This window comes from [Clostridium] colinum (genome assembly GCF_940677205.1).
Classification (GTDB): Bacteria; Bacillota; Clostridia; order Lachnospirales; family CAG-274; genus Tyzzerella; species Tyzzerella colina.
Genome location: NZ_OW712331.1, coordinates 749,729 through 807,399, shown reverse-complemented (window position 1 = coordinate 807,399; position 57,671 = coordinate 749,729). Strand labels below are relative to the sequence as shown.

The 57,671-nt window shown below is 26.9% G+C and carries 61 protein-coding genes and 1 pseudogene (2 of these 62 running past the window's edge); 13 read left to right on the top strand and 49 right to left on the bottom strand.

Annotation, left to right across the window (positions count from 1 at the left end):
* From NBW53_RS03920 to NBW53_RS03850, 16 genes are all read right to left on the bottom strand, one after another.
* Positions 1-109, bottom strand: partial view of a DNA adenine methylase gene (locus tag NBW53_RS03920; protein WP_250278780.1) — the beginning only. The gene continues 647 nt to the left of window position 1, outside the view; the window shows 109 of its 756 coding nt (coding positions 1-109); its start codon is at positions 107-109; its stop codon lies off the left edge, out of view.
* A 194-nt stretch (positions 110-303) separates the two neighbouring features.
* Complete coding sequence (locus NBW53_RS03915) at positions 304-618, bottom strand: Mor transcription activator family protein (RefSeq protein ID WP_250278779.1); 315 nt, start codon at positions 616-618, stop codon at positions 304-306.
* Complete coding sequence (locus NBW53_RS03910; protein WP_250278778.1) at positions 608-1,240, bottom strand: hypothetical protein; 633 nt, start codon at positions 1,238-1,240, stop codon at positions 608-610. Before NBW53_RS03910 ends, NBW53_RS03915 begins: the two co-directional genes overlap by 11 nt.
* Positions 1,241-1,477, bottom strand: coding sequence for an AbrB/MazE/SpoVT family DNA-binding domain-containing protein (locus NBW53_RS03905; RefSeq protein WP_250278777.1), 237 nt, complete (start codon positions 1,475-1,477; stop codon positions 1,241-1,243). It lies immediately after the preceding gene.
* Positions 1,474-2,307 (bottom strand): DnaA ATPase domain-containing protein, encoded by an 834-nt coding sequence (locus NBW53_RS03900; RefSeq protein ID WP_250278776.1) that lies wholly within the window; start codon positions 2,305-2,307, stop codon positions 1,474-1,476. The genes NBW53_RS03905 and NBW53_RS03900 overlap by 4 nt, the downstream gene beginning before the upstream one ends.
* Complete coding sequence (locus NBW53_RS03895; RefSeq protein ID WP_250278775.1) at positions 2,249-2,545, bottom strand: DnaD domain-containing protein; 297 nt, start codon at positions 2,543-2,545, stop codon at positions 2,249-2,251. Before NBW53_RS03895 ends, NBW53_RS03900 begins: the two co-directional genes overlap by 59 nt.
* The gene (locus NBW53_RS03890; protein ID WP_250278774.1) at positions 2,535-2,906 is read right to left on the bottom strand and encodes a phage protein GemA/Gp16 family protein; all 372 of its coding nucleotides are present in this window, start codon (positions 2,904-2,906) and stop codon (positions 2,535-2,537) included. Before NBW53_RS03890 ends, NBW53_RS03895 begins: the two co-directional genes overlap by 11 nt.
* 35 nt (positions 2,907-2,941) lie before the next feature.
* Positions 2,942-3,862, bottom strand: coding sequence for an AAA family ATPase (locus NBW53_RS03885; protein ID WP_250278773.1), 921 nt, complete (start codon positions 3,860-3,862; stop codon positions 2,942-2,944).
* Positions 3,855-4,094: a hypothetical protein gene (locus tag NBW53_RS03880; protein WP_250278772.1), complete on the bottom strand. Its 240-nt coding sequence runs from the start codon at positions 4,092-4,094 to the stop codon at positions 3,855-3,857. Before NBW53_RS03880 ends, NBW53_RS03885 begins: the two co-directional genes overlap by 8 nt.
* On the bottom strand, positions 4,078-6,156 hold the full coding sequence (locus NBW53_RS03875) for a Mu transposase C-terminal domain-containing protein (RefSeq protein ID WP_250278771.1): 2,079 nt from the start codon (positions 6,154-6,156) through the stop codon (positions 4,078-4,080). The genes NBW53_RS03880 and NBW53_RS03875 overlap by 17 nt, the downstream gene beginning before the upstream one ends.
* Before the next feature lie 224 nt (positions 6,157-6,380).
* The gene (locus tag NBW53_RS03870) at positions 6,381-6,683 is read right to left on the bottom strand and encodes a hypothetical protein (protein ID WP_250278770.1); all 303 of its coding nucleotides are present in this window, start codon (positions 6,681-6,683) and stop codon (positions 6,381-6,383) included.
* 9 nt (positions 6,684-6,692) lie between these two features.
* A complete protein-coding gene (locus NBW53_RS03865) occupies positions 6,693-6,842 on the bottom strand; it encodes a hypothetical protein (RefSeq protein ID WP_250278769.1) in 150 nt (49 codons plus the stop codon).
* Between the two features lie 70 nt (positions 6,843-6,912).
* Positions 6,913-7,110, bottom strand: a complete 198-nt coding sequence (locus NBW53_RS03860) for a hypothetical protein (RefSeq protein ID WP_250278768.1) — start codon at positions 7,108-7,110, stop codon at positions 6,913-6,915.
* A 117-nt stretch (positions 7,111-7,227) separates the two neighbouring features.
* On the bottom strand, positions 7,228-7,359 hold the full coding sequence (locus NBW53_RS10055) for a hypothetical protein (RefSeq protein WP_284345831.1): 132 nt from the start codon (positions 7,357-7,359) through the stop codon (positions 7,228-7,230).
* Positions 7,360-7,452: 93 nt separating this feature from the next.
* Positions 7,453-8,112 (bottom strand): BRO-N domain-containing protein, encoded by a 660-nt coding sequence (locus NBW53_RS03855; RefSeq protein ID WP_250278767.1) that lies wholly within the window; start codon positions 8,110-8,112, stop codon positions 7,453-7,455.
* 53 nt (positions 8,113-8,165) lie between these two features.
* A complete protein-coding gene (locus tag NBW53_RS03850; protein WP_250278766.1) occupies positions 8,166-8,315 on the bottom strand; it encodes a helix-turn-helix domain-containing protein in 150 nt (49 codons plus the stop codon).
* Positions 8,316-8,507: 192 nt separating this feature from the next.
* On the opposite strand from NBW53_RS03850, the gene NBW53_RS03845 reads away from it, so the two are divergent.
* Positions 8,508-8,975, top strand: coding sequence for a helix-turn-helix domain-containing protein (locus tag NBW53_RS03845; protein WP_250278765.1), 468 nt, complete (start codon positions 8,508-8,510; stop codon positions 8,973-8,975).
* Between the two features lie 84 nt (positions 8,976-9,059).
* Positions 9,060-9,956 (top strand): ImmA/IrrE family metallo-endopeptidase, encoded by an 897-nt coding sequence (locus NBW53_RS03840; RefSeq protein WP_250278764.1) that lies wholly within the window; start codon positions 9,060-9,062, stop codon positions 9,954-9,956.
* Between the two features lie 803 nt (positions 9,957-10,759).
* Here the strand turns inward: NBW53_RS03840 and NBW53_RS03835 are convergent.
* The 10 genes from NBW53_RS03835 to deoC form a co-directional block, all read right to left on the bottom strand.
* The gene (locus NBW53_RS03835) at positions 10,760-11,857 is read right to left on the bottom strand and encodes a BMP family lipoprotein (RefSeq protein ID WP_250278763.1); all 1,098 of its coding nucleotides are present in this window, start codon (positions 11,855-11,857) and stop codon (positions 10,760-10,762) included.
* A 109-nt stretch (positions 11,858-11,966) separates the two neighbouring features.
* Positions 11,967-12,167 (bottom strand): hypothetical protein, encoded by a 201-nt coding sequence (locus NBW53_RS03830; protein ID WP_250278762.1) that lies wholly within the window; start codon positions 12,165-12,167, stop codon positions 11,967-11,969.
* 57 nt (positions 12,168-12,224) lie between these two features.
* On the bottom strand, positions 12,225-12,422 hold the full coding sequence (locus tag NBW53_RS03825) for a hypothetical protein (protein ID WP_250278761.1): 198 nt from the start codon (positions 12,420-12,422) through the stop codon (positions 12,225-12,227).
* Positions 12,423-12,544: 122 nt separating this feature from the next.
* Positions 12,545-13,873 (bottom strand): pyrimidine-nucleoside phosphorylase, encoded by a 1,329-nt coding sequence (locus NBW53_RS03820; protein WP_250278760.1) that lies wholly within the window; start codon positions 13,871-13,873, stop codon positions 12,545-12,547.
* Positions 13,874-13,887: 14 nt separating this feature from the next.
* Positions 13,888-14,841, bottom strand: coding sequence for an ABC transporter permease (locus tag NBW53_RS03815; protein WP_250278759.1), 954 nt, complete (start codon positions 14,839-14,841; stop codon positions 13,888-13,890).
* Entirely contained in the window at positions 14,841-15,926 is a 1,086-nt protein-coding gene (locus NBW53_RS03810; protein ID WP_250278758.1) for an ABC transporter permease, read from the bottom strand. The genes NBW53_RS03815 and NBW53_RS03810 overlap by 1 nt, the downstream gene beginning before the upstream one ends.
* A complete protein-coding gene (locus NBW53_RS03805; protein ID WP_250278757.1) occupies positions 15,919-17,448 on the bottom strand; it encodes an ABC transporter ATP-binding protein in 1,530 nt (509 codons plus the stop codon). Before NBW53_RS03805 ends, NBW53_RS03810 begins: the two co-directional genes overlap by 8 nt.
* A gap of 21 nt (positions 17,449-17,469) precedes the next feature.
* Positions 17,470-17,880: a cytidine deaminase gene (gene cdd, locus NBW53_RS03800; RefSeq protein ID WP_250278756.1), complete on the bottom strand. Its 411-nt coding sequence runs from the start codon at positions 17,878-17,880 to the stop codon at positions 17,470-17,472.
* An 18-nt stretch (positions 17,881-17,898) separates the two neighbouring features.
* Complete coding sequence (locus tag NBW53_RS03795; protein ID WP_250278755.1) at positions 17,899-19,068, bottom strand: phosphopentomutase; 1,170 nt, start codon at positions 19,066-19,068, stop codon at positions 17,899-17,901.
* Between the two features lie 187 nt (positions 19,069-19,255).
* On the bottom strand, positions 19,256-19,921 hold the full coding sequence (gene deoC, locus NBW53_RS03790) for a deoxyribose-phosphate aldolase (RefSeq protein WP_250278754.1): 666 nt from the start codon (positions 19,919-19,921) through the stop codon (positions 19,256-19,258).
* Positions 19,922-20,174: 253 nt separating this feature from the next.
* On the opposite strand from deoC, the gene aroC reads away from it, so the two are divergent.
* Genes aroC through NBW53_RS03775 form a run of 3 tightly spaced genes read left to right on the top strand, consistent with a single transcriptional unit; the run spans position 20,175 to position 23,276 of the window.
* The gene (gene aroC, locus NBW53_RS03785) at positions 20,175-21,308 is read left to right on the top strand and encodes a chorismate synthase (protein WP_330651650.1); all 1,134 of its coding nucleotides are present in this window, start codon (positions 20,175-20,177) and stop codon (positions 21,306-21,308) included.
* Positions 21,309-21,350: 42 nt separating this feature from the next.
* On the top strand, positions 21,351-22,616 hold the full coding sequence (gene lysA / locus NBW53_RS03780) for a diaminopimelate decarboxylase (RefSeq protein WP_250278753.1): 1,266 nt from the start codon (positions 21,351-21,353) through the stop codon (positions 22,614-22,616).
* A 24-nt stretch (positions 22,617-22,640) separates the two neighbouring features.
* Positions 22,641-23,276: a lactate utilization protein gene (locus NBW53_RS03775; protein WP_250278752.1), complete on the top strand. Its 636-nt coding sequence runs from the start codon at positions 22,641-22,643 to the stop codon at positions 23,274-23,276.
* Between the two features lie 288 nt (positions 23,277-23,564).
* Here the strand turns inward: NBW53_RS03775 and NBW53_RS03770 are convergent, their stop codons facing one another.
* Both NBW53_RS03770 and NBW53_RS03765 read right to left on the bottom strand, forming a co-directional pair.
* Complete coding sequence (locus NBW53_RS03770; RefSeq protein ID WP_250278751.1) at positions 23,565-25,640, bottom strand: heavy metal translocating P-type ATPase; 2,076 nt, start codon at positions 25,638-25,640, stop codon at positions 23,565-23,567.
* Positions 25,637-25,966: an ArsR/SmtB family transcription factor gene (locus NBW53_RS03765; RefSeq protein WP_408647050.1), complete on the bottom strand. Its 330-nt coding sequence runs from the start codon at positions 25,964-25,966 to the stop codon at positions 25,637-25,639. Before NBW53_RS03765 ends, NBW53_RS03770 begins: the two co-directional genes overlap by 4 nt.
* 330 nt (positions 25,967-26,296) lie before the next feature.
* Between NBW53_RS03765 and NBW53_RS03760 the strand changes: the two are divergent.
* Positions 26,297-27,886 (top strand): annotated as a pseudogene (locus NBW53_RS03760) (PTS transporter subunit EIIC); the annotation flags it as partial.
* Positions 27,887-28,269: 383 nt separating this feature from the next.
* On the opposite strand, the gene NBW53_RS03755 reads toward NBW53_RS03760, so the two are convergent.
* From NBW53_RS03755 to remA, 7 genes are all read right to left on the bottom strand, one after another.
* Positions 28,270-28,974 (bottom strand): zinc metallopeptidase, encoded by a 705-nt coding sequence (locus NBW53_RS03755; protein ID WP_250278749.1) that lies wholly within the window; start codon positions 28,972-28,974, stop codon positions 28,270-28,272.
* 37 nt (positions 28,975-29,011) lie between these two features.
* Positions 29,012-29,938, bottom strand: coding sequence for a methionyl-tRNA formyltransferase (gene fmt / locus NBW53_RS03750; protein WP_250278748.1), 927 nt, complete (start codon positions 29,936-29,938; stop codon positions 29,012-29,014).
* A gap of 12 nt (positions 29,939-29,950) precedes the next feature.
* Entirely contained in the window at positions 29,951-30,406 is a 456-nt protein-coding gene (gene def, locus NBW53_RS03745; protein WP_250278747.1) for a peptide deformylase, read from the bottom strand.
* A 13-nt stretch (positions 30,407-30,419) separates the two neighbouring features.
* Positions 30,420-32,645, bottom strand: coding sequence for a primosomal protein N' (priA, locus tag NBW53_RS03740; protein WP_250278746.1), 2,226 nt, complete (start codon positions 32,643-32,645; stop codon positions 30,420-30,422).
* Between the two features lie 104 nt (positions 32,646-32,749).
* Positions 32,750-33,100 (bottom strand): DNA-directed RNA polymerase subunit omega, encoded by a 351-nt coding sequence (gene rpoZ, locus NBW53_RS03735; RefSeq protein ID WP_250278745.1) that lies wholly within the window; start codon positions 33,098-33,100, stop codon positions 32,750-32,752.
* Positions 33,101-33,715, bottom strand: coding sequence for a guanylate kinase (gene gmk / locus NBW53_RS03730; protein WP_250278744.1), 615 nt, complete (start codon positions 33,713-33,715; stop codon positions 33,101-33,103).
* A gap of 21 nt (positions 33,716-33,736) precedes the next feature.
* Positions 33,737-34,021, bottom strand: coding sequence for an extracellular matrix/biofilm regulator RemA (remA, locus tag NBW53_RS03725; protein ID WP_250278743.1), 285 nt, complete (start codon positions 34,019-34,021; stop codon positions 33,737-33,739).
* 146 nt (positions 34,022-34,167) lie between these two features.
* Between remA and NBW53_RS03720 the strand changes: the two genes are divergently transcribed.
* Positions 34,168-34,956, top strand: a complete 789-nt coding sequence (locus NBW53_RS03720; protein ID WP_250278742.1) for a M23 family metallopeptidase — start codon at positions 34,168-34,170, stop codon at positions 34,954-34,956.
* A 407-nt stretch (positions 34,957-35,363) separates the two neighbouring features.
* Positions 35,364-35,906: a ribosome hibernation-promoting factor, HPF/YfiA family gene (hpf, locus tag NBW53_RS03715; RefSeq protein WP_250278741.1), complete on the top strand. Its 543-nt coding sequence runs from the start codon at positions 35,364-35,366 to the stop codon at positions 35,904-35,906.
* A gap of 186 nt (positions 35,907-36,092) precedes the next feature.
* Here hpf and NBW53_RS03710 read toward each other — a convergent pair whose 3' ends face one another.
* From NBW53_RS03710 to NBW53_RS03675, 8 genes are all read right to left on the bottom strand, one after another.
* Positions 36,093-36,998, bottom strand: coding sequence for a dihydroorotate dehydrogenase (locus NBW53_RS03710; protein WP_250278740.1), 906 nt, complete (start codon positions 36,996-36,998; stop codon positions 36,093-36,095).
* Complete coding sequence (locus NBW53_RS03705; RefSeq protein ID WP_250278739.1) at positions 36,995-37,777, bottom strand: dihydroorotate dehydrogenase electron transfer subunit; 783 nt, start codon at positions 37,775-37,777, stop codon at positions 36,995-36,997. The genes NBW53_RS03710 and NBW53_RS03705 overlap by 4 nt, the downstream gene beginning before the upstream one ends.
* Before the next feature lie 14 nt (positions 37,778-37,791).
* Positions 37,792-38,211 carry a hypothetical protein gene (locus NBW53_RS03700; RefSeq protein WP_250278738.1) on the bottom strand — a complete coding sequence of 140 codons (420 nt, stop codon included), beginning with the start codon at positions 38,209-38,211 and terminating at the stop codon, positions 37,792-37,794.
* A 63-nt stretch (positions 38,212-38,274) separates the two neighbouring features.
* Positions 38,275-41,490 carry a carbamoyl-phosphate synthase large subunit gene (carB, locus tag NBW53_RS03695; RefSeq protein ID WP_250278737.1) on the bottom strand — a complete coding sequence of 1,072 codons (3,216 nt, stop codon included), beginning with the start codon at positions 41,488-41,490 and terminating at the stop codon, positions 38,275-38,277.
* Between the two features lies 1 nt (position 41,491).
* Positions 41,492-42,571, bottom strand: a complete 1,080-nt coding sequence (locus NBW53_RS03690; RefSeq protein ID WP_330651634.1) for a carbamoyl phosphate synthase small subunit — start codon at positions 42,569-42,571, stop codon at positions 41,492-41,494.
* Positions 42,572-43,495 (bottom strand): orotidine-5'-phosphate decarboxylase, encoded by a 924-nt coding sequence (gene pyrF, locus NBW53_RS03685; protein ID WP_250278736.1) that lies wholly within the window; start codon positions 43,493-43,495, stop codon positions 42,572-42,574.
* Entirely contained in the window at positions 43,495-44,793 is a 1,299-nt protein-coding gene (locus tag NBW53_RS03680) for a dihydroorotase (RefSeq protein ID WP_250278735.1), read from the bottom strand. The genes pyrF and NBW53_RS03680 overlap by 1 nt, the downstream gene beginning before the upstream one ends.
* Positions 44,794-44,817: 24 nt before the next feature.
* Complete coding sequence (locus NBW53_RS03675) at positions 44,818-45,741, bottom strand: aspartate carbamoyltransferase catalytic subunit (RefSeq protein ID WP_250278734.1); 924 nt, start codon at positions 45,739-45,741, stop codon at positions 44,818-44,820.
* 380 nt (positions 45,742-46,121) lie between these two features.
* Here NBW53_RS03675 and NBW53_RS03670 point away from each other — a divergent pair, with 380 nt between their 5' ends.
* Positions 46,122-46,496 carry a CidA/LrgA family protein gene (locus tag NBW53_RS03670; RefSeq protein ID WP_250278733.1) on the top strand — a complete coding sequence of 125 codons (375 nt, stop codon included), beginning with the start codon at positions 46,122-46,124 and terminating at the stop codon, positions 46,494-46,496.
* Positions 46,477-47,154, top strand: a complete 678-nt coding sequence (locus tag NBW53_RS03665; RefSeq protein ID WP_250278732.1) for an LrgB family protein — start codon at positions 46,477-46,479, stop codon at positions 47,152-47,154. The genes NBW53_RS03670 and NBW53_RS03665 overlap by 20 nt, the downstream gene beginning before the upstream one ends.
* Before the next feature lie 70 nt (positions 47,155-47,224).
* Here NBW53_RS03665 and NBW53_RS03660 read toward each other — a convergent pair whose 3' ends face one another.
* Genes NBW53_RS03660 through NBW53_RS03650 form a run of 3 tightly spaced genes read right to left on the bottom strand, consistent with a single transcriptional unit; the run spans position 47,225 to position 51,156 of the window.
* Entirely contained in the window at positions 47,225-48,541 is a 1,317-nt protein-coding gene (locus tag NBW53_RS03660; RefSeq protein ID WP_250278731.1) for a replication-associated recombination protein A, read from the bottom strand.
* A gap of 4 nt (positions 48,542-48,545) precedes the next feature.
* The gene (gene queA, locus NBW53_RS03655; protein WP_250278730.1) at positions 48,546-49,580 is read right to left on the bottom strand and encodes a tRNA preQ1(34) S-adenosylmethionine ribosyltransferase-isomerase QueA; all 1,035 of its coding nucleotides are present in this window, start codon (positions 49,578-49,580) and stop codon (positions 48,546-48,548) included.
* Positions 49,581-49,590: 10 nt separating this feature from the next.
* Entirely contained in the window at positions 49,591-51,156 is a 1,566-nt protein-coding gene (locus NBW53_RS03650) for a SpoIID/LytB domain-containing protein (protein ID WP_250278729.1), read from the bottom strand.
* Positions 51,157-51,385: 229 nt separating this feature from the next.
* On the opposite strand from NBW53_RS03650, the gene NBW53_RS03645 reads away from it, so the two are divergent.
* Entirely contained in the window at positions 51,386-53,086 is a 1,701-nt protein-coding gene (locus tag NBW53_RS03645; RefSeq protein WP_250278728.1) for a hypothetical protein, read from the top strand.
* Between the two features lie 119 nt (positions 53,087-53,205).
* On the opposite strand, the gene NBW53_RS03640 is transcribed toward NBW53_RS03645, so the two are convergent.
* A complete protein-coding gene (locus tag NBW53_RS03640; RefSeq protein WP_250278727.1) occupies positions 53,206-53,382 on the bottom strand; it encodes a (2Fe-2S)-binding protein in 177 nt (58 codons plus the stop codon).
* Positions 53,383-53,620: 238 nt separating this feature from the next.
* Between NBW53_RS03640 and NBW53_RS03635 the strand changes: the two genes are divergently transcribed.
* Positions 53,621-54,391 carry a formate/nitrite transporter family protein gene (locus tag NBW53_RS03635; protein ID WP_250278726.1) on the top strand — a complete coding sequence of 257 codons (771 nt, stop codon included), beginning with the start codon at positions 53,621-53,623 and terminating at the stop codon, positions 54,389-54,391.
* A gap of 124 nt (positions 54,392-54,515) precedes the next feature.
* Complete coding sequence (locus NBW53_RS03630; RefSeq protein WP_250278725.1) at positions 54,516-55,712, top strand: nucleotidyltransferase; 1,197 nt, start codon at positions 54,516-54,518, stop codon at positions 55,710-55,712.
* 50 nt (positions 55,713-55,762) lie between these two features.
* Here the strand turns inward: NBW53_RS03630 and NBW53_RS03625 are convergent, their stop codons facing one another.
* On the bottom strand, positions 55,763-56,206 hold the full coding sequence (locus tag NBW53_RS03625) for a hypothetical protein (RefSeq protein WP_250278724.1): 444 nt from the start codon (positions 56,204-56,206) through the stop codon (positions 55,763-55,765).
* Between the two features lie 21 nt (positions 56,207-56,227).
* Positions 56,228-57,671 carry the final stretch of an EndoU domain-containing protein gene (locus NBW53_RS03620; RefSeq protein ID WP_250278723.1) on the bottom strand. The gene runs 4,046 nt beyond the window's last position, so only the last 1,444 of its 5,490 coding nucleotides appear in the window; its start codon lies beyond the right edge, outside the window; its stop codon occupies positions 56,228-56,230.

The window sequence follows — 57,671 nt, the reverse complement described above, 5'->3', positions numbered from 1 at the left end:
CAGCACCACCAAACACCTCAATATAGTTTGAATATTTTTCTGGAAACCTTGATACTATTTCTTTCTTTAAGTTGTTCTTACCACCTATCCAACTAATAAAACTCTTCATTTTAATCTCCTTTAAAATTTTTAATAATTCTCTCTTTCATCAAATATATTATTTTATAAATTGATATAAATAAAAAATAACACCACAAAATTAATTGTAGTGTTATTTTATATCTTTTATAAAATTTCTTACATTTGCAAATTTCCGTGGAATCATAAAATAATAAAAAGGCAAAGTTGCAAGTTTCTAAGAAATTAATATAATTTTAATTGTTCATTTTTATTTTCTTGTGTTAAATAGGATATTGTCCTTTCAGAAACACCATATTTTAAAGCCAATTCTCTTCTGTTATACTTATTAAATTCTTTTTTTATTTTTCTTTTTCTAGCTTCATTTAATACAGTATCTAATTTAGGTATATACCAACTTGTACCTCCCAATGTTTTAATAAGGTTAATAAAATTTTTAATACCTATTGTTTCAGCTATATGTCTATACTGTTCATCAATGTCTTCAATGGTTATTTCATCTTGCCATTTCACACTTTTATCACACCTTTTAGTTTTCATATTTTATAGTAATCTTAACAGTTTCATCAAGACTAATATATCTTTTTAAATTTTCTTTTAATTGTATATCATCAACATTAAAAAATGCTTTTACTTTATCATAGTTTTTTATTTTATTAATTGTAAAAAGTTCTACATCTAAATCTTTATCTGGTATATATTTTCTTAAAAGTTTTTTATCTGCTTTATAATTTCCTTTTAGTTTTTTTATTAGAAGATTTTGTACTTTATTATCTAGTTCACTAAATTCAATTTTTACAAGTTCTTCTATTGTTAGGTCTTTCATATAATCATTTGTATAAAATATTATTATAGCTTCTTTAAATTTTTCATCTATATCATATTTTACTTCTTGTCGTCTTTCTATTTTTTCATTAAGTAAATTTTTATCAATTATACTTTCTAATGCTTGATAGTTTAATATCTCTAATTTTTGATAATATGTAGCAATAGCACTATTATTTTCTGTGCCATAAACTTCAGTTGTTTTAATATTTTTATCTTCAAAAACTGCTATACATTGCTCTTGTAATTCTTTTGTTTTAAGGTCGATTTTATCTTTTATTAGCTTACCCTGTTGTTTAAGTTCTGCTAATTCATCTATTGTTGCTTTTATATTCATTTAAAACATCTCCCTCACTTTTTTTGAACAGCCTTCACATACACAAATTTTATTAAAATATTTAATACCTATATTTGTTCCACAAAATATACAATGTCCATAACTTCTTTTAAATACTATTCCATCATCACTTTCTTCTATTTCAAATGTATCTCCTGCTATTATACCTAATTTTCTTCTAAGAGGTGCTGGTATTGTTACACTACCTGTTTTACTAATTTTTTTAACGCTTATCATATTTTTTGTCCCCTTTCTCTAAGCCTATAATTAAGCTCTTCATCTTTTTCTATTTCAAAAGTAAAATTATAAGATTTTTCATAAATTCTACTTCCAATAGCTTCATCTATTTCTAATATTTCATTTATTGATTTTTCACTAGATATAATAGTTACTAAATCATTGTTATATCTATAATTTATTATTTCAAAAGCAAGCCTTATATCTGCTTTATTAATACCACCTTTAAAAAAATCATCTATGTATAAAATATCTACATATAAAAGTTTACTTAATTCTCTGGTATAATTTATATCATCTAAAACTAAAGATTTAAGAATAGTACTTTCTTTTACCCATTCCATAAACTTTACTTGATTATTTTTTAAAAGCTCTAAACTCATTGCCGTACATAAGTGGCTCTTACCAGAACCAACTTGTCCACCAATAAAAAACCAATTTTTTTCATTTTTATTTTTTAAAAACTCTTTTGCTTTTTCATATAATTTTTTAGTTTTTTCATTATACCTATTAAATTTTGAAAAAGTGTACTTTTGTCTTAAAGCCTCAAGCCCGCTTTTTTTAAACCTTTCTATACTTTCTCTTTCTGACATACAAGAACATTTTTTTATATAATGTCTAGTGGCATCTTTTTTATCAACAACCATTATATGACCTTTATTTTTACAAATTTCACAATTTGTATAAGGTAAGTTACCTATAGTATTATTATATGTTTCAACATATTTTTCATTTTTTAAAATCTGTTTTTCTTCTAGTGTTAAATGATTATCATATTTTTGTACCATACCCTTTTTTAAGGCTTCTTTCAATAGGTTTATCTCTTGCATTTTGACTAACTCCTTTCCTATATTCTTCTATTGTAGTTATACCACTATTTAACCAGTTATCTAATATAGTTTGTATATATCTTATATTTTTCTTATTATTTTTTAAAGCTATATTTAATGCTTCTATAATAAGGTCTTCTTCCATTTCATCTGTATAACTATATATTATTTGCACTTGTGAAAAACTAGCCACACTATTTACTTTTTTAAGATAAAACTCCACAACTTTACTTTGCATTTTCAGTCCTACCTTTCATACTTTTTAAAGCTTCTATTAATTTAGACTTTTCTTTTTTAGTAAGTCTTTTAAGGCTATCTTTTTTAAACATACCTTTTATAAAACCTTTTAATCGTTTTGGATTTTCTGCCCAACCGATTTGCTTTTCTAAATTTCTTATATAATCTTCTTGACTACTTTTACCTGCAAGTCTTTCTATTATCTTTCCTGCTTGTACAAAGCTTAATTTTTTAAGGCTAATTTTATTAAACATAGCCTTAACTAAATCGTGTAATATTTCATTATCAAGCCCATTTTCTTTAGCTAAAACATAAATTTTACTAAGTTGTCCATTACTTATCATAGCCGAATTATTTTTCACTTTATTCCCTCCTAATTTTTGGACATAAATTTTAGTTATTTAGGCATTAATATACAAGCCGATTTTATATCTTCAAGGCCTATTTCTTCTGTTTCTATATTTTTATTTTTATCTTCAAATAGTCTTTGAACATTTTTAAATGTTCTATTTAATGTCCTAAAACAACCATTGTTATCATTAGTAGCTCTCATAACTAATTCTTCTAATGCTTTAGGGGTTAGCTTAACACCTTGTAAATATGTTTCTACTTCTAATCTTGATAAACCTTTAAGCTCCCATTCTAAGTCCCCCCTGTTTCTTACCATCTCAAAGTATAAGCCTAACTTTGTTTTAAGGTGTTGCTCTCCTGCAAGTATAACTCCTACACCATCTCCATCTACTTCATCATATATTGTCTTTATAACGTCTAGCTTTGAAATAGTATCTTTATTTAAAAGCTTATCTGCTTCATCAAAGATAAGCAAATAGCCTTTATTATATTTAAAAAATTCTTTTATTTTTGCTATTCTTTCATCTTTAGAACCAACTAGTCCTTTTAGCCCTAAAGATACTGATATTCTTTTTATTATATCATTTGCGTTCATAAATGAATTACATACTATATATATAACTTTTTCTGTACTATCTGCATATTTTCTAAGGGTTGTTGTCTTACCAAACCCAGAACGTCCATACACCAACCCTAACTGTTCTAGCTTTTGACAACTATTACATATACCTAATATACAAGTAGCATCTTTTGTTTTTATAAATTCTCTAGTAGGTTTAGATATTTCAAATTTATGTATATACTTAATTAAATTAGTTTCTAATTTTTCTATATCTCCTTCAAAATTTCCTTTTAAATATTTTGATATATAAGTCTCATTTGTTCCTATAGCTTTTGCTATACTAACTTGTGTTGCTCCACCTTTTAATATTTCAGTAATTTTTTTTACAATTTGCTCTCTATTCATTTTTATATCCTCCTAATTCATTAATTATTATGTTTAAATATTTTTCTATATTTTTTATAACTGTTCCATATTTTTTAGGATTATTTTTAAATTTTTTAATATTTTCTTCTTGCTCCTTTAAAAGCTCTTTTCCAATATTTAATAATATTTCTTTATAGGAAAAATAATCGGTTGAGTTTTTTATAGCTTCTAATATTATTTTTATTTCAAAACTTTTAACAGATTCTATCAAACACCTCATCTCCTAATCTTTGTAAATAATCTTCAGCAATTTCCTTGCTACTTTCTTTAATATCGTTATGTGTTGTTTTAAGCTCTTTTTGTTTAACTTTCGTATCTTCTTTAAATCTGTTATCATTAACAAAGGCAACTGTTTTAAGTTCTTCATTTGATAATGTAGGGGCAACAAGTTTTTTACCTGCTTCTTCATAATCAAGTTGACGTTCTTCATAAGTTTTACGTCTATTTTTAATAGTTTCATTTGTTTGTTGTTGTTGTCTTTTTTGGTCTTTTATATGTTCTATTAAGCTATCTTCTGAAAGTTTAGGGGCAATATGCAATAACTCATAGCTTATAGCTTCACATATAAATTTACCATTTTCATCATAAACAAACACTTTAGTAATATCTTCTGTATGGTATTTAAACTCAACTCGTCTACCTTGATATTTTGTAAGCTCTGGATTTGTATACCATACTTCTTTTCCTTTAATAGTTCTCCTAATACCTGTATTAGTAACAACCCTTGTTTCGCCTTTCATAAGTAAACTAATAGCATACTGTAAAGGTGGTGGGGCTTGTACATATTTATCTGCATTATTAAATACTGATATAGGTTCGCTTGTTTGCTCTCCTTGTCTAATAAGCCCCCTGTGTTTTTTGTTATGAAATTCAGTTACTACCCATTGTTCAAATTTTTCTGCAAAGTCTTCTATTGTTAATAGTTGCCCTTTTTCTAGCATTTTTTTAATATCTTTTTGTACCTTACCACTAGTTTTTCTACCTGTTAAAGTACCTGTATAACTTTTAATTCTTTTACCAAATTTCATTTCCACTGTTGAGAAATATCTTTCTACTTGTGCCTTACTCCACGGTTGGTAAGGCAAACTTCGTATATCATCTTTAATTCCAATACTTCGGTAAAAACCTTTAGCATCTTCATCAAAACATACACGCTCTGTTCTTTCTCTACCTGTTAAAGTTTTTGCCGTATATTCTTTACCATTGTCTATAAGTAAATATTTAGGTACACCATAAGGCAACTCCTTATTAGCTTTAGGATATATAGTATGTATTAAACTTTGTTTCATTATTTGTGCATCTGGACACTCTGTTATTACCCAACCAACTAAAGCTCTACTTCTCATATCTATCCAAGCCACCAAACAAGGTCTTATTGCTTCAATACTTCCGTTGGCTCGTTTAACAGATACCCAACAGTCAAACGTATGTACATCTCCTTGTACTATTTCTAATACCTTTAAGGCTTTTGTATCTCTAAAACGTTTCATCATATGACTATTTTTCCAAGCTCTAGTACCTTTGCTAGCAAGAACAGTTGCACCTTCTCCGTCTATTTCTCTTATGTGTAATATGTATCTTCTTATCGTGTTATAATGTGGTATTTGTTCTATTTCCTTAAACTCACACCATTTAACAAAATCATCATATAAGTTGGTTATAGGGTTGTTATTAAGCAAAAAGTCTTTATCATAGTAACTATTTTCAAGAAATGCTTTCATTTCTTCATTTAATATATAAAAATTTTCTTGTATTTTTACTTTTTTAGCTAGTGCTAAAACTTTTAAATAACTAAAATCTATGTCCGAATTTTGTCTCTTTTGCTCTATAATTTGTAAAGCATTTAGATATTTATCAATAACTCGCCTTGCATTTCTTTCAGTTACATTTAATTCTTCTGCTAATATTTTAGATTTAAGCCTATCTTCATTAAAAAGTCTTTCTACTATGTTAAATCTTTCTAAAGCTTCATTAAAGTTTTTTTGATAGTTAGCTTTATACCAGTTAATGTCTATATCTATATACCAGTCTTTTATCTCCTCTTTGGGTACATCTGCCTGCATCTTCTTTTTATATAAAGCCTGTGCTTTTGAAGATAGAGAAGATACAGAAATAAATGTTCTATCTTTGCCACCTTGTATAGCTTGTTCTTTTTTTATGTTGTAGGCTTGTGGGTTTCTTTGCATTCTCATTAAAATACTATGATAACTCATTCCTTCTAACTCACTAGCCTCCTCCAAGCTAATATATATTTTGTCATATTTGCAAGCCATTTTTCTATATCTCCTCCTTTCTTTTATTTTTTTATAAATTAACTCTTGTTTTTTATTTTATTTAGTGATATAATTAATTTGCTTATAATGGACGGTTAATCTAACCGTCTATTTTTTATGTAAAACTTAAATATAAAATAAAATAACCTATACAATAACCTATTAAAAAACATATAATACTAGCTAATACTAGCTTTAAAAAAAATGTAATTAATTTCAATATTTTATTTAACACCTACTATACCTCCAAATAAATCAAGTTGATTTTCCATAGGTAAATCTTTTTCTTCTTCGTATTTTAACTTTTTCAATATTTCTTCCTCTTCTGCTTCTAAACAGTAGTCTTCAATTTCTTCTTCATCTATGTCAGTATTAAAAATATCTATATCTATACCTATATTTTTTCTTACCCAAGTATCAATTTCATTTATATCTTCAATATTAACCCTATCTTTAAGCATTTGATTAAAATCTTCTTTATTTATCTCTATTTTTGTACTTCCTGCTACCGAGTACCATACCTCCATTTTAAACACCTACCTTTTTAAAAATTTAGGTATATCTAAAGATTTACCTTTATATTTATTTAAAAATTTTCTTTTATGCTTTATTTCACATAGAAGATAACCTAAGTATGTAAATATTCCTGTAACTAATACACCTATATATAAACCTAATTCAAACATTTTTATCTTCCTTTCTATTTTTTAATTTTGTATATAAAGGCTTAAAAAAGCCCTTATATACTTTTTATGCTTATCTAATTCTATTTACTTTTTGTGTAACAATTTCACATATACCTATTACACTATCATAGTCACCTTGAAAATGTAATTTTTTAAGCACATCATTTAATTCTAAATAAGCCTGTGTTTTAGGTGTTACTTTTAAAAATTTTACTACCTCATTTTCAAATTTGTTAATACCTTCTCTTGCTAATTGTTCTTTACTCATATTTTTTCCTCCTAAAATTTTAATATATTAATAACTACTATTTAATAGTAATATTAATCATCTAATATCAACTATATTTAATGATTTAGTTAGTCAATTAAATTGCGAATAATATTTCTAAAGTATCTTAACGTGTATTTTTGCGTTAGGGTACTTTTTTTTAATAGTATCTATATATTTAAATAACTCATCAAAATTCCAACCTCCATTTATCTCAAAAAATAATTCATTTTTATGTTTACTTTTCATTTATCCACCTCCCTTCAATTAACCAACTCATCAATAGTGTAATTAAACACTTTAGCTACTTTCTTTAATAAATAAAGATTTATTTGATATTTTTTAATATATCTCTTCTGTATTTTTTGTGAATTCTAATACCTCTTGAGAATAAGTTTCTTTTATATTTTTTGAACCTGTTAAGAGTTTATTTTTAGAATTTTCATTATATAGTCTTAAATTAGATTTACCTTTCAGACTTAAATCGTGATTATTTTCAGATTTAAATTTTAATAAATCTTGTTTAGACAAATCTATATAATCAATTCCATTTTTTAAACCTAATTTTTCACCTTTATAGTTAACTGCTCTTCTTGATGTATTCAATTCATTCGCTATTTGTATTGTAGTAAAAACTTTTATACCATTCAACATATAACCATTTTTATTAGCATCATATTTACCCGTTGTTCTTATTTCTTTAAGAATTTTTTTAACTTCTTTTTTAAATACTTTTGCAATAGGCTTTCTGCTTTGCATTAATACTTCATATAAACCATACTCTGTTAAAAACCATTGTTCTTGTTGACCTTTCAATGCGTAAGGATTGTTTACGCATATCTTTTCATCTTCATCTATATTTTGTAACATCATTCTTGAATTAGTATGTTCTATCCATTCTGCAACATCTTTTGCTAAAAATAGTGGCTCTTCAAAGCTACCATAAATTTTAAAATCTTTTGTTAATACTTTTCTTTCATCTAATATTTTTAATTTTTCCATAGTAACACTCCCTTAATTAACCAACTCATCAATGGTACAATTAAACACCTTTGCTATTTTTTTAGCGATAAAATAGACAACTGCTTTCTTCCACATTCAACTTCTGAAATCATAGTTTCTCCTAAATTTACTTGTTCTGCTAATTTCTTTTGAGTTAAACCTAATTCAATTCTATAACTTTTTAAATTTTTAGCCAAACTCATATAATACACCTCACTTTCCTTTATATTAAATTGTTTTATTTTTTTATATATGATATAATTTCCTTATCCACTTAAAGTGGAGTTGTTATGTTTATATTATAATACGCAAAATGCGTATAGTCAATAATTTCATCGCAAATTGCGTATATTTGTGAAAAATTCATAATTATTTTAGAATAAAGGAGTTAAAATATGTACATTTCTGATATTAATATTTTTTTAAATAACATAAATAATTTAGTAAAAAAAAAGGGGATAACAAAATCTCATTTTTATAAAGAAATAGGAATATCTGCTGGAAGTTTTGGAGATTGGAAAAGTGGAAAAAGTAAACCTAGTGAGAAAACACTAGAAAAACTATCGCAATATTTTAATTGTACATTAGATGAATTAATACTTAATAATACAAATAATAATTTAACAGAACAAGAAAAAAAATTACTAAACTTATTCAATAAATTAGATGAAGATTATAAAAATCAAGCTATAAGTCAAATTTTTAAGTTAGTTGTAAAAATGTCTAATGAACAAGATAAAATTCTTAACTCTAAAAAAGCTCAAATCGCTGCATTAGGTGGTGGAGTTGTAGAAATAGATGAAGATTTAGCTAAATATATCGAAGAAAATATTGTTGTAGATGAATACAACCCAAATAACTAACATTTATTACCATTTGTATTTTGTCAATTTTTGATATAAAATGTACTTGAGAACGTTCTCTAATCTTATCATTGGAGGTTTTCTATGTACATAAAAGAAAAAGCTTATAACTTTCTTATAAGTTATCGTATAACAAACTTAAATTTTAATATTGAACTACTAACTGAAATAGCTATTCTAAATAAATGGGAGTTATGTAAATATTCTTCTAACCAAAAATTAATATATAACTTAAATTTAAAAGAACAGCTTAAATTAGATGCTTTTACCTTTATAAAAGAAAATAAAATATTTATTTTGTATAATGATGATTTACCAGAAAATGATATACTATTTAATATCTTGTACGAGTTCGGACATATATTATTAAAGCACTCTTCATCTAATAACATTATGGGAAGTAGCTTAATAAAAGAAAACTTAATAAGACAAGAAAATGAAGCTAATACATTTGCTTGTGAAGTTTTAGCTCCCTCTTGTATTTTTAAAGAAATGGAAGTATATAGCATAGACGATATAATAAGACTTTCAAAATTACCTATCAAACATATTACTCAACATATACCTAACATCACTAACTTTCATAGTTTAGATGATATTTCTGAAAGACTTATAAAAATATTTAATGAATATATTAAAAAAAATAAATATGATAATGAAGAAACTAAAATAAACCCTAAAGTAAATAAATCATATTTAAAATTTTTTACTGTTAGTTCAATCCTAACAATATGCTTAATTTTTATTTTAATATCTTTAAAAAATAATAATATATCTAATAATTCAATGATAAATAATACCGCTCCTATTACTTCAATAGAAACTATTACTAATGATAAAGTATTCTATACTACAAAAACTGGTACAAAGTATCATTTAAAAGATTGTAGATATATAAAAGATAAAAATAACTTAATACAACTAAATTTTAATGATGATAATTTTAAAAAATATGAACCTTGCTCTATTTGTATAAAATAATCTATCTGTATATTTATTATACTATTATGTATAAATATTATATTAAAGTTGTTACATTGCTTTTTAGTTATTTTTATTTATTAAACATAGCTCTAAGCTTAGAGAATGGCTCAATGTAACAACTTTATTCATTTTTTACACAAATGTTACATTGCTTTGTCTTATTTTTAGCTTTATTTTTGCTTTTAAAGGCTTGTTTTTTGTTGTGTTATTTTTGCTCATAAAGACTTCTAAAGCCCTGTTTACCTAGCTTTGCAAGATTTTTTCAAGACAATGAAAGATTATTTTTTTAATCTTGAAATTTTTTATTATTGTAAATACTATTTTAAATAATAAAATTAATACAAAAATAACTAAAAGGCTTGTATCTCCCTATTTTCAAGGGTTACAAGCCTTTCTTATCTATAACTAAAATTTATGTCCTAAAATCTCTTTTATTTTTATTAAATCTCACCAAAACTACGCCCAAACACTGTTATTTACTGACTTTTCTCTTCTATTTCTTCATATTCCCACTTCCTTTATTTAGGACATAATTTTTAGTAAACTACACTTTTCAACTTATCTTGAAAGGAATAAATTTTTTAAATAAATATACTTAAATATTACACATTTAAAAATACTAATTAAAATCTTATATTAAATATTTTTAGTTTTGTAATAACTTTAATATTTTTTATAAATTATATATTATAATTTAGATATAAACAAATGTATTTTTTTATTTTTATACTTATTTAAATCATTAAAAACCCCTTTAAATATATAAATTATATTAAAGGGGTAAAATTAATTTTTATTAATTATTTAAAATTTACAGTAACTATTTGAGAGCCTAAATCTGTTGGTTTTTCTCCAGCAGTTTCATTTTTTAATTTAATTTCTTCATTAGCTATTTTACTATATATTAAGTCATATTGTTCTTGACTAAATACTTCAAATTTAGATGTTTCCATAGGAAGTAATATATCTTGTGTATTAGCACCTAAATCTATTACATTCCCACCAGAAAAAGTACCATCATAAATTGATTGTAAAGATTTGTAAATTGCATTTTGTAAGTTTTTCATAGCTGATGTAATAACTGTTTCAGATTCAAATGATTGGTCAACATCTACACCAATAACTTTTTTACCTGCAGTCTCTGCAGCTTTCATAACAGAGTTACCAACGCCTCCACCACAAGCAAATATAACTTCAACACCTTCATTATACCAAGCTGCTGCTTTAGCTGTATGGTCTGGAGAAGCATCAAAATCTCCAACATATGTATAGTTCATAGTAATTTCACCAGGAGCAAGGCCTAATTCTTTACCAGCATATTCTGCCCCTTGTACAAATCCATAACCATAACGAATAACAGCTGGAACTGCTATACCACCCATGAATCCTAGATTTCTAAACCCTTCTATAACAGAAGCATATCCTGCCAAAAATCCTGCTTGTTCTTCAGCAAAATAAATAGATTGAGTATTATCAGCTAATTCATATAATTCTCCACCACCATCTTGAGGTACACCATCTATAAGAATAAATTTAATATCTGGATATTTTTTTTGCATATTATAAACAGGTACTTCAAATAAAAATCCAGGACAAACAACTGTTTTAGCTCCACCTTTAATAGCTAATTCAATAGCAGTAATAATAGCTTCATTAGATTTTTCAGATGGTTGATAATATTTATGAGTTATTCCTTTTTCTTCAGCAAATTTTACAACGCCTTCCCAAGAACCTTGGTTAAAAGATTTATCATCAATAGTACCAACATCTGTAACAAGAGCTATTTCTGCACTAGATGTATTTTCTTGAGTAGAATTTTTTTCATTACTCGAATTTCCACAAGCAACCATACCTAAAGCCATAGTCACTGCTAATATTAAACTAACTACTCTTTTCATAGTTTTTCCTCCTTAGTTACTATAAATATTTTTAATTATATTAAAATATTTAATTAAATACTAATTTTATTAAAACATTTAAATAATAACATAATTTATTTTTATTACATTATTTACTTGTTTCTTCTGATACTGACTCTTCCATTGAGCTTTCTTCTGAGCTTACTTCTTCTGATACAGATTCTTCCATTGAACTTTCTTCTGAGCTTGATTCTATTGATGCTGGTTCTTCTATTGCTGATTCCCCTTTACAAGCAACCATACTTAAAGCCATCATTCCAACTATTGTTAATGTAATAAATTTTTTCATTATTTTTTCCTCCCAAACATAAAATAAACCTTATTACTTTATGTAAAAAAATTAAAATTATTTACTTGTTTCTTCTGATACTGATTCTTCCATTGAGCTTTCTTCTAAACTCATTTCTTCTGATACTGACTCTTCCATTGAGCTTTCTTCTTCTGAAATAGATTCTTCCATTGAACTTTCTTCTGAGCTTGATTCTATTGATGCTGGTTCTTCTGTTGCTGATTCCCCTTTACAAGCAACCATGCTTAAAGCCATCATTCCAACTATTGTTAATGTGATAAATTTTTTCATTATTTTTTCCTCCTAAAATTTAGAATATATTATTCAAGTCATATTTTACACTTAAATTTTAATTTAGTCAAATATTTTTTATAATTTTAAAATTTTTCTATACTATCTTTTTCAATTCTTGCAAAAACTAATTGTACTTTTTTAGTTTCCTTATCACTAATATTTATAGATGACAAAACTTTTTCTTTAGCATTTTTTAGTTTATTCTCATCATTAGTATATAATGTGCATAAAACATCACCTTGTTTTACTTTATCTCCAACTTTTTTATTTAAAATAATACCTGCAGAAAAATCTATAACATCTTCTTTAGTTTCTCTTCCTGCTCCTAACATAGTAGATGCAATTCCTAGCCCTTCTGTATCCATAAATTCAATATATCCATCTATCTCTTCTTCTAAAACTATATCTAAACTATACTTAGATTTTTCAAATTTATCTGGATTTTTAATATATTCTATATCTCCACCTTGAGCTTCTACCATTTCTATTAACTTTTTAATAGCATATCCATTTTCAATAGCTTCTTTAGCCATTTTTTCACATTCTGTTATATTGCCTTTGCCTGCAAGATATAACATATTACCTGCCAGCTTTATACATATTTCTGTTAAATCTTTTGGTCCTTTACCATTTAAAGTATTTATAACTTCTATTATTTCTAAAGCATTTCCTATATTATTACCTAAAGGTATATCCATATCTGTTATAAGTGCAATAGTTTTCCTTCCACAATTTTCTCCTATTGCTACCATTTTTTGAGCAAGGCTTATAGATTCATCTAATGTTTTCATAAATGCTCCACTACCAGTTTTAACATCTAATAAAATACAATCACTACCAGCTGCTAATTTCTTACTCATAATAGATGCCGCTATAAGAGGAATACTATCTACTGTTGCTGTAACATCTCTTAATGCATAAAGCTTTTTATCTGCTGGAGCAAGGTTGCCAGATTGCCCTATTACACTAATTCCTGTTTTGTTCACTATATCAAAAAATTCTTCTTGTGAAAAATTAGTTTTAAGTCCTGGTATTGCTTCCATTTTATCGACAGTACCGCCAGTATGCCCTAAACCTCTACCAGACATTTTAGCTACTTTTACACCATAATATGCAACAACTGGTGCTATTATTAATGTTGTTTTATCACCTACACCACCTGTAGAATGTTTATCAACCTTTATCCCTTCTATAGAAGATAAATCTACCATATCTCCAGAATGTGCCATAGCATTTGTCATTGTAGATATTTCTCTATCGCTCATACCATTGAAAAATATAGCCATAAGCATAGCCGACATTTGATAATCTGGTATATCTCCAATTACATAATTATTTATCATATAATTTATTTCTTCATCTGTAATCTCTTGTTTATTTCTTTTTTTATGTATAATATCATACATTCTCATATTATTTATCCCCCTTATCTTGAACCTTTATCATAAGGTATACCTGCTGCTTTAGGAGCTTGAGAATTTTTAGATAAAAATGTCAAGGCTACTAAAGTTATAAAATACGGTAACATTTTATATATTTCATTTGTTATAGGTAAGTCTTTGATAAATGGTATTGTAGAATGTGCACTAGATAAAGTTTTCATAATACCAAAGAAAAATGCTGCAACAAATATTCTAGGAACTCTCCATTGTCCAAATATTAAAACAGCTAAAGCAAGAAACCCATATCCTGCAACTGTTGCATTAAAGTTTGTTGAAGTAGGAACGATAAATACAATACCTCCCATACCTGCTAATACACCAGATATTATAACACCTGCATATCTTATTTTATAAACATTAATACCTACAGAATCTGCTGCTTGAGGGTGTTCACCACAAGCTCTTAGCCTAAGTCCAAATTTTGTTTTATTAATTACAATATATGAAATAATACATATTAAAATTCCTATATAAGTAGTAATATACACATTTTTAAATAGTAAATCTCCTAATATTGGTATTGAACTTAAAACTGGTACTTCTTTAATAAAAAAAGTATTTGTAAAAGGTATTTGTTGTGTTTGTTGTATTGTTCTTGCTGTAAATATAGCAAAAGCTGGTGCAAAAAGATTTAAAGCTGTCCCACTTATTGTTTGGTCGGCTTTAAGATTTATTGATGCAAAAGCATGTAATAAAGAAAATAAACCTCCTGTAATGCCCGCTACCAATAAAGCTAATATTAATAGTGTTTGTCCAGACATAGAATTTTCAAATTGATTTATAAATAATATACCTGTAAAAGCTCCCATTAGCATTATACCTTCAAGTGCAATATTTATAACACCACTTCTTTCAGAAAACATACCACCTATAGCAACTATCAAAAGAGGAATAGCAAATGACATAGTTTGTTGTGCTATAAAATAAATTATTTCCATTATTTTTTCTCCCCTTTCTTAGATTTATTTATTATTTTAGATATAATATTTTTAAACAATAAAGCAAAAGCACCAAAGTATATAATAGATGCAATAATCATATCTATAATTTCTGGAGCATATCCATGCAACTGAAGATTAGTTCCTCCAACTCTTATATGTGCTATAAATAATCCTGCTAAAAATACACCAATTGGGTTTGATTGTCCAAATAAAGCAACAGATATTCCACTAAATCCTTCTGGAGCTATAACATCTAAAACTTGTATGTATTTTCCGGCACCATAAAGATACATTAAACCTCCACCAATACCAGATAATAAACCAGCTATAACCATAGCAAGTACTATGTTTTTCTTTTCATTTATACCAGCATATTTACTAGCAAATTTATTTTGTCCACAAGCTTTTAGCTCATACCCTATTGTTGTTTTTTCAAGCAATATATATATTATTATTACAAAGAGTAATGCTATTACAATTGCATAATTTATATTTGTATTACCTATTCCAAGTTTTGGTATAATAGCACTTTTAGAAACTTCTAAAGATTGATTTCTAAGTTGGTCAAAAATATTTCTTGTAACCAACATATTAACTAAATACATACCTATATAGTTAGTCATAATAGATGCTATAACCTCATTAACATTTGCAAAGGCTTTTAATATGCCTGGTATTGCACCCCATAAAGCTCCTGCTATACCGGCACCTATTAAAGCTACTATCCAGTGTATACCCTCTGGTAAAAATGTCCATTTTACACCAATATAAACAGCTACATAAGCTCCTATTATAAATTGTCCTGAAGCACCAATATTAAAAAGACCTGTTTTAAATGCAAATGCAACAGATAAACCTGTCATAATAATTGGTGTAGCAAAATATATAAATCTAGAAATACCTGTTAAACCATCAGTAAATCCACCTTTTAAAATTGTTAAAAATCCATTTACAGCTTCTGTTGGATTACTTATAAAAAGAACTAAAAAAGCAAATATAAATCCTGCTAATATGGCAAATAAAGATGAGGAAAAGTTAATAAGTCCTTTATAATCTCTTTGTTTTTTTTCATTATTATGCATTTTTCACACTCCTTTTTGTACCAGCCATATATAATCCTAATTCTTGTATAGTTACTTCTTTAGGGTTAACATCTGCCACTATTTCACCTTCATACATAACTAATATTCTATCACTAAGGTTCATAACTTCATCAAGTTCTAAAGATACTAATAATACTGCTTTTCCTTTATCTCTTTGAGCCACTAATTGGTTATGTATATACTCTATAGCTCCAACATCAAGCCCTCTAACTGGTTGTACTGCTATTACAAGCTCTGGATTTCTGTCAAGCTCTCTTGCTATAATTGCTTTTTGTTGGTTACCACCAGACATACCTCTTGTTATAGAATTTTCACCTTGTCCACTTCTTATGTCAAATTTTTCTATAAGATATTTAGCATAAGATTTAATTTCATTAAACTTTAAAAATCCAAATTTTTGAAAACGTTTAGTAAAATAACTTTGCAAAACAAGATTTTCTTGTAAAGTATAGTCTAATACAAGTCCATATTTATGTCTATCTTCTGGTATATGTGCAAACCCATTTATACATTTTTTTCTTATACTATATTTTGTAACGTCCTTTTCTTTTAGTTTGACTTTACCACTTTCTATAGGCATAAGACCAGTTATAGCATATACAAGTTCAGATTGACCATTACCATCAATACCTGCTATACAAACTATTTCACCACTTTTAACTTCAAATGATACATCTTTTACATTTTTTTTACCAGTATCTTTAGATTTTACAGATAAATTTTCTACTTTTAAAATAGATTCACCTATTTTAGCTGGTTGTTTTTCAATATTAAGGTTTATTTTTCTACCAACCATCATTTCAGACATTTCTTCTTTAGATGTGGTAGCAACATCTACTGTTCCTATATATTTACCTTTTCTAATAACACTACATCTATTTGCAACAGCTTTTATTTCATTTAGTTTATGTGTAATAAATACAATAGATTTCCCCTCTGCTACAAGGTTTTTCATAGTAGCCATAAACTCATCTATTTCTTGTGGTGTTAAAACTGCTGTTGGTTCATCAAATATTAATATATTGTTATCACAATATAACATTTTTAATATTTCTACTTTTTGTTGCATACCAACTGTTATATCCGATATATAAGAATCTAAATTTATTTGAAATTTATATTTTTCTATAAGAGCTTCTACTTTTTTTCTAGCGTCTTTCATCTTTAAAAATCCACCAGATGTTGTTTCTCGCCCTAAAACAATGCTTTCTAATACAGTAAAATTATGCACTAATTTAAAATGTTGATGTACCATACCTATTCCTAAGTCATTAGCATCATTTGGGTTATTTATTTTTACTTCTTTTTCATTTATTTTAATAGTACCTTTTTCTGGTTGATAAAGCCCAAATAAAACACTCATTAAAGTAGACTTTCCAGCCCCATTTTCACCTAAAAGAGCATGTATTTCGCCTTTTTTAACTTTTAAAGTAATATCGTCATTGGCTTTAAAGTTTCCAAATTGTTTTGTAATATTATTCATTTCTATTACATAAGACAAAAAAATCACCTCCTTATAATTTTATAAATCATCTTTTGTAAAAGCAAAAGGTAATATTTCATCTAATGTATATTCTTTATAATCATTCTCGCTTTTACCTAAAATAACTTTAAAATCTTTTATGTTACAAAATTCTGCCATAACTTGTCTACATACACCACAAGGTGCACAATATTCTCTTTCTTCTTCTTTTGCTCCTTTTGGGCTACCAACAATAGCAATAGCTTCAAATTTTGTTTCACCTTCAGATACTGCCTTAAAAAATGCCGTTCTTTCAGCGCAGTTTGTTGGAGAATATGATGCATTTTCTATGTTACACCCAGTATATATCTTGCCCGATTTTGTAAGTAACGCTGCTCCAACCTGAAAATTAGAATATGGAGAATATGAAAACTTTTGAGCTTCCAACGCTTTTTTTACTAACTCTTTCATAGTTTATAACCTTTCTAATTATTTAATTATTTCATTTAAGAAACTTGTACCATCTATGTTTCCTTCTAAATCAAATATATCTAATATAGTTTTTGCAATATCTGCAAATGTATGTCTTGTACCTAAAGATACATTTTCTTTTATGTTATTACCATAAACTAAAAGTGGTACATTTTCTCTAGAATGGTCTGTTCCTTTAAATCCAGGGTCACAACCATGATCTGCTGTTATAATAAGTATATCATCATTTTTCATATTTTTCATAAATGTTCCTAATTGTTCGTCAAATACAGTAGCTGCTTTTGCATATCCTTCTATGTCATTTCTATGTCCATAAACCATATCAAAATCTACTAAATTTATAAATGCAAGACCTGTAAAATCTTTATCTTGTAAAGCAATTGTTTTTTCCATACCATCTACATTGTTTACAATACTTGTAGTTTCTTTAATTCCTTTACCTGCAAATATATCATATATTTTACCTACACCAATAGTATCTAAATTAGCTTTTTCTAAGCAATCTAACATTGTATCTTTAGGAGGCAATAAAGAATAATCGTGTCTTCTAGGTGTTCTTTTAAAAGGATACTCTCCTTCAAAAGGACGAGCTATAACTCTTCCTACGCCATCTTTTCCTTTTAAAATATCTCTAGCTATATGACAATATTCATATAATTTTTCAATAGGTACAATATCTTCGTGAGCCGCTATTTGAAAAACACTATCTGCTGATGTATAAACAATTAAAGCTCCTGTTTTTATATGCTCATCACCATAATCTTTTATAACTTCTGTTCCAGAGTATGGTTTATTACATATAACATCTCTACCTGTTTTTTCTTTAAATTCATTTAGTATGTAATCTGGAAATCCATTAGGATAAGTAGGAAGTGGATTTTCTGATATAATACCAGCTATCTCCCAATGTCCTATTGTTGTATCTTTTCCCATAGATGCTTCTTCTAATCTTCCATAAGCACCAATAGTTTTTTCTTTACTTTCTTTAAAATCTATTTTATCAATATTAAAAAGTCCTATATTAGCCATATTAAGTGTGTTGTATTCTTTTGAAGAAACAATCGTTTTTAATGTGTTGCTTCCTTCATCTCCAAAAGCTTTAGCATCTTTTGCTTCACCTATTCCATAACTATCTAAGACTATTAAAAATACTCTTTTTGCTTTCATATTATTACCTCCTTAACTTATGTTAATTAAATTTTATCACATTATAATAAATTATGCAAATTTTAGTAACTTTTATATAATTTTTGTATATTTTTTATATAACTTTTATATATTTTGGTCTAAAGCTTAATTAATAAAGCCTGTATTACATATTAAATAAAATACATAATACAGGCAACTAATCTTATTAATATCCTGTAACTTTTTGATTTTTTAAAACTTGACAAATAGAGCTTGTCCCTAATCTTGTTGCACCTTCTTTAATAAAGTTTTCTGCATCTTCAATAGTTTTAACTCCACCTGCTGCTTTTATAGCAACATTTTTATCTACATTTTCTTTCATAAGCTTAATATCCTCTAAAGTTGCACCATTTGTACCAAATCCTGTTGATGTTTTTATAAAATCTGCTTTTGCATTGCTAACTGCTTTACAAAGAGCTATTTTTTCATCTTCTGTTAAATAACAAGTTTCTATTATTACTTTTAAAATATTGCTACCTATTGCATTTTTTATTTGTCTAATTTCTTCTTCTATTTTGTCAAATAAACCTGCTTTTGCATCTCCAATATTTATAACCATATCTATTTCTTTAGCACCATTTTCAATAGCATCTTTAGCCTCTTCTATTTTTATTTTAGTAGTGTTATAACCTAAAGGAAATCCTATAACTGTGCAAACTGGTATATCATTTTTTAAATAATCACTAGCTTGTTTTACATAATAAGGCGGTATACAAACAGAAGCTACTTTCATCTCTTTTGCCTCATCACAAATCTTTTTAATGTCTTCCCAAGTTGCCACTGGCTTTAATAATGTATGGTCTACTTTTTCTATAATATGTCTCATATGCATACTCCTTTATAATTATTTTTATTCTAAGTAAATTTGTCAATTAATGTTATATTATTTTTATATAATATATAGTTTTACCACAATTATAAAATCTATTGACCTCCTTATGTTTAAAAATTATTACTATTATCTTTATAAAAATAGAATATCATACATATAAAATTATGTAAATAGCTTTATACAATAATTTTTATATTATTTAAAAAACTTTATGTTTTAAATTATTTTATAGAAAAATTTATATTTTTATAGTATACTATTAATAATTTATTGGAAAGAAGGTGATTTTATATCTGGTTCTATATATGGTAATATTTTTAAAATTTCTACTTGGGGCGAATCTCACGGTAAGGCAATAGGTGTTGTTATAGACGGTTGCCCCTCCGGTGTTTATATATGTGAAGAAGATATTCAAAAAGAGCTTGACAAAAGAAAACCTAATATCAATAAATATTCCACAAAAAGAGAAGAAGAAGACAAAGTTATTATAATGTCTGGTGTATTTGAAGGCAAAACAACTGGAACTCCTATTTCTTTAATAATTTTTAATAAAGACTATATATCTAAAGATTATGATAATATAAAAGATATTTATCGTCCTTCACATTCAGATTTTACCTATGACAAAAAATATGGTTTTAGAGATTATCGTGGAGGTGGAAGAGCCTCTGGTAGAGAAACTATTGGTCGTGTTTGTGCTGGTGCTATAGCCAAAAAAGTTTTAAAAGATTTAGGTATAAATATTTTAGCTTATACTTCATCTGTTGGTAAAATAAAACTAAAAAATATAGATTTTTCTTATATTAATGAAAGTCCTTTAAAAATCCCTTCTAAAGAGACTACAAAAGAAGCAATGATTTTTTTAGATAATATTATAAAAGAAAATAACTCTATTGGTGGTACTGCACGTTGTGAAATAAGCGGACTAAAAGCTGGTATAGGCGAACCTGTTTTTCAAAAACTAGACGCTATACTTTCTATGGCGATTATGTCTATTGGTGCTACAAAAGGTATAGAATTTGGTTTAGGGTTTTTAGCTAGCGAAAAAAAAGCAACAGAATATAATGACTGTTTTTATGTTAAAAATAATACTGTATCAAAAGCTACAAACAATTCTGGTGGTGTTTTAGGAGGATTATCTGATGGAGATAAAATACTTATTAATGTTGCATTTAAACCTACTCCTTCTATATCTATCCCACAAAATACGATAAATACTTCTTTAAAAAATGAGACTATCAAAATAAAAGGAAGGCACGACCCATTTATAGTTCCTAGAGCAATACCTATAATTGAAGCTATGGTTGCTATAACTTTATTAGATTATATATTAATAAATATGACAAAAAAAATAGACTGTGTTAAATACTCTTACTTAAATTTTTAATTTAAACACTAATTATATAAATTTAATACAAGGAGGCTTGTTATGCAAAAATTAATATCAAAAGTTACAGATAATACAAATTTTTATATGGGACATTCACCTATAGATTTAATTGAAAAATATGGTAGTCCTTTATATGTATACAATGAAAAAATACTTCGTGAAAAAATAAAAGAGATGAAAAATCTTGTATCTTATAAAAATTTTATAGTAAACTATTCTGCAAAAGCTAATAGCAATTTAGCTATATTAGAAATAGTAAATCAAGAAGGTTTAAATGTTGATGCTATGTCTATTGGCGAAATGTATATTGAATTTAAAGCTGGTTTTTCTCCAGAAAAAATATTTTTCATAAGTAATAATGTTTCTAAAGAAGAAATGCAATATGCAATAAATAATAATGTTTTAATAAGTGTAGACTCTATATGTCAGTTAGAACAATTTGGGCAAATAAACCCTGGTGGTAAAGTTGCTGTTCGTTTTAATGGTGGAATTGGTGCAGGTCATCACGAAAAAGTTATAACTGCTGGTAAAAATACAAAATTTGGTGTAAATTCTAATGAAATAAAATTACTTAAAGATACTTTAAAAAAATATAACCTAACGTTAGTAGGTATAAATCAACATATTGGTTCATTATTTATGGACGCAAATAAATATATCGAAGGTGTTTATGCGATCTTATCAATTGCTAAACAATTTGAAACATTAGAATTTATAGATTTAGGTGGCGGATTTGGCATACCATACAATAAGCTAGACGAAAATTATAATACTTTAGATATTAAATATCTTGGTGAAAAATTAAATGAAATATTTGAAGACTTTTCTAAAGAATATGGTAAAAAAATTAATTTTAAAATAGAGCCTGGTAGATATATTGTTGCAGAATGTGGTGTTTTATTAGGCACTGTACACGCTATAAAAAATAATGAAAATAATAAATATGCTGGTACAGACATAGGGTTTAATGTATTAGCAAGACCTGTTATGTATGATTCACATCACGACATAGAAGTTTATAGAAAATCTGATGAAAAATCTGACAAAATAGAACCAATAACAGTTGTTGGTAACATATGTGAAACTGGTGATATAATAGCTAAAAATAGACTATTACCTAATTTAAAAAAAGGTGATATTTTAGGAATATTAGATGCTGGAGCTTATGGACACGTTATGAGCTCTAACTATAATAATAGATTACGCCCTGCCGAAATATTAATAAGGGAAAATGGAGAAATTGTTGTTATAAGAAAAAGAGATACTTTAGAAGATATTGTTAAAAATTTTATATCTTTAAATTAATTTTAATGTAATGGAGGCTTTTTTATGACACCAAAAGAACTATATAACAATATTAATTCTAAAAAAATTATAGAAAACTTAGAAAAAAGAAATATGCAAGGCTTTTTTGTAAAAACAAAAGAAGATGCTTTAAAAAAAGCTTTAGAGCTTATTCCAGAAAAATCAACAATATGTTGGGGTGGTTCTCAAAGTATATTACAAATAGGTTTAATAGATGCGCTTTATAATGGTGATTATCAACTTTTTGATAGAGCAAAAGCAACCACTCAAGAGGAAATTGACTCTATTTATAGAAAAGCATTTGATAGTGATTTTTATCTTGCTAGTGCTAATGCTATTACATTAGATGGCAAAATAGTTAACATTGATGGAACTGGTAATAGAGTGGCTGCTATGATATATGGACCTAAAAATGTTATTTTAATAGTTGGTATAAATAAAATAGAAAAAGATCAAGCTTCTGCTATTGATAGAGTAAAAAACTACGCCTCACCTATAAATGATATGCGTTTAAATAGAAATACTCCTTGTAAAATTAAAGGAAATTATTATGATTGTTTATCTTCTGAAACTATATGTTGTGTTACCTCTATAACTAGATATAGTAGGTATAAAAATAGAATAAAAGTTATATTAGTTGAAGAAGAACTTGGATATTAATTTAAATATATAAAAACACTCTAATTTTTATATAAAGTGTTTAAGACTGTAGACAAAATATTTTATTAGTAATTTTTTTATTTTTATGCTTTGCATAAAAATTCATGGGGCTTTGCCTCATATTGTGTAAAAAGCTAGATTTATAGGGGCTTTAGCCCTTATGCGAATAAATCTGCTTTTTTTCATACAATAACTCAAAAAAATAATAAAATTATTTTTTTGAAAGGTTGTAGACAAAGTCTACAACCTCAAACACTCTAATTTTTATATAGAGTGTTTTTATTTACTTTATTTTATTTTTTTCCTCATAGCATTTAATATTGCTATTACAGATACACCAACATCTGCAAAAACACCTTCCCACATTGTAGCATATCCAAATACTGCCAATACTAATACTATAAATTTTATTGATAAAGAAAAGATAATATTTGATTTTACAATTTTTAATGTTTTTTTACTTATAGTTATAGCATCATTTATTTTTCTTAAATCATCATTCATTATAACAACATCTGATGCCTCTATTGCCGAATCTGAACCAACGCCTCCCATAGCTATTCCAACATCTGATATAGCTAAAACCGGTGCATCATTTATTCCATCTCCAACAAAAGCAACTTTATTATTATTTTTTTCTTTTATAGATTCAAATATACTTACTTTATCTTGTGGCAATAGCTCAGAGTAAACTTCATCTATATTAATATAATTAGAAACATAATTTGCCGTTTCTTTTCTATCTCCACTTAACATAACTGTTTTAGATATTCCAGACTTTTTCAACATTTTAATTGTTTGTTTTGCTTCTTCTTTTATTATATCTGATACTAATATATATCCTATACATTTTTTATTTTTAGCTACATAAACAACTGTTCCATTTTCATTAATTTTTGTATGTTCTACATTATATTTATTTAATAACTTACTACTTCCAAGTAAGATTTCATCTTCAGAAATCTTACCTTTTATACCATACCCACTTATTTCTTCAAAATCTTCAACTGTTTTAATTTCAATATTAGATACACTATTTTTACAATATTCTACTATAGATTTAGCAACAGGATGTATAGATAATTGTTCTAAACTATACACTATATTTAAAAATTCTAATTTATCAGTTTCATTTGTCTCTATTTTACTTATTTCAAAAACACCTTTTGTTAGTGTACCAGTTTTATCAAAAACTATTGTATCTATAAGGCTCAAATTTTGCATATACATACTACCTTTTATTAATATACCTCTTTTTGAAGCCTCACCTATACCGCTAAAAAAGCTTAAAGGTATAGAAACAACTAAAGCACAAGGACAAGAAGATACTAAAAATACTAAACTTTTTTCTATCCAATCTATAAAATTAAATCCAGTAAACAATGGAGGTATTATAGCTAAAAATAATGCACACATAACAATTATAGGTGTATATATTTTTGCAAATTTAGTTATAAAACTTTCTGTTTTAGATTTTTTACTTGAAGAATTTTCAACTAAATCTAATATTTTTGACACAGTCGAATTTTTATACTCTTTAGTTACTTTTATTTTTATTACACTATTGTTATTTATGCTTCCGCTTAAAATTTCATCTCCAGTAGTAACTTTTCTAGGTACCGATTCACCTATTAAAGCACTCATATCTAAAAATGAACTTCCTTCTATAACTACACCATCAAGAGGTACTTTTTCTCCTGGCTTTACAATTATTATATCATCTATATTTATGCTTTCTGGTTCAACTTTTTCTCCATTTTCTTTTGTTGCATATTCTGCTTTTATATTTATTAATGATTTTATAGCATTTCTAGATTTTCCAACTGCTTTTTCTTGAAAATATTCTCCTATTTGATAAAATAACATAACAGCTACTGCTTCTGGATATTCACCTATTATTATAGCTCCAACAGTTGCTAAGCTCATTAAAAAATTTTCATCAAATACTTTTCCTCTAACTATATTTTTTAATGCTTTAAGGAGTATATCATACCCTAAGGTTAAATATGAAATCGCATAAATTAATATATTGTTAGTAATGTTAGCCATAATAAATATAATTATGCCTAATGATATTCTTATTAATTTAATTTTATCATATTTTTCTTTAACACTTTCTTTGGTTTGTGTATTTTTAGATATTGGCTCTATTTTTACTCCAGGTTCTATTTTATCTATAAGATTTTGAATATTTTTAACCTCTGTTTTTATATCAACAAAATCTTTAAAATTTATTTTTATAGTTTTATTTATAAAATCTAAATTAGCATTATCTACAATATCTAATTTATTTATTTGTTCTTCAATAAGACCTGCACAATGTGCACAATCTAAGCCTATTATGTTAAATTTTTCTGTTTTCATTTTTCATCAAAGCCCTCCTTATAATTTATCTTGTGCAATAAATGTGAAAGCCCTTGGCTTAAAATTTCAAATACATGAGAATCATCTAAAGAATATATAACCGCTTTACCTTCTTTTCTAAATTTTACTATATTATTTTGCCTTAAAATTCTTAATTGATGAGAAACTGCCGATTGATTCATTCCTAAAGCTTCTACTAAATCTCCGACGCACATTTCACTTTCTAATAAAGTATATAATATCTTTACTCTAGTAGAGTCAGAAAAAACTTTAAAAAAATCTGCCATATCATAAATTATCTCATCTGATAAAGATTTAGATTTAATAAAATCAACTTTATTTTTATCAAAACAATTACAAATATCTATTTTGTTATTATCCAAAATAACGCCTCCTATATATGAATATCTGTTCATATATTTATGATATTATAAATTTTTTTCTTTGTCAATAGAAAAATATATGTATATTTTAAAAGTAAATTATATCGAATTCTAGTAAACCTTGACAAAAATGCTTAAATATAGTATGATTAATATCTGGTTATAGCAAGTTATATAGTTAATTTGCATATTTTATTAGTTTAGTATACACTTACATTGTATATTTTAAATAATTTTAGCTGTTAATTATTAAAAATAAAGGAGTATGTATTTATGAAAGATAAAATTTTTGCTGTTTTGCAACGTATAGGTAGATCTTTTATGCTCCCTATAGCTATTTTACCAGTAGCCGGATTGTTTTTAGGTATAGGTGGTTCCTTTACTAACGAAACTATGTTACAAACATATAATCTCACTGGTATTATGGGTCCAGGCACTGTTTTAAACGACTTTTTCTCTATATTAAATAGTGCTGGTGGTGTTGTTTTTGATAATTTGCCTATAATATTTGCTATGGGGGTAGCAATAGGTATGGCTAAGGCTGAAAAAGAAGTTGCAGCTTTATCTGGAGCTATTGCATTTTTTATAATGCACTCATCTATTAGTGCATTAATCAAAATAAATGGTGGCGCAGAGCAAATGTTATCAGGTTCTACTACATCTGTTTTAGGTATAACATCTTTACAAATGGGTGTTTTTGGTGGTATTATTGTAGGTTTAGGTGTTGCTGCTTTACATAATAGGTTTTATAAAATAGAGCTACCACAAGTTTTATCATTTTTTGGTGGAACAAGATTTGTGCCTATTATAAGTGCTATTGTATATCTTTTTGTAGGTATTTTAATGTTCTTTATATGGCCTACTGTTCAAATGGGTATAAATAAAGTTGGTGCTTTAGTTATTAGCTCAGGCTATGCTGGTACATTTGTATATGGATTTATGGAAAGAGCTTTAATACCTTTTGGTTTACACCACGTGTTCTACCTTCCATTTTGGCAAACTGCCGTTGGTGGAACTGCTATGGTAAATGGTGTTTTAGTAGAAGGTGCTCAAAATATCTTCTTTGCAGAGCTTGCTAGCCCTGGTATCCAACACTTTAACACAGAGGCAACAAGATTTATGTCTGGTAAATTCCCTCTTATGATATTTGGTTTACCTGGTGCTGCATTAGCTATGTATAAATGTGCTAAACCAGAAAAAAGAAAAGTAGTTTCTAGTCTATTAGTATCTGCTGCGCTTACATCTATGTTAACAGGTATAACAGAACCTTTAGAATTTACATTCTTATTTGTTGCACCTTTACTATATGTTATCCATTGTGTATTTGCAGGTCTTGCTTATATGATAATGCATATATTAAAAGTTGGTGTTGGTATGACATTCTCAGGCGGTCTTATCGATATGACATTATTTGGTATAATGCAAGGTAATGAAAAAACAAATTGGATAAATATTGTATTTGTTGGCATTGTATATTTTGTAGTTTACTTCTTTTTATTCTACTTCCTTATCAAAAAACTTAACCTTAAAACTCCTGGTAGAGAAGATGAAGATGAAGAGGTTAAACTTTATACAAGAGCTGACTTAAATGCTAAAAAAGATTCTAATAAAAATAATGATAATAACAATGATGAACTTTCTGCTATGATATTAGAAGGTCTTGGTGGAAAAGATAATTTAAGCGACGTAGATTGTTGTGCTACAAGACTTAGAATTACAGTAAAAGACCCTGAAAAAGTTAATGAAGCTATATTAAAATCTAGTGGTGCATCTGGTGTTATTAAAAAAGGACAAGGTGTACAAGTAATATACGGTCCTAAAGTTACTGTTATAAAATCTAATTTAGAAACATATATTAATAGTTTATAAAAATGTAATTATCTCATAATTAATTAACAGCCATTTTTGTCAAATATGAGTGTATCTTATAAAAAAGTGTAGTTTATACTACACTTTTTTAATGTATGTAAAATATCTTTTAAAAATCTATACTTAAAGATTTATAAATAATAAAAATGCTATATATATAATTTTTTAATATTAACCTATTTCAAATAACATTTTTTTTAACTATTAATTTTTATTAAAATTTTATAATAATTTTGGTATGTAATATTTTATATATTAATTTATATAGCATTTTACAACTTTATATATGCTATAAAATATTTCTAAAAGTCCTTTATTAATCAATAAAAAAGGTTATATTTAGCACTTTATATAGCTAATATATAACCTTATAAAATTTAATCTTCTCTATTATTTAAAATAACTATTAATCTTAATAATTGTAATATACCTGTTAAAGCTGCCGCAACATATGTTAAAGCTGCCGCTCCTAAAACTTTTCTAGAACCATCTACTTCGTTTTTTTGTAAAAAAGAATACTCTTCTAACATATCTAAAGCTCTTTTAGATGCATTAAATTCTACTGGTAATGTTATTATTTGAAAAATAACAACTGCTGTAAATAAAAATATACCTATTTTTAACAATAAAATACTGCTACCCATAAATCCAAATATTAAACCGATTGTTATTAATATCCAAGATACTCTTGAGCTAAAGCCTACAATAGGCGCTATACTACTTCTAATTGTTAAAGGCATATAGCCATAATGATGTTGTATTGCGTGGCCTACTTCGTGTGCAGCAACACTTAAAGATGCAATACTATTTCCATAGTAAACATCATTAGATAGCCTTACAACTTTTTTCATTGGGTCATAATGGTCACTTAATCTACCACCTATCATTTCAACAGAAACATCTGATATTCCAGCAATTCTTAAAAGCTCTTTAGCAACATCTGCTCCCCTTAACCCTTTACTACTAGCTATTTGAGAGTATCTTCCATAAGCCGAGCTTATTTTAAGCTGTGCTATACTAGCTAATATTACACCAGGTATTATTATAAGCATTGTCGGGTCAAAAAAAGTTCCATAAAACATAACAAACACCAACCTTTAAATTTTTATATAAAATATACTAACACAATATTACATTTTTTTCAATAGAATGCCCTCTTAAATAATCTGAAGTTTTCATTCTTTTGCCACCTTTAGCTTGCAATTCTTTTATTATTATAGAAGAATCTTTAGTTTTTACAACAAAGCCCTCTTTTTGTATATCAACTATTTCTCCAATATTGCCATTATAGCCAAATACTTCTTCTGCTTCACTTATTTTAAAAACTTCATCTTTATATATAGTATAAGCCATAGGTATAGGATTAATACCTCTTATTAAGTTTATTATATCTTTAGAAGTATTATCCCATTTTATATGTCCCATTTCTTTAGTTATCATAGGAGCATAAGTAGCTTCATCATGTTGTTGTTTTTTTGCATTAACATTACCATTTTCTATTAAATCTATAGCTCTTATAAGGGCTTCTGCCCCAACTATACTCATTTTATCGTGTAATGTTTTATAAGTTTCTGTTTTTTCTATGATGATTTCTTCTTTTAAAATCATATCTCCAGAATCTAATCCTTTTTCCATATACATAATGGTTACACCTGTTTTTTCTTCACCATTTATTATAGACCATTGTATAGGTGCTGCTCCTCTATATTTAGGAAGTAAAGAACCGTGTACATTTATACAACCATACTTAGGTATATTTAAAACTTGTTCTGATAAAATTTGTCCATAAGCTACAACAACGAATAAATCTGCATTTAATTTTTTAAGCTCTTTTACAAAGTCTTCATCTTTTATTTTTTCTGGTTGATAAATTTTTTCTATTCCATTATCAATAGCAAATTGTTTAACTGGTGTATTTACAAGTTTTTTTCCTCTTCCTTTTGGCTTATCTGGTTGAGATATAACTGCAATAACATTATGTTTTTCAATAAGCTTTTTTAAACTTTCTACGGCAAAATCTGGCGTACCCATAAAAACTATATTCAAAAAAATCACTCCTTATACATCTTCTATTTCACCTTCTACTTTATCTATATAAAGTATACCATCTAGGTGGTCTATTTCGTGGCATAAAGCTCTAGCCATAAGCTCTTCACCTTCTACAACTATTTTTTCTCCATATCTATTTAGACCTTCTACTTTACAATAATTTGGTCTTCTAACATCTCCAGCTTTGTTAGGAACACTAAGACAGCCCTCTTCTCCAAATTGTTCTCCATTAGTATCTACAATAACTGGATTTATAAGCTCTATAAGCCCTTCACCAATATCTATAACTATAACACGTCTAAGCACTCCTACTTGAGGTGCTGCTAATCCAACACCATTAGCATCATACATAGTGTCTGCCATATCATCTAAAAGCTCTAATATTTTATCATTTATTTCTGTTACTTCTTTTGATTTTTTTCTAAGAACCTCATCTGTTGATAACCTAATTTTTCTAAGTGCCATTACTTATCCTCCTTTATTGTATATAATTAGGGTTTAAACTTAATATAATATTTAGTTTATTAACATCTATTTTCTGTTTTAAAATATTGACACAGTATATAACAAAATTTTTAAGCCTAATTTCATCTGAAGCCTTTATCATTATCTTGTATCTATATTGTTTATTTACTTTATAAATATACGCTTTAGCTATATCTGATAAATAAAAATTAGTCTTTTGATTATAATATACCATAACTTTATGTAAAAAATTTATAGCTTTTAAAACTTTTTGTTCATCTTCACCAGATATCATTATAAAAAATATATTTGAAAATGGTGGATAAAACGTAATTTCTCTTTCTAATATTTCTTTTTCATAAAAACCAACATAATCATTATTTTTAGCAAAAGTTATACTATAATGCTCTGGGTTATATGTTTGTATAAAAACTTTACCCTTAGCATCTGCCCTACCTGCCCTACCTGCAACCTGAGTTAAAAGTTGAAAAGTATTTTCAGCACTTTTATAACCACCTGTATTTAACATAATATCTGATGCTATAACTCCAACTAAAGATACTTTAGGAAAATCTAAACCTTTAGCTATCATTTGAGTACCTATTAAAATATCTGCTTTATGTTCTTTAAAATCATCTAATATATTTTGATGGCTATTTTTTTTAGTTGTAGTATCTATATCTATTCTCATTACTCTAGCATCTTTAAAATATTTTTTTATTTGTTCTTCTATTTTTTGAGTACCAATTCCAAAATATTTTATATAATTAGAGTTACAGTTAGGACAAACAGTAGGAACATTTTCTATACTATTACAATAATGACATATAAGCTTATTTTCTTTTAGATGATATGTATAGCTTATATTACAGTTTTTACACTCCATAACATACCCACATTTTCTACAAGATACAAATGTAGAATGCCCTCTTCTATTTAAAAATAAAATAGTTTGCATTCCACTTTCGAGATTTTCTTTTATAGCTTTAAAAAGTTCCTTGCTAAATATAGATGTATTACCCATTTCCAACTCTTTTCTCATATCTATTACATTTATGTCTGGCATATTATTATTTACTCTTTCATCTATACAAACTATATCATATAAGTTATTTTGCGTTTTATAATAAGTATCTATACTAGGTGTTGCACTACCAAGAACAAGAGTTGAACTTGTTAAGCTACATATTTTTTCTGCTATTTCTTTAACATTATACTTAGGTGTACTTTCAGATTTATAAGTAGACTCGTGTTCTTCGTCAATTATTATTATACCTAAATTTTCAAATGGTGTAAATATGGCAGATCTAGCTCCTATCATAATATCAATTTCATTATTTTTAGCTTTCTGCCATTGTTCAAACCTTTCTCCATCACTTAACCTAGAATGTGTTACACTAACTTTTTTACCAAATCTACCTATAAATCTTTCTACTGTTTGTGGCGTTAAAGATATTTCTGGTACAAGAATAATAGCTTGTTTTCCCATATTTAAAATATAATCTATTAATTGTAAATATACTTCTGTTTTTCCACTACCTGTAACACCGTGTAAAAGTATAGGTTTATTGCTTTTTTCATCTATTTTTTGCTTTATAAAATTTAAAGCATTAGTTTGTTTATCATTCAAATTTAAATGTTGTGTTTTATTGTATTTTTCTATATTTATTACATTTCTTTTTATTTTTTTAGAACTTATTTTTATAATACCATTTTTTTCTAATGTTTGTATTGGGCTTAAGCTTATTTCTAATATATTTTTTATTTCATAAATACTAACATTATCATTTTTTAATAAAAATTTTAAAACTTTACTTTGTGCATTATTTTTAAGTATTATATTATTGATTTTTTCTTGAATATTAGGAAGCTCATAATTTATATTGGCATATTTATATGTTTTATCTTTCATTATTTTAGGCATAATACACTGTAAACATTCAGATAAACTACAATAATATTTATCTGCCATAAATTTTGCAACCTCTATCATATTTTTATTAAAAATTGTATATTCATCTGGTAAACTATATATGTTTTTTATATATTTTTCATCTATATCTATAATATCTGTAAAACCTATTACATATCCTTCTCGAATACGATTTGCTTTACCAAAAGGTACAAAAACTCTCATACCTATACAAATATTTTGTTGCATATTTTCTGGTATAGCATAATGAAAAATTTTATCTAATTTTTCATTAGTTATATCTAATATTATTTCTGCATATTTCATAAGTTTTCCACCTTAATTAATATTAAAATAAATAAGTTTTACATTAAATTTTTATTTTATAAACTAATTTAAAAAGTCTTTGATATTACAAAGACTTTTTAAATCTATTGGTCTATTTCTTCATTATCTACTTCATTAGTTTGAGTGTCTAAATCACTAATATCTATATCATTTATATCTAAATCATTTATTTTATTTTCCATTTCATTATTAAAAACTAAAACTGTACCTTCTCCTTCAGGAACAACTTTTATTTTATTATTTAATATTTCATCAACAGCCGTAGAAACTGGTTTACCTGGTCTATTTTTAACCATTGGTTCATCACCTTCTATTATTTGTCTTGCTCTTTTAGCTGCAGCAATAACTATAGTATATCTACTTGTTATTTCATCACTTTCATTACTATTTTTATTTAATACATCCATTAATTCTGCATAAGATGGTTTTAACATCTATTCTTCAACTCCTTCTAAAAATATATCTATTAAACCTGTATGTCTTTTAGCAGACATTTTTTCGCTTTCAACTATATTATTTATATCTTTAACAGCTTCTTCAACTATGTTGTTTATAACTATGTAGTCATATTTATTAATAAGAGTTATTTCTTCTCTTGCTCTTTTCATACGCATATTTATTTTTTCTAAAGTTTCAGTAGCTCTTTTTTCTAATCTATTTCTAAGCTCAGTTATATTAGGTGGTGTTAAAAATATAAGTATAGCATCTTTATATCTTTCTTTAACTTGTAAAGCACCTTGAACTTCTATTTCTAAAATAACATTTTTACCTTGTTCTAATTGTTCTTGAACATAAAACATAGGCGTGCCATAATAATTTCCACAAAACTCGGCATATTCTAAAAGTTCATTTTTTTCTATCATTTTTTTAAATTCTTCAGTATCTCTAAAAAAATAATGTACTCCATCTACTTCACCTTGTCTAGCTTCTCTAGTTGTTATAGATGTAGATAAAGCGTATGATTTGTTTTTTATAAGCTCTGATACAACTGTGCCCTTACCAGCACCAGAGGGGCCAGATACTATAACCAACAATCCCTTCTTATTCATTATTTACTCTCCTTTGAAAATTTATTCCATGTCACATTCATCTTGTTCAGAATCGTTGTTTTCTTTAGTAACAATTCTATTGGCTACTGTTTCTGGTTGTACAGAAGATAATATTATGTATTCGCTATCTGTTATAATTACAGCTCTTGTTCTTCTTCCATATGTAGCATCAACAAGTTGCCCTTTATCTCTTGCCTCTTGTATTAGTCTTTTTATAGGTGCAGATTCTGGGCTTACTATAGCTATAATTCTATTAGCCAAAACAATATTACCAAAACCAATATTTATAAGCTTTATAGCAGGCATAAAATCCTCCATTAATATTTATTTTTATATATTATACTAAAAAAATCAAATTATTTAAAGTGTTTTTTTATTTTTATTTAAAAATTTTTTATAAAGATTGAATAATATTTACAACTAAGTCAATAATAAGATTGGAGGTGTTATTAATGAATAACAATAATAACTTTTTTAAAAAGAACGGATTTTCTATTGCTTTATGTTCTTTTATAGCAATTGCTATTGTTGCCAGTCTTTATTTATCCTATAATAGCTTTACTAAGGAAGATAACCAAATAGTAAAAACAGAAGAAGATACTTACTTTGAACCTGTTAATAAAAGTGATGTAAAAAGCTACAAAGAAACTGAAATGTCTACAGAAATAACAACTACTACAAATTACCAAAAAACTTTAAAAGATTCAGTTACAACTACTACAAAATCTGAAGATTTAAAAACAGAAACTACTACAAATGAAACCCAAAATAATAGTACTTCACTTAAAGAAGATGAGAAAATTTTTAGTTTATTTGATGATGAACAAGAAATGTCTTGGCCTGTGTTTGGTAATATAGTATCTAAGTTTGATATGTCAACTTCTGTATATGATAAAACACTTGACCAATACAAAGTAAGTGATTCTATTTGTATATCTACTCCAGTTGGCACAGATGTAAAGGCTACCGCAGAAGGTATTGTAGAAAATATATTTTTAGATGATGAAATAGGACAAACTGTTGTTATCAACCACGGTAACGGTTGGGTATCTACATACAGTCAACTAGAAGAAAATGTATCGGTTGCTGTAGGTGATGTTGTAGATGAAGGTCAAGTTATTGGTAAAGTTTCAGAACCTTCAAAATATGGTGTTGCACTTGGTCCACATTTAGACTTTAAGGTATTAAAAGATGATACACCAAAAGATCCAACAGAAGTTTTATCTCAACAAAATGAATAATAAATAACTTATCTTAAAAACCACAAACTTTTATTAATTTTGTGGTTTTTATTAATTGTATAATGTTTTATGAAAAAAATATAATTTTTTCGCACAAAGACCAAAGTACTTAACAATCTAACTTTTTAGCAATCTAAGACAAAGCATAAAAATGAAAAAATTAGTCTAAAATATTTTGTATTTAGTCTAATTATATTAAATATTTTATTTTGTAAAAATTATAATTTAAAAAATGAATATAATTTAATAGTCAAAATTAACAAATTATATATATTTAAAAAAGTATTTTTTATTAACTTTTTTTAAGATATATAAAAGGAATTTTATTACTTTTGTAGAATAATATATATTATAGATAAATAATTAATAATACTTATCTAATAATAGGATAAAAGGGAGTGTTAGTTATGCGTTACACATTTAAAGCTAAAAATACTACTGTTACAGACGCTTTAAAAGAAAAAATTACAAGTAAAATTGATAGATTAGAAAGGCTTTTTCCTGAAAATACAGATATAAATGTAACTTTATCTGTTGTTAAGCTAGATCACAAAATAGAAGTTACTGTTAACCTTCCTAAAAGAGTTTTAAGAGCAGAAGTTACAAGAGATGATATGTATGTTGCTATTGATGAAGTTGTTGACAAATTAGAAAAACAAATGGTTAAATATAAAAATCGTTTAAGAGATAAATCTCGTAGAGATGTTTCATTTACAGATGAATTAAAAGCTATTTCTGATGAAATAGATACTGAATATGAAGAAGATACTATTAAAATAGATAGAACTAAAAAATTTGAAATTAAACCTATGGACCCTGAAGAAGCCGTTATGGAAATGGAACTTATCTCTCATAATTTCTTTGTATTTAGAAATGCTACAACAGATGATATTAATGTTGTTTATAAAAGAAAAGATGGTTCTTACGGTCTTATAGACCCAGAATATTAAAATATATAAGGTTGTAGACAAAGTCTACAACCTTATATATTTTTATTTTAAGTCAAACCACCATTTTATGATTAAAATTTTTATTAAAATCATAAAAATAAAAAAATTAATCTAAAATATTTTATCTCTAATCTAAAATGATTAAGTTATATAAATATAACTTAATCATTTTTATTTTAATATATATTAATCTACTATTCCTCTAATCTCTCTTAAATCTTTAATATTGTATCTATCCATATAACTTTTTATGCCCTCTAAAACATCTATTGTAGCATAAGGATTAATAAAATTTGCAGTACCAACAGCAACACCACTAGCACCTGCTAAAATAAATTCTATAGCATCATCACCATTAGATATACCGCCCATACCGATAATAGGTATATTTACAACTTTATTTACCTGATAAACCATTCTAACAGCAATAGGCTTAATAGCAGGACCACTCATGCCACCCATTTTTTTAGCTAATATAGGCTTTCTTTTATGTATATCAATTTTCATACCAGTAATAGTATTAATAAGTGATATTGCATCTGCTCCACCAGTTTCACTTGCCTTAGCTATTTCTGTTATATCGGTAACATTAGGTGTAAGTTTTACAATAAGTGGTTGTTTAGCTACTTTTTTAACAGTAGATACTACTTTTTCAACCATTTTAGCATCTGTGCCAAAACTAAGACACCCTTCTGCTACATTAGGACAAGATATATTAAGTTCTAAAGCATCTATATCTGCCTCTTGTAAACTTTCCACAACAGATACATATTCATCTAAAGAATGTCCACAAACATTAACTATTATTTTAGTATCAAACTGCCTTAAAAATGGTATATCCTCTTTAATAAAAACATCTACACCAGGATTTTGTAACCCTACACTATTTAACATACCACCATAAACCTCTGCTATTCGTGGTGTATCATTACCTGTCCAAGCGGTTTTAGAAACTCCTTTTACAACTACTGCGCCTAGCTTGTTTAAATCTACAAAATCGACATATTCTTTTCCACTGCCAAATGTTCCAGAGGCATTCATAACAGGATTTTTAAACTCTACATCACCTATTTTAAAACTTAAATTTTTCATTTATATACCACCTCTAAAGAATTGAAAACAGGTCCATCTTTACAAACTTTTTTATGTACAATTTCCCCATTTTCAAATATTTTTATAACACAACCAACACAAGCACCTATTCCACAAGCCATTCTCTCTTCCATAGATACTTGTGTATAAATATTTTTATCTTTAGCATATTGTGTTAAGGCATAAAGCATAGGCTTTGGTCCACAAGAATATATATAGTCACCTGTTATATTTTCTTTTTTCATAAGTTCAACAACATTTCCTTTAAAACCTACAGAACCATCATCAGTTGCTATATAAACAGTAGCACCTAATTTTTCAAAATCTTCTTTTAAAAATTGACCTGTTCTAAAACCTAAAATAACAATTTTTTTACCTTTAACTTGTTTACAAGTTTCTAAAAGTGGAGGTACGCCTATTCCACCACCTACAAAAATATGCGTTTTTTCTTCTTCAAAAATTTTATAACCATTTCCACAGTTACCTAATACTCTAATAGTATCACCTTGCTTCATAGTAGAAAAAAGGCAAGTCCCTTCACCTATTTTTTGATAAACAATCCTTAAAGTCTCTTTTTCTTTGTCTATTTCACAAATACTTATAGGTCGTGGCAATAAATTTTTATTATTATCAGGATATAGCTTTATAAATTGGCCGGCTTTAGCATCTCTAGCTAAAGTAGTATGTAAAACCATATCAAAAATATCAGGTGCTATTTGCTCATTTTTTAAAATTGTAGCATTTACCACTGTTTTTTTCATTTTTTTAGACCCTTTCATATATAATAAAACTGCTATAACAGTTCATAACTTAAATCAAATTTTCCTTTTGCTTTTTCATAAATTACCCTTAAATAATAAACTTCATTTGAATTTACTTTTAAAAATTTTTCATTATCTTCCCTATCAAAACTAGTTATGGCATTTTTATTTCTATCAAGTAAATAAATATAAATTTCTCCTTTTTCTATATTATTATTTAATATAAATTTAATATTGTTAAAATCTTTTGTTTTAATTTTTTGCATTATATAACCAGTAGCTTTTTTTGCTTTAAATCCCATACCTTCCTTATAAAACAACGAATATTTAAAAACTATCATATATGACATATTAAAGTATATTGGATAACCCAAATTATATCTAATTACAAATATCCCAACTACTACCAAAATAATAAGTACTGGTTGTAAAATACTTAATACATTTTCCATAAATATATCACCTTCAGATATAACCCCTAAAAAGACGAAAGTCTTTTTAGGGAATTAATAAAACTATTTTAAATCTTTAGATATATCAAATAATTGTAAATCTTCTAATTTTATATCTTTTTCCATAACCTCAAGCATAGCTACCAATGTATCTAAAGAAGTTATAAGAGTTACAGCACTTTCAACTGCAGTTCTTCTAATTTTAAAGCCATCACTTTCAACATCATTACCTTTTTCTGGTATATCAATAATTAAATCTACAATACCACTTCGTATAATATCTAATATATTAGGTACCCCTTCGCTTATTTTTTTAACAGTTTGAACATTAATACCTGCTTCTTCAATAGCTTTAGCAGTACCTGATGTAGCAATAAGACGACAACCTAAATTATCAAAACGTTTAGCTATATCTTTAAATTTTTCTTGGTCTCTATCTCTAATTGTTGCAACTATTGTGCTACCTTTTTTAGGTATTTTCATACCTGATGCTATAAACCCTTTATATAAAGCATTTTGTAGGTTATATCCAACACCTAACACTTCTCCTGTAGACCTCATCTCTGGCCCTAAGCTAACTTCAACTTGTGGCAATTTTTCAGTAGAAAAAACAGGTACTTTAACAGATACTACTTTTGGCTCTTGTGCTATTTCTGTGCCAAGCCCTAAATCTTTAAGTTTTTCTCCAAGCATTACTTTAGTAGCAATATCTATAATAGGAACTCCCGTTACTTTGCTAATATAAGGAACTGTTCTTGAAGAGCGTGGATTTACTTCTATTATATTAAGCTCTCCTTTATATTCTATAAACTGAATATTTATCATACCAATAACTTTAAGGGCTATAGCCATTTTTTTAGTAACTTCTATTATTTCCTGTCTAATTTCTGGTGTTACATTTTGAGGTGGATATATAGATATACTATCTCCAGAGTGTACACCGGCACGTTCAAGATGTTCCATTATTCCAGGTATAAACACATCTTCACCATCACAAATAGCATCTACCTCTAGCTCACGACCATTTATATATCTATCTATTAAAACAGGATTTTTACTATCTTTTTCAAAGGCATCTGTTAAATATTTTATAAGTCCTTCTTCTTCATATGTTATTTCCATACCTTGACCACCTAACACATAAGATGGACGTACTAAGACAGGAAACCCTAAATTATTAGCAATTTTAACGCCTTCTTCTACGCTCCAAACACCTTTTCCTTTAGGTCTTATAATGCCTAAGCTTTCTAATATTTCATCAAATTTTTCTCTATCTTCTGCCATATCTATTTGTTCTGGCTTTGTTCCAAGTATAGGTATGTCCATTTCATCAAAAAAGTTTGCAAGTTTAATAGCCGTTTGTCCACCAAACTGTAATATTACACCGCTTGGTTTTTCTTGTTCAACTATATTTAACACATCTTCTTCTGTTAAAGGTTCAAAATAAAGTTTGTCAGAGGTGTCAAAATCTGTACTTACTGTTTCTGGATTATTATTTACTATAATAGTTTCTATACCTTCATCTTTTAAAGACATAATAGAGCGTACAGAACAATAGTCAAACTCTATACCTTGTCCTATCCTTATAGGGCCAGACCCTATAACCATAACTTTTTTATTATCTGTTGGTATAGCCTCATTTTCTTCATCATAAGTTGAATAATAATAAGGTGTAACCGCCTCAAACTCTCCGGCACAAGTATCAACCATTTTATAAACTGGTATTATATAATTATCTTTTCTAAATTGATAAATTTTGTGTGGGCTAACATTTAAATATTTAGCAATAATTTTATCTGAAAAGCCTTTTTGTTTATAATATCTTAAAGTATCGGCATCTAAATCTTCAACAGACATTTCTTTTAATGCCTCTTCCATATCAACAATACCTTTAATTTTATTTACAAAAAATGGGTCCATACCTGTTATTTCACAAACTTTTTCTACACGATAATTTCTTCTAAGCATCTCTGCAAGGTCAAATAACCTTTCATCATCTGGTACTTGTACACGCTTTTTAAGCTCTTCTAAATCTCTATTAGTAGAAGATTTTCTTTCAAGACCATATTGCCCAATTTCTAAAGAACGTACACCTTTTAAAAGTGCCATTTCAAAATTATTAGCAATAGCCATTACCTCACCTGTTGCCATCATTTTTGTCCCAAGTGTTCTTTTTGCACCATAAAATTTATCAAAAGGCCATCTAGGTATTTTTAAAACAACATAATCAAGAGTAGGTTCAAAACAAGCAAAAGTTTTTCCTGTTACCTCATTTTTAATTTCATCTAAATTATACCCTAATGCTATTTTTGTAGCTACTTTAGCAATAGGATAGCCTGTTGCTTTAGATGCAAGAGCAGATGAACGGCTAACACGTGGATTTATTTCTATAACTGCATAGTTATAACTATTAGGATCTAATGCAAACTGAACATTACAACCACCTTTTATCTCAACAGAATTAATAATATTAATAGCTGCCGTTCTAAGCATTTGATATTCTCTATCTGTCAAAGTTTGAGCAGGAGCTACTACTATACTATCTCCTGTATGTACACCAACTGGGTCTACATTTTCCATACTACAAACAGTAATACAGTTACCCGCACCATCTCTTATTACTTCAAACTCTATTTCTTTCCAACCTTTTATACTTTTTTCTATTAAAACTTGTCCTACACGGCTAAAATATAAGCCTTGAGCACAAATTTCTCTAAATTCATCTTCATTTTCTGCTATACCACCACCAGTACCACCAAGAGTATAAGCCGGTCTTATTATAACAGGGTAACCTATTTTTTTAGCAAATTCCACACCATCTTCAAGGTCTGTTATAATTTTACTTTCTATAATAGGTTGATTTGTTCTTTCCATAAGCTTTTTAAAGCTATCTCTATCTTCACCTTCTTTTATAGATGCAATAGAAGTACCAATTACTCTAACGTGATATTTATCTAAAATACCTTTATCATATAGCTCACAAGCAAGGTTTAAGCCTGTTTGCCCTCCCATACCTGCTATTATACTATCTGGTCTTTCTTTAGCTATTACCTTTTCTAAAAAATCTATATTAAGAGGTTCTATATAAGTATAATGTGCCATACCTATATCTGTCATAATAGTAGCCGGATTGGAATTTACTAACACAACTTCTATTCCTTCTTCTTTAAAAGACGATACTGCTTGTGTCCCAGAATAGTCAAATTCGGCTGCTTGTCCAATAACAATAGGCCCTGAGCCTATAACAAGTACCTTTTTAATAGATATATCTTTTGGCATATTATTTACCCTCCTCTATAATCTTTAAAAATCTATCAAATAAAAATTGCATATCAAGTGGGCCTGGATTAGCCTCTGGGTGGAACTGAACACTATAAATAGGTTTTGTTTTATGTCTAATTCCTTCTATACTTCCGTCATTTACATTTATAAATGTTGGCTCTACATCATCTGATAAATCACATACTACAAATTCGTGGTTTTGTGATGTTATAAATACATTACCTGTTTTTAAATCTTTAACAGGGTGATTTCCTCCGTGATGCCCAAATTTTAACCTTTTTGTATTACAACCTAAAGCAAGACCTAATATTTGATGTCCTAAACATATTCCCAAAACTGGTATTTTTGTTTCTATAAGTTTTTTTACTACTTCTACAACAGTTGGTATGTCTTTAGGGTCTCCTGGACCATTACCTAGAAAAATTGCATCTGGATTTACTCCCATTATTTCATCATATGTAGCAAAAGCTGGAAAAACACTAAGCTTACAACCACGCTTTTCAAGTTCTTTTAATATTCCTTTTTTTATGCCACAATCTAAAACGGCAAGATGAGTTCCTCTTCCATTTATAACATATTTTTCTGGTATAGTAACTTCTTTTACTGCATTTTTATTTGTATATGTTTCAAACTTTTGCTTTATTTGAGAAGGAGTTAAATCATCTCTAATAGTAATTATCCCTCTCATTGTTCCACTATTTCTTAATGTTCTTGTTAATGCTCTTGTGTCTATACCTTCTATACCAACTATTTTATGTTGGTTTAAAAATCCATCTAGCTCCATTTCACAACGCCAATTGTTAGGTAAATCACATTTTTCTCTTACAACAAATCCTTTTAAATAAGGTTTAATACTTTCCATATCTTCAAGATTTATACCATAATTACCAATAAGTGGATATGTCATAGTTACTATTTGTCCTGCAAAAGAAGGGTCTGTCAGTGTTTCTTGATATCCTGTCATACCAGTTGTAAAAACTACTTCTCCAACACTTTCTTTTATATATCCAAAAGCTTTTCCATTAAAAACTTTTCCATTTTCTAATATTAATTTGGCTTTAATAGATTTTTTATTCAATTAAATATACCTCCTTAAATCTTCTTTCATTTCAATAACTGCTTGTCTACTAGCTTTTGCAAAATCCTTACCTTTAAGTGTTTTAAACTCTTCTTTAAGGTGATTTGCAATAATGCCTCTTGAAGAATTTATAATAGCACCTATTCCATTTTTATCAAAACATACTGCTAAATCTTCTGCTTTTCCACCTTGTGCACCATAACCTGGTACAAGAAAAAAACTTTTAGGCATTATTTGTCTTAATCTTTTAGCTTGCTCTTTATGGGTAGCTCCAACAACGGCTCCAACCTCGCTATAACCATTTTTACCTATAAGTTCGCTTCCCCATTTGTCAATAAGATAACCTATTTTTTCATATAAAGGTTTACCATCTACAATTAAATCTTGAATTTCTCCACTATTAGGGTTAGAAGTTTTAGCTAGTATAAATAAACCTTTTTCATATTTTTTACAGTCTTCTAAAAATGGTGTAATACTATCTGAGCCTAAATAAGGGTTAAGTGTAATAAAATCTTGTTTAAATACATCAAAGCTATTTTCTTTTACAACAGTTCTACCTATATGTCCGTCAGAATAAGCCTCTGCAGTAGATGCTATATCACTTCTTTTAATATCTCCTATGATTATTAGACCCTTTTCTTTAGCATGTTCTATAGTTTTTAAATATGTATTAAGCCCTTCTATTCCATATCTTTCATACATTGCTATTTGAGGTTTAACTGCTGGTACAAGGTCATATATTTCGTCTATTATATATTTATTAAAATCATACATAGCCTCTGCAACTGCTTTTAAACTATGTCCAAATTTCTCATATTTTCTCTCTATAATGAAACTAGGTATATAATCTAATCTTGGGTCTAGTCCTACAACCGTAGGGTTGCCCGTTTGATTAATTTTATCTATTAGCCTATCTATAACCATTATTTAAACTCCTCTCTAAGTTGTCCCTCTTCAACTATTATTTTACCATCTACTAAAGTATATAAAACTTTCCCCTTTACTTCTCTATTATTAAAAGGGCTATTTTTACCTTTAGATGCAAAATTTTCTACGTTTATATTATATTTTAAATTAGGGTCTATTATTGTAATATCTGCATTAGCACCTATTGATAAATGTCCTAAATCTTTTCTTCTTAAAACTTGTGCTGGATTTTTAGTAAATTTTTCTATCATCTTAGAAGGTGTTAAAACGCCTTTTTCTACAAGTTCAGTTATACTAAGACTAAGTGCAGTTTCAAGCCCAACTATCCCATTTAAAGCTCTTTCAAATTCGCAATTTTTTTCATCTATATGATGTGGAGCATGGTCTGTTGCTATAACCTGTATTGTATCATTTTTAAGCCCTTCTATAATAGCCGCTCTATCTTGTATACTTCTTAGAGGTGGGTTCATTTTAAAGTTTGCATCATATTCTGTTATATCTTCATCTATAAGTGTAAAATGATGTGGAGTTGCCTCTGCCGTAACTTTAGACCCTCTAGCTTTAGCCTCTTTTATCAAATCAACTGCTCCTTTTGTACTTATATGGCAAAGATGTATAGGAGCTTTTAAGCTATCTGCTAAAATAATATCTCTTGACACAATAATATCTTCACTATCGTTAGATATACCTTTTAACCCTAATTTCATAGCAGTATCACCTGCGTTCATACTACCTTTTGCAAGGCTTGCTTCTTCACAGTGTGAAAATACTGGTATATTAAACATTTCTGCATATTTTATAGCCGTTTTCATAAGAGAAGCGTTTTCCACGGTAAATCCATCTTCTGATATAGCGCAAGCTCCTACACTTGCCATTTTACCTATATCTGCAAGACTTTCTCCTTTTTGTCCTACTGTTATAGCGCCAATAGGTAACACTTTACAAACACCTTCACGTTCTGCTTTCATTTTAATATATTCTACTAATATTTCATTATCAATAACAGGTTTTGTGTTTGGCATACAACATATAGTAGTAAATCCTCCCATAACAGCACTTCTTGTACCTGTAGCTATAGTTTCTTTATGTTCATATCCTGGTTCTCTAAGATGTACATGTAAGTCTATAAGACCTGGTGTAACCCACATATTAGTAGCATCTATTGTTTTATCTACATTATCTGTTATGTTTTCTGATATTTTAGCCACTATCCCATTACTTATTAATATATCCATTTTTTCGTCTATATTATTAAGCGGGTCAATAAGTCTACCATTTTTTATTAATATTTTCATATATATTCTCCCTATCTTATTATATTATCTGTTTTCTAACAATAGTTTTAAAATAGCCATTCTAATAGCAACACCATTTTTTACTTGTTCATTTATTATACAATTTTTGCTATCTATAATACTTGTACTAAGTTCTACCCCTCTATTTACAGGCCCTGGGTGCATAATTGTAGCATTGTCTTTAGCATATTTTAACATATCTTCTTTTAATCCAAAAAATTGATGATATTCTCTATTATTAGGAAAAGGTACTGTCTTTTGTCTTTCAAATTGTACCCTAAGCCCCATTATAACATCTGCATTTTTTATACCTTCTTGTATGTTATTTACTACTTTTACATTTTTATCTAAAGTTTCCATATTTTTTGATACTAATGTAGAAGGACCTGCAAGAGTAACATTAGCTCCTAGCTTTGTTAGAGCAAAAACATTACTTCTAGCTACACGGCTATTAGCTATATCCCCTATTATAGCTATATTAAGACCTTCTATTTTCCCTTTTTCTTCTATTATGCTATACATATCTAAAAGTGCCTGTGTTGGATGCTCATTGCTCCCATCTCCTGCATTTATAACACAAGCTTTAACATTTTTTGCTAATAAATGGCTAGCACCTGTAAAAGAGTGTCTTATTATTATAGCATCTATCCCCATTTGGTCTAATGTAACCCCTGTATCTATAAGGCTTTCTCCTTTATTAACACTACTTGTAGAAATACCCAAATCTTCTGGTTTTGCTCCTAAATAGTCGGCTGCTAACATAAATGACATTTTAGTTCTTGTGCTATTTTCATAAAATAAAGTTAGAATACTTTTATTTTTAAGCTCATTACTTCTAAGTGAACTATTTTCTATTTTATTTTTCATATCTTTAGCAGTATGTAATATAGCTAAAATCTCATCTTCTGATAAAGATTTTATATCTAACAAATCTTTTCTTTTTAACATAGAAAGCCTCCTGTTGTATATAATTTAATTTTTCTCAAAAAAATAGCAATAAATGAATAAAATAATAATACTCATCTATTGCTTATAAAATATAATAAATATTAAGTAAAAGAATATATAAAATAATATTAATATCTCTTAATTTCTTTAAATTATTCATACATATTCCTCCTTAGTTTTTTATTTCTCTTAATTTGCTTTTAAAATTTTATCACTAGAAAACTATTTTGTCAATAATTTTTTTATAAATATTTAATGTTTGTTATTATTAGATATATTTTTTATTATTTATTAATTTATTTTCAATATTAGTTATATTGATTTAATGTGTAGTATTGTTGTAGAATATATATGTAAAATACTTTTGAAAGGAGTTTTTTATGATTATACAACAATTATCAATTTTATTTTTTATAAGTTTTATTAGTCAAATCTTATCTAGCTTTTTGCCTTTTACATTTCCTGCTAGCTTAATAGCAATGGTTATGTTATTTATATTATTAGTTAGTAAAATTATAGATATAAAAAAAGTACAAAATGTAGGAGAATTTTTGCAAAATCATATAGCAATATTTTTTATACCTCCTGCCGTATCTTTAATAGATGAATTTCCTTATATAAAAGATAAAATATTTCCTATATTATTTATAAGTATTGTTAGCTTTTTATTAACATTTTTATCTACTGCATATACAGTAAATTTAGTAATAAAAATACAAGAAAGGATACAAAAAAATGGAACAAATAGTAAATAATCCTCTTTTTGGAATTAGTCTTACGCTTATAGCATTTGAAATAGGTACATTAATTTATAAAAAGGTTAAATCTCCTTTATGTTCCCCTTTTATACTCTCTATAATATTTATTATTAGTTTTTTATTATTATTTAAAATACCATCTAGTAGCTATCAACAAGGGGGCAGTATAATAAATATGATGCTTACTCCTGCAACTTCTGCACTTGCAATATCTATGTATCATAAAATAAAAATAATAAAACATAATTTTTTGCCTATTATAATAGGTGTGTTTGTAGGTTCTTTAGTATCTATAACAAGTATAATTTTTATGTGTAAAATATTTGGTTTAGATGATAGTATTACATCTGCTATAATGCCAAAATCTGTTACTGTCCCTATTGCAATGGATTTAGCAAAAAAAACTGGCGGTATTGTACCAATAACCATTACTTGCGTTTGTATAACAGGTATTTTAGGTGCTATTTTATCACCTGTTTTAGTTAAAATATTTAAACTAAAAAATCCAGTTGCTATTGGTTTAGCAATAGGTACATCTAGCCACGGTGTTGGAACATCTAAAGCTATAGAAATGGGAGAAGTAGAAGGTGCTTTAAGTGGTATAGCTATTGGTGTTGCTGGTATTATGACAGTTATTATATACTTTTTTTTATAATATTAGTTTAACTATAAAAAGCAAAAATACTAATATATACTTAGTGTTTTTGCCTTTTTATATATTTCATTTAATTAGTTTTTAAAAACTCTAACCATTTTTTAATATTTTTTTCATATCCATTATCAGATGGTTCATAATAAATATTATTTTTTATTTCATCTGGTAAATATTGTTGGTTTACATAGTTTTTTTCATAATTATGTGCATATTTATAATCTATACCATTACCTAATTGAGTTGCTCCATTATAATGACAATCTTTAAGATGTGGCGGTATTTGTTTTATTTTTATATTTTTTACATCTTCCATAGCCTTATTTATTGCTACATATGAAGAATTGCTTTTTGGAGCACTTGCCACATAGCATACTGCTTGAGATAAAATTATTCTACATTCTGGCATACCAATCATCTCTGTCGCTTGAAAAGCCGATACAGCAATTTGTAATGCTCTAGGGTCTGCATTTCCCACATCTTCAGATGCACAAATAACTATTCTTCTAGCTATAAATTTAGGGTCTTCCCCTGCATATAACATTTTTGCAAGATAATAAACAGCTGCATCTGGGTCGCTACCTCTCATGCTTTTTATAAAAGCCGATATAGTGTCATAATGATTATCTCCATTTTTATCATAGTTTATTGCACGTTTTTGTATACACTGTTGTGCTATTTTTAAATCAATATGTATATAATCATCTATTTTTTCTGTTGTAAGGCCTGCTAATTCTATTGCATTTAATGCTATTCTAGCATCTCCATTACATATATTTGCTAAAAAATCTAGTGCATCTTCATCTATTTTTATATTAAAATGACCTAATCCTCTTTCATCATCTTCTATAGCTCGTTTTATAATTTTTTTAATATTATTATTAGATAATTGCTCTAATTTAAATATAATACTTCTAGATATTAAGGCTTTATTGACTTCAAAATACGGATTTTCTGTTGTAGCTCCAATTAAAATAATTGTTCCCTCTTCTACATATGGTAATAATATATCTTGTTGCATTTTATTAAATCTATGTATTTCATCTATAAAAAGTATTGTTTTTTTTCCATTAATTGATATATTAATTTTAGCTTTATCTGCTACTTCTTTTATATCTTTAGCTCCAGATACAACACCATTTATTTGAATAAAATTACTTTTTGTTATGTTAGATATAATCTTTGCAAGGGTTGTTTTACCTGTTCCTGATGGTCCATATAGTATTAATGAAGAAATTTTATCTGCCTTAATAGCCCTATAAAGTAAAGTATCTTTACCTATTATGTGCTCTTGTCCAACAAATTCTTCCAAAGTTTGTGGTCTTAGCCTATTTGCTAATGGCGCTTCTTTTTTTAATAATTTTTCTTTTTGATATTCAAATAAATCCATATAATCACCACTTTGTTAAAAACATTGCATCTCCAAAACTAAAAAATCTATATTCATTTAAAACTGCTTCATTATAAGCATTAATTATATTGTCTCTAGTAGAAAATGCACTAACTAACATTATTAAGCTAGATTCTGGCAAATGAAAATTCGTTATAAGGCTATCTACTATTTTAAATTTATAAGATGGATATATAAAAATATCTGTATATCCACTATCTGCTTTTACAATTCCATTTTCATCTGCAATAGATTCTAAAGTTCTAGTGCTTGTTGTCCCTACTGTTATTATTCTTCCACCATTTTTCTTAGCTTCATTAATAATTTTAGCATTTTCTTCATCTAAACTATAATATTCTGAATGCATTTTGTGTTCTAATATATTATCTACTTTTACTGGTCTAAAAGTTCCTAGCCCTACGTGTAATGTAAGCTTTGCTATTTTTATACCTTTATTTTTTACCTCTTCTAAAAGCTCATTTGTAAAATGTAAACCTGCTGTTGGTGCTGCTGATGACCCCTCATTTTTAGCATATACTGTTTGATATCTATCTTTATCTTCAAGACGTTGTTTTATGTAAGGTGGTAAAGGCATTTGCCCAAGCTTGTCCAAAACTTCTTCAAATATTCCATCGTATTTAAAACGTATAATTCTATTGCCACCTTCTATTATTTCTTCAATAGTACCTTCTAATATACCTTCACCAAAAACTATTGTATCCCCTATTTTTGCTTTTTTACCAGGATTTACAAGTGCTTCCCATTTATTATCAGATTTTCGCTCTAATAATAATATTTCTATATTTGCTCCTGTATGTTTTCTTTTTCCAAAAAGTCTTGCTGGTATTACCTTTGTATCATTTAAAACTAAACAATCACCCTCTTTTAGATAGTTTAATATATCTTTAAAGCTATGTTCATGTTTTATCTCTCCTGTTTCTTTATTTACAACCATAAGTTTAGAGCTAGTCCTATCTTTTAAAGGCGTTTGTGCTATAAGCCTTTCTGGTAAATCAAAATAAAAATCTTTTAATTTCATATTTATCTCCTTATCTTACTTCAATTCCTATATAATAATATTTTAAAATTTCATCAAATTTATATCCTTTTTTAGCTAAACTATTTGCTCCATATTGGCTCATACCAACGCCGTGTCCCCAGCCTTTGCCAACAAATGTAATTGAATTTGAATCTGTTTTACTTATTTTTGATGCAAAATTAGTTGTAGTATTTGTTGGTTTATTATTGGTAGATAATATATTAGTTTTATTTCCACTTTTATCAATAACAAACATTTCACTAGATTTTACCGTATTATTATCTTTATTTATTGTAAAATAATTATCCTTATCTATTACATTATTTCCTTTAGATGATATTCCATAATATTTATTTATGCTATTATTACTTGTAATATTGGTATTAGAATAGTTACTACTTTGAGCCATTTTAAAATTTCTACTCTCTAAGCTACCACCTTTAAATTTAGAAAAAAATGTTCTAATTTCTTCTTTTTCTAATACTTTTTTTCCATTTGTACCTACAAAAGTTAAAGATATAGCTCTGCCGGTAACCGGGGAACTTTCTAATATAACTTCATTTACCGTTCCAACAGATGCTACAGAAGATAATTCATCAAAAGTAAATGTTCTAGTCCATTGTTTAGCTCCTTCTTCATATTCATCTTTTACAGCTTTTAAATAAGGTACACTAGTGTTCCATACATTTTCTGAATCATCTGTATATCCACCACTAGATGAAGAATAAACTGCATTTATTTTTTCATTATTATAATAAGCAAAAATACCTTTTGTTTCATTTACTGCTTCATTGGTGCTTTGTTTTTCTCCAGATACTCCATTATATACTTGACAATGAACTGTATCACAAACATCATAACCTTCGTTTTTATGTACACCTATATTAGAATAAGCATAATTTCTACAAGCAACAGATTGTGCCTTTAAAGCCTCTTTAGGCCAAGATGACGGCATTTCAGAAGGTACAACACCATATAAATATTCTTCTATATCTAAAATATTTGTAACGTTTAAAGTATTATTTTTACATATAATATTTATAAAATTTCTATATTCTTTGTTTGATATAGATATGTTATTATTAGATTTTATAGAAACAATATCTTTATATCCTAATATTAATTTATTATTATCATATATACCAATGCTATTTTCTATCTTAACTATTTCTCCACTAATGTTTTGACTACGTATAAAATTATCTGCATCTAATATATTGCTAAAATTACCAATCATAACATACCACTTATCATCTTTATAAATATAACTATCTTTATAACTTGTAGAAAAATTTAAAGCTTCATTATAATTATAAAATACATTATTATATTTTATAGAATATGTACTTAGCCCCTTAATAACATAATTACTATTCGTACTTAAACCTATATCTTCTTGAAATATGCTATTATTATTTTTCCCCAATACTATATTTTTATTATCTAATGATATAGCACTTGTATTTTGATATTTTGATAACCCTACGGATATATATTGTTGACTAGCATAAATATTAAAATTAAAATATCCTATAAAGAAAAGTATATTTATAACAACAAAACTTATATTTTTCAAATATTTCACCCCATAAATTTATTTTAGTTTGTTTTAAGTATTAGTTTTATAATATATTAAAATAAATTTTATATATTTACAATAATATATTATATATAAGTTTATAACAAATTTCTAGTATTTTATAAATAATTTTATATATTTTAGTAGCATAAAACTACCTTTTTACATACTATATAATGTACAAGTATATTGTATAAATTTTTTTTATATAGAAAGGGGCTTAAAAATGAGCTTATATAATTATTCAAATAGAGGCTACTGTGGTTGTGATTGCGATTGTAACCAAGTTTGTGCTCCAGATAAAATAGATAATTCTTGCTCACTAAATAGTATAAGAAAAACTTTACTAGAAATAATAAATGCGGTAAAAAATGAAAATCTTTTAGGATTTAATATAGACGTAGAAATAACTACTAATGATGGTATAACAAATACTATAAACTTTTCTAAATTAACTATAAACTCTATAGAACTAACAAAAACAACGTTAATAGCTCAAGGTATAGCTATTTCACTTTGTGATATTGCAAAAATAACTATTTTAACTTCTACAACTACTAGTAGTGCTTTTAATTCTTCATTATTAAATAGTATTAAAAATATAACTACTACTTGCTCAGTACCAGATAAATATTCTTATAATAACTGTGATTCTTGTAATTCTAATACAGATATTCAATGTGCTCAAGGTATTCAAAATTACATTAATCAAAATATCGGTGCAATAGATGCTATTAGCTACAATGGTAATTCTACACAGTCTCAAACAGTAGAACTTATAACTGGAATAACTACTGGTAATGCTTTACAGTCTTCAACACTTAATACAACTAATGTAGATGTTTTAAATAGTGCAACATTAGAAAATACAAATATACCAGTTGTAAACTCTATTACACTTAACGATGTAGATGTAGTTTCACAAGTAGAAACTGAAAATAATACTTTATTGACTGGTTTAACACCAAACACAGTAGAAGTTAGTGCTCCTATTACAGCTACACCTGTAACAGTTGTATCCAACATAGATACAAATGATGATACAAATGTTGTCACAAATGTTACAAACACTACAAAAAATGTTATAAATCAAGTTTCATCTACAACAGGTACTGTTGTTACTGGTTTTACTGGTGGAAGTAGTATAACTGGTGTAATATCTAACGTAGACATATTAAGAAATATTATTCCTACATCTTTAAGTATACCGGCTATATCTTCAACTGGTACAGGTACCCTTACTGTAACAATACCGGCTAAATCTATTGATGGTAATAATCCAACTAATGATATTGTTTTAAATGTTACAGCAGGTAACCAAAATATATCATTTAATGGTAATACAACTAAATATGTATTAAACGATAATACTAATCTTTTAGGTGGATCAACTGAAAATGCAACTACTACTACAGTTAACCAAATAGGAACTCCTACAACAGATACATTTATTAAAACTGTTTCTTCTACTAATATTCCTGTTATTGATACTGTTACATCTTCAACTGTTCCTACTAAATTAATTAATAGTATAACTACAACACCAATTAATAATATTGCAACACCTACAACTGCAAATGTTATAGAAACATTAACTACAACTACTAAAGATGTTCAAACTATTACAAACATAACTAGTGTTAAACCAACAGACTTGTTATCTAGCACAACTGAAAATGTTTTAAATAGTTCTACTCTTACAACTACTACAGATAATGCTATAAACACAGTAACATTACAAAATACACCTACTACTGTTATTACTAATATTACAACATCACCACAAAATATACCTATTCCAATAAAAGAGAATATTGATGGTAAAGTTTTTACAGCTGGCGATGGAATAATGGGTGTAAATAATACAAATGGAGATATAACTGTTTACTCTATATGTGATATTAATACAGTTAACACTAATAACTAAATAATATAACTTATATAGTATTTTAAAATAAATTTAAAAAGGTATGGTTTAATATCCATACCTTTTTAAATTTATTTTATCAATTTTAGTTTACTATACAAATTATATATAGTAAAAATCTATTTTGTTAATTCTTTTATTAATTCTCTAACGTCTATCTCACAGCAGCCACAACCTGTGCTACAGCTTGTTTTAGCTTGAACTTGTTCAAATGTAGTTGCTCCAGATTTTACTGCATCTTCGATAGCACCAGCAGATACATTAAAGCATCTACAAATAATTTTATTTCTATCCATATATTTATACCTCCATAATTAAAGCTTTTATAATATTATTATACATAAAAAATATAAATAGTCAAGTAGATAATAATTATTATTTATTAAAAAACTATAAATTTAATTTTTATAATTATTTATTATTAATTTTATAAAAAATGTTATAAATTATTAAAAATATTGATTTTAATGTTAATTTATGATAGAATTAAAAAGTTGCAAAAATGTTATAATTATTAAGAAAGGAATAATATTTATGTTTAGAGAAGAAATAGAAGAAGTTTCTAAATCTGCATATAAAAAAGTATCTTTATTAAAAACAAATACTTTAGGGTACTTTTTTTCTGCAATATTAGCAGGTATATACGTCTCTTTAGGTGTTGTATTTGCTTTTTCAGTAGGAGGAATGTTACACGATTTTTCCGGTTATAAACTTATTGTTGGTATATGTTTTGGTATGGCTTTAAGCTTAGTAGCTTTTGCTGGTGCAGAACTTTTTACTGGTAATAACTTTGTAATGACAGTAGGTGTTAATAAAAAAACTATAAGCTGGTTAGACGGTATAAAACTATGGGTTATGTGTTATTTAGGTAATTTAGTTGGCTCATTAATTATAGTTTTATTATTCTTCTTAGGCGGATTTTTAAAAGATGGATACATACCAGAATTTTTTATAAAAACAGCAAATTCTAAAATAAACTTACAGCCACTAGAAATTATTACTAGAGCTATTATGTGTAACATATTAGTTTGTCTTGCTACTTGGACTGGTTATAGATGTAAGTCTGAAAGTGGTAAACTAATAATGATTTTTTGGTGTATATTATCTTTTGTAACTTCAAGTTTTGAACATAGTATAGCTAATATGAGCTTATTAACTATTGGTTTAATAAGCCCTAACTCAGATATAACTATAAATGGAATTTTATATAACATATCTTTAGCTACTATTGGTAATATAATAGGTGGTGCAATATTTGTTGCTGTTCCATATTTAATTATATCTAGAAAAACTAAAAATAACTAATAATTATAAACATTAAAACCACCATTTTATATGGTGGTTTATCAAATATCAAAAATTATTATACTTTCATTTACAAAAATATAATTATAATAGCTATAATTAAGATAAAAGAAAGGCTAGTCAAATGTTAGGAATTATTACAGAGTACAATCCATTTCATAATGGTCATAAATTACATATAGAAAAATCCAAAGAAAAAACTAATAGTAAATATTGTATAGTTGTTATGAGTGGTAACTTTTCACAAAGAAGTGAGCCTGCAATCTTTGATAAATATATAAGAACAAAAATGGCTTTATTAAACGGGGCAGACATTGTTTTAGAACTACCTTTAACTTTTGCAACAGCCTCTGCCGAGCTTTTTTCTTTAGGTGCTATCGATATTTTAGATAAAACTAATATTGTAAAGAATATTTGTTTTGGTAGTGAAGAAGGCCTTTTAGATAATTTTTTAGAGGTATCAAATATTTTATCAAATGAACCACATCTTTTTAAGCAATCACTCAATAATTTTTTAAATGAAGGCTTATCTTTTCCTAAAGCTAGATTAAAGGCTTTACAAAACATTACAAATAAACCTTTAAATTTTTTAGAAGAACCAAATAATATTTTAGCTATTGAATATTTAAAAGCTATAAATAAGCTAAATAGCAAAATAATTCCAAAAACTATAAAAAGAGAAAATTCAAATTTTCATTCTAATAATATAAATGGAAACATTGCCTCTGCAACTGCTATAAGATATGCCATATTTAATAATGATTATGATAATATAAAAAATGTTATGCCTAAAAATTGTTTTGATATAATACAAAATATTTTACCTCATAATATTCCGACATTAGATAAATATACAAATATATTAAAATATATTTTAAAAACAACTAACATAGAAAATATCAAACAAATAGCCGACATAACTGAAGGTATAGAAAATAAAATAATAGAAAATATTGATAGCCCATCAATAACAAGTTTAATATCTAATATAAAATCTAAAAGATATACCTACACAAAATTACAAAGAGCTATTTTACATATTATTTTAAACATAACAAAAGAAGACCAAATATATTTAAAGCAAAATTTAAATTCTTATATAAGAGTTTTAGGCTTTAAAAAATCTTCTTCTCATTTATTAAAAGATTTAACAACTAATGCTAAAGTACCTATTATAACAAATTTAAAAAATGCCAAAAATTTATTAGATAATAAGTCTATGTACTATTTAAACAAAGAAATTATATCTACAGATATATATTATTTATCACAAAATATAAAAAATAAACAAGAGTATAGGCAACCACTTGTTATAATTTAAAAATAAAGGCTCTCTATTAATTTAACAAAGAGCCTTTATTTTAATATAGATTAATATAATTTAATACCTTTAATAGCATATTCTTTTTTATATTTTTCTAATTCATTTATACAGTATATAAATATTTCTTTTAATTCTTGTGTATTTATTTGACAAATTTTCTCTTCATCTGTTAAATTTTTAATTGTAGTTTCTTGAAAATTTAAAGGATTGGTATTAATATGTATATAATCTAGTTCATATTCAATTGTTGTTATTTCTTTAGTTATTTTTACATATAATGTAAAATCTGAATATTCTTCAAATAAAACTTTACCCGATAAAGCATTATTTAATATATCTAAAAAGTCAAATCGTTTTTCTAAATATAATTCTAATTGAGTTTTTAACAATTGTTCTATAAGCCAATTATTACCTTCTAATTTTATGCTCCAGTCTATACACTTTTCATCTTTAACATCTTCATCATAAAATTGAAAAAATATATTTTTCATTAAAATCCTCCTATAATTTTTTTACATTTTAGGAAATGCCGTTGCTATTCTACCACTAGGGTCTAAATACATTTCTATAGTTACTCCATAAGCTGTTCCTCTATATTTATTAGTGCCTGGAATTAAAGATTTGTTTTCATAAGCAATATTTATACCGTTTATAACATTTTGCATTGTCCAATGTTGTGGGAAAAATGTAGACCCACCTTGTTTTATTATACCATTAATTTCAACATCTCCTCTATAAACCCCCTCATAAGTAGGTTGAGTTCTGTTGCTTACATATATTTGTTTATCTTCTCGGCTAAAATAATACATTGTAGGTTCATAATGACCACCAACTACAGCCCCTCTTCTATTTATTTCGCCTTCAAATATATGCTCTAATGCTTTTTCTGTAAAGTTATATGTATCTCTAAGGCTTGCATATGCCCCTTGACACGTACCGTTATGACCTGTAGGGTCAACATAATAAATCGGGTTATTAGAGCAATAAGTGTATAAATTTAACCCATCTCCCCTATATGTATCTTCTTGTATAAATCTTGATATTACTGGGTTATAAAATCTAGCTCTTAAATAATATTGAGTAGTTATTGGGTCTAATTGTTGTCCATTAAATTTAAATCTATTTTTTATTGTCTCTTTTTCTTCTACAACATTACCCCACGCATCATATTCATACTCATTTAAAATTTTACTATTATCTACTATATGAGTACAACTTCCCATTTCATCATTTGCATAATGATAATATGTTTTTGCATATTGATTACTACTAGCTAGAAGCTCTGAACATCTTATATATACTGTCCATTCATCTTCTTTTTCTGCTATTACTTCTCGTTCTGTATTAAAAATAAATTGGATAAGTTGTTCATTTTCTTCCATTTCATAACGTAAACCTTCTGCATCATAACGATTTATCTGTATATTACCATCAAATGTTTCTACTTTTATTACTTGATTAAATCCATTATATGTATAAGTTGCTTTATCATCTTGTAGAAGATTTCCCGAATTATCCCATTTAAAATCTATAGTTTTATTTTCTTTTGTAAGTTTTATAAGCCTATTTCTATTATCATAGTTATAAAACTCTTTATTGCCATTTACAATACGACTTGTCCTATTTCCAGATTTATCATAAAATAATTCTTCTTCATATTTTTCTGATTTAACCTTTTTTAATTGACCTATTTCTGTATAGAAATATCTTGTTAAACTATCAAACATTTGTTTAGTTTTTCTATTTCCATTTGTATAATATTTGTATACATTTGAAACTATTAAATCATTGTTATGCCTTACTTCTAACTCACTTAAGTTTAAATCTGCATCATATTTATATTGTTGAGTTAAATTTCCATTATTAATATTTTTTATCAAACCATTTTTATAATAATCATATGTTGCTATGGTATTTTCATTATATGATACCTTTTTTAATAAATCTAACTCATTA

What these genes read in the sequence shown, in the direction of transcription:
- NBW53_RS03755 (WP_250278749.1), bottom strand. Translation starts at nt 28,974, where the DNA reads ATGTTTTATGGAACTTTTTTTGACCCGACAATGCTTATAATAATACCT.
- NBW53_RS03840 (WP_250278764.1), top strand. Translation starts at nt 9,060, where the DNA reads ATGTACATAAAAGAAAAAGCTTATAACTTTCTTATAAGTTATCGTATA.
- NBW53_RS03645 (WP_250278728.1), top strand. Translation starts at nt 51,386, where the DNA reads ATGAGCTTATATAATTATTCAAATAGAGGCTACTGTGGTTGTGATTGC.
- NBW53_RS03825 (WP_250278761.1), bottom strand. Translation starts at nt 12,422, where the DNA reads ATGGCTTTAAGCATGGTTGCTTGTAAAGGGGAATCAGCAACAGAAGAA.
- def (WP_250278747.1), bottom strand. Translation starts at nt 30,406, where the DNA reads ATGGCACTTAGAAAAATTAGGTTATCAACAGATGAGGTTCTTAGAAAA.
- NBW53_RS03815 (WP_250278759.1), bottom strand. Translation starts at nt 14,841, where the DNA reads ATGGAAATAATTTATTTTATAGCACAACAAACTATGTCATTTGCTATT.
- NBW53_RS03710 (WP_250278740.1), bottom strand. Translation starts at nt 36,998, where the DNA reads ATGAAAAATTTAAGTTTTAAAATAGGTGATGTAGAGTTTAAAAATCCT.
- NBW53_RS03830 (WP_250278762.1), bottom strand. Translation starts at nt 12,167, where the DNA reads ATGAAAAAATTTATTACATTAACAATAGTTGGAATGATGGCTTTAAGT.
- NBW53_RS03905 (WP_250278777.1), bottom strand. Translation starts at nt 1,477, where the DNA reads ATGATAAGCGTTAAAAAAATTAGTAAAACAGGTAGTGTAACAATACCA.
- NBW53_RS03855 (WP_250278767.1), bottom strand. Translation starts at nt 8,112, where the DNA reads ATGGAAAAATTAAAAATATTAGATGAAAGAAAAGTATTAACAAAAGAT.
- NBW53_RS03845 (WP_250278765.1), top strand. Translation starts at nt 8,508, where the DNA reads ATGTACATTTCTGATATTAATATTTTTTTAAATAACATAAATAATTTA.
- NBW53_RS03665 (WP_250278732.1), top strand. Translation starts at nt 46,477, where the DNA reads ATGGAACAAATAGTAAATAATCCTCTTTTTGGAATTAGTCTTACGCTT.
- NBW53_RS03795 (WP_250278755.1), bottom strand. Translation starts at nt 19,068, where the DNA reads ATGAAAGCAAAAAGAGTATTTTTAATAGTCTTAGATAGTTATGGAATA.
- cdd (WP_250278756.1), bottom strand. Translation starts at nt 17,880, where the DNA reads ATGAAAGAGTTAGTAAAAAAAGCGTTGGAAGCTCAAAAGTTTTCATAT.
- NBW53_RS03895 (WP_250278775.1), bottom strand. Translation starts at nt 2,545, where the DNA reads ATGCAAAGTAAAGTTGTGGAGTTTTATCTTAAAAAAGTAAATAGTGTG.
- carB (WP_250278737.1), bottom strand. Translation starts at nt 41,490, where the DNA reads ATGCCAAAAGATATATCTATTAAAAAGGTACTTGTTATAGGCTCAGGG.
- pyrF (WP_250278736.1), bottom strand. Translation starts at nt 43,495, where the DNA reads ATGGTTATAGATAGGCTAATAGATAAAATTAATCAAACGGGCAACCCT.
- gmk (WP_250278744.1), bottom strand. Translation starts at nt 33,715, where the DNA reads ATGAATAAGAAGGGATTGTTGGTTATAGTATCTGGCCCCTCTGGTGCT.
- NBW53_RS03680 (WP_250278735.1), bottom strand. Translation starts at nt 44,793, where the DNA reads ATGAAAATATTAATAAAAAATGGTAGACTTATTGACCCGCTTAATAAT.
- deoC (WP_250278754.1), bottom strand. Translation starts at nt 19,921, where the DNA reads ATGCATATGAGACATATTATAGAAAAAGTAGACCATACATTATTAAAG.
- NBW53_RS03915 (WP_250278779.1), bottom strand. Translation starts at nt 618, where the DNA reads ATGAAAACTAAAAGGTGTGATAAAAGTGTGAAATGGCAAGATGAAATA.
- NBW53_RS03630 (WP_250278725.1), top strand. Translation starts at nt 54,516, where the DNA reads ATGTTAGGAATTATTACAGAGTACAATCCATTTCATAATGGTCATAAA.
- NBW53_RS03640 (WP_250278727.1), bottom strand. Translation starts at nt 53,382, where the DNA reads ATGGATAGAAATAAAATTATTTGTAGATGCTTTAATGTATCTGCTGGT.
- remA (WP_250278743.1), bottom strand. Translation starts at nt 34,021, where the DNA reads ATGCCTGCTATAAAGCTTATAAATATTGGTTTTGGTAATATTGTTTTG.
- NBW53_RS03770 (WP_250278751.1), bottom strand. Translation starts at nt 25,640, where the DNA reads ATGAAAACAGAAAAATTTAACATAATAGGCTTAGATTGTGCACATTGT.
- rpoZ (WP_250278745.1), bottom strand. Translation starts at nt 33,100, where the DNA reads ATGTTAAAACCATCTTATGCAGAATTAATGGATGTATTAAATAAAAAT.
- NBW53_RS03820 (WP_250278760.1), bottom strand. Translation starts at nt 13,873, where the DNA reads ATGAGAATGTATGATATTATACATAAAAAAAGAAATAAACAAGAGATT.
- queA (WP_250278730.1), bottom strand. Translation starts at nt 49,580, where the DNA reads ATGAAATTAAAAGATTTTTATTTTGATTTACCAGAAAGGCTTATAGCA.
- NBW53_RS03865 (WP_250278769.1), bottom strand. Translation starts at nt 6,842, where the DNA reads ATGTTTGAATTAGGTTTATATATAGGTGTATTAGTTACAGGAATATTT.
- NBW53_RS03705 (WP_250278739.1), bottom strand. Translation starts at nt 37,777, where the DNA reads ATGAAAGGGTCTAAAAAAATGAAAAAAACAGTGGTAAATGCTACAATT.
- hpf (WP_250278741.1), top strand. Translation starts at nt 35,364, where the DNA reads ATGCGTTACACATTTAAAGCTAAAAATACTACTGTTACAGACGCTTTA.
- NBW53_RS03875 (WP_250278771.1), bottom strand. Translation starts at nt 6,156, where the DNA reads ATGGCTTGCAAATATGACAAAATATATATTAGCTTGGAGGAGGCTAGT.
- NBW53_RS03870 (WP_250278770.1), bottom strand. Translation starts at nt 6,683, where the DNA reads ATGGAGGTATGGTACTCGGTAGCAGGAAGTACAAAAATAGAGATAAAT.
- NBW53_RS03700 (WP_250278738.1), bottom strand. Translation starts at nt 38,211, where the DNA reads ATGGAAAATGTATTAAGTATTTTACAACCAGTACTTATTATTTTGGTA.
- NBW53_RS03910 (WP_250278778.1), bottom strand. Translation starts at nt 1,240, where the DNA reads ATGAATATAAAAGCAACAATAGATGAATTAGCAGAACTTAAACAACAG.
- NBW53_RS03625 (WP_250278724.1), bottom strand. Translation starts at nt 56,206, where the DNA reads ATGAAAAATATATTTTTTCAATTTTATGATGAAGATGTTAAAGATGAA.
- NBW53_RS03885 (WP_250278773.1), bottom strand. Translation starts at nt 3,862, where the DNA reads ATGAATAGAGAGCAAATTGTAAAAAAAATTACTGAAATATTAAAAGGT.
- NBW53_RS03860 (WP_250278768.1), bottom strand. Translation starts at nt 7,110, where the DNA reads ATGAGTAAAGAACAATTAGCAAGAGAAGGTATTAACAAATTTGAAAAT.
- priA (WP_250278746.1), bottom strand. Translation starts at nt 32,645, where the DNA reads ATGAAATATGCAGAAATAATATTAGATATAACTAATGAAAAATTAGAT.
- lysA (WP_250278753.1), top strand. Translation starts at nt 21,351, where the DNA reads ATGCAAAAATTAATATCAAAAGTTACAGATAATACAAATTTTTATATG.
- NBW53_RS03850 (WP_250278766.1), bottom strand. Translation starts at nt 8,315, where the DNA reads ATGAGTTTGGCTAAAAATTTAAAAAGTTATAGAATTGAATTAGGTTTA.
- NBW53_RS03810 (WP_250278758.1), bottom strand. Translation starts at nt 15,926, where the DNA reads ATGCATAATAATGAAAAAAAACAAAGAGATTATAAAGGACTTATTAAC.
- NBW53_RS03660 (WP_250278731.1), bottom strand. Translation starts at nt 48,541, where the DNA reads ATGGATTTATTTGAATATCAAAAAGAAAAATTATTAAAAAAAGAAGCG.
- NBW53_RS10055 (WP_284345831.1), bottom strand. Translation starts at nt 7,359, where the DNA reads ATGAAAAGTAAACATAAAAATGAATTATTTTTTGAGATAAATGGAGGT.
- NBW53_RS03900 (WP_250278776.1), bottom strand. Translation starts at nt 2,307, where the DNA reads ATGCAAGAGATAAACCTATTGAAAGAAGCCTTAAAAAAGGGTATGGTA.
- NBW53_RS03635 (WP_250278726.1), top strand. Translation starts at nt 53,621, where the DNA reads ATGTTTAGAGAAGAAATAGAAGAAGTTTCTAAATCTGCATATAAAAAA.
- NBW53_RS03835 (WP_250278763.1), bottom strand. Translation starts at nt 11,857, where the DNA reads ATGAAAAGAGTAGTTAGTTTAATATTAGCAGTGACTATGGCTTTAGGT.
- NBW53_RS03720 (WP_250278742.1), top strand. Translation starts at nt 34,168, where the DNA reads ATGAATAACAATAATAACTTTTTTAAAAAGAACGGATTTTCTATTGCT.
- NBW53_RS03670 (WP_250278733.1), top strand. Translation starts at nt 46,122, where the DNA reads ATGATTATACAACAATTATCAATTTTATTTTTTATAAGTTTTATTAGT.
- NBW53_RS03675 (WP_250278734.1), bottom strand. Translation starts at nt 45,741, where the DNA reads ATGTTAAAAAGAAAAGATTTGTTAGATATAAAATCTTTATCAGAAGAT.
- NBW53_RS03775 (WP_250278752.1), top strand. Translation starts at nt 22,641, where the DNA reads ATGACACCAAAAGAACTATATAACAATATTAATTCTAAAAAAATTATA.